Here is a 56,096-nt window from a genome sequence, read left to right as displayed (position 1 = left end):
GACCGTGATGGCCAGGCGCGTGGTCATATTGTGTAAGGCGTCGAGCAGTTGGCCAATCTCATCCATCCGTTGGTGCTTCTCAAACGTACGCAGGTCGCCTTCGGAAACGCGTGTCGCCAGATCCACCGCGTGCTGCAACGGCAGCACAATGCTGCGTGTAATAAACCATGCCAACGCGGCGCCCACTGCTAGCGCCAGCGCGCCGAAGCTGAGCAGCGTAGCGCGGCTGCTGCGATACTGACCAGCTGAGGTCGCCGCAAGTGCTTTCGCCTCCTTGCTTTGGTAGCTCAGCAATTGCTCAAGCGCCGTGGTGTAGCTGGCGAACGTGGCTTTGAACGTGGTGTCGGCCATTTGCTCGACCTCCTGGGTCTTTCCCAATTCCTTGAAGCCAAAAATTTCCTTACGGACTGCCAGATACGCCTTTTCCTTCGCGGTCGCTGAACCTAGCAGCGTATTCTCTTCCGGAGTATGCGCCAGGCTCACTAACTGACTTTCCGTTGTGGCAATCAGCTTGTCGCCTTCGATAAGTTGCGCTTGAAAGAATTCGCCCACCTCCAGGCTGTCGCTCTTCGCGATGGAGAGCGCCCGCACGCCATTGAGCTTGGCAGCGCCCAGCCAGTCTGCGGAAAGCTGCTGTTTGGCGAGCTTGTCATTGACGAGAAACTCGGTGGTCTCGTTCGCGGCATGCAGGCGCCACAATGCAACCGCCGTGATGCATACCATCACGAGTAACACGATGGCGAACGAAGACAGGACCCTTGGGCCCGTTTTAAGTGGAAGCGATAGCATGATTTCTGGCAGACCTATAACCTTCGAGGGAGGCGCTCAGAATACTCACCAATTATTTCACCGTAATTACATTAATGAAATAATGTTGTCCACGTTGAAATCGGCTGAGCATCACCAGTCGCATCGCTCAACTGAATGCATGGCGGTCCAGGATTTGTCGGCCATGCTCATCGACATCAGGCTGCAAGAATCTATGGGGTAACCCATCGCCACCCAGGTTGACAAGCGCTGACTTGTGCGCACACACCGGACAGACAAAAAACCAATTGCTGCCTGCTGATTCCGGCGCAATTGCTACCCGGCGCAGCGCGCGCCCGCAAAACCTGTAAGTGCATTTGAATTGGGTCTGCGACGACGTTGAAAAGTTCATTGGGTGCTCCTGGACTGGGACTGCGAACGGAAAGTGGGCTCGGCAAACAGCCATGCTAGGGAATGTGGTGCAGGTATATTTCCCGACCGTCTGCGCCGGTAGAGCGCCCGTTACCTAGCGCCAAATTGCAGTTCTCCCGAACCGGACTGCATCGTAGCGCCGAATTGTGACGGGCGTTTGACGTCGCTCAAGAGGTTGCTCAAGCACGGCCTGGCATGCATAGCGTTGCCATGCGGGCGTAACCGCCGGAGTAGATTCCGTCGCTTTTGCAACGACCATATAAAGAAAACCTAAGCCTTGTCTTCAGGCCAGGAAAAAGCCATCGCAAGCAAGATAGCAACGCCGGCGGCGGAAACGCCTGCAACGGGACATATCGCCTACGTTCCAGTTACCCCGGGCGCAATACGGTGTGCGCCTGGCGCTGGAGCACAAGCGACATGGGACGTTAGGGTATGAGATCAAGGCCGTTGTTGAAGAACGCAGCCTGCATCCTGTTGAACCGGACTCTTTCAACGATGACGGCCGCATTCGCGAAAGTGGCTGCTGAATAAATCCAGCCAGCGAGTCCGCAGTCGAGCGATTTCTGTTAAGGTTTCGCGGAGCAGCCGTGGGCCGAAGATCGCCACGCCCCTGCCTGCCTTTTTTTGACGGTTTACCGAGAGGTCGCTATGAACTCAGCAAACGTATCGTTTTCACGCCTCGACGGAGCGGTTGTGATGGAACTTGCTATCGACGGCCACTTCATCCTACGCACCAGCAGCCAGGAGTCCGTGGTCCGGGAGCTTCACATGCATGGGGCGCGCGAGCTCACCATTGACGACCAGTTTGTCACCGAACTGCCGACCACGCTAAAAGCACTGCGCCTCGCAGCAGAAATTCAGTTCGACGAACTACTGGCGGCGTTGAAGCTTGTTGCCGCGTGCGCATCGATAGAAGAACTGGCGCCGGTTGCAAAGCCTGAACGGCGCGCCATTCCGCGGGCAGAAATAGCGCAACTGCGCCCGGCGCGTTAGCCCGCTTCCCCGCCGTCCCGGACACTGGAAGCGGACCGGCCAAGCGCCGAAGCCGCATGCAGTTTTGCCGCAGCGGCGAGCACCTCGGCAACGATACTGGGCGGCACTGCATTGGATGTCATGAACACCCACGCACGCGCCGTGCCCTCCGCATGAAAAATCTTCAGCCCCTCCTCGATCATTTGTTGAACCTGACTTCCTTTTGAACTATTCATTGACTACATCCTTGATGACCTCGCTACGCCTGGACAGATGGAAAAGGACTTGTCCGGGAACACAACGTACCGATAACACATAGCTTAAGCGCGGATTGTGACTGGCTACTGACAATCAGCTTTTGCAATTCAGCGGGCCGCTACAAATTTGTCTTGTCACACGCCGTCGATCAGCCGGTTGGTGCTACCGGTGCCGGTGCGCGCTGTGGCTTCGGTAGGAAATATCCGGCACCGCACCACATTGCCTGCAACCGTAGCACCCCGGTCATCTGCCACTGCTAGACTATCGTGTATGGAACAAATCTGCGTTAATTCATGGAACGAGTTCATGACTCTTTCAGCCCAACTCGACGGTTGGGCGTTTCGTGGTCAGCAAGACCAGCGCTGGCCGCTGCTGACTTCCTTATCGCGTTACCTGAACGCGCACTTGCCTGACCGCGCTAGCTGGCGCCAGCGCGAGGAGCGCGCGATACGTATTTTCCGGCGCAAGGCGCATAACTTCCTCGACAAGCCCGAAGCCTTGCTCAATGATCTGCGCTGCTTGGCGCTGATGCAGCACCATGGTGCGCCGACGCGTCTGCTGGACTTCACAAAGTCCCCGTTTGTTGCTGCTTTCTTTGCGCTGGAGCAGTCCAGCCGCGATGCCGCAGTCTACGCGCTCGATACGCCTCGCCTGTGGAGCGCGACGCCAGTCGGGCAGCCCGACATGACGCGCGACCACATCGACCCGCGCACCTCGGGCAACTTTGCCGGCCTGTTCCTCCCCAACACCAACAATGTGGTGTGGGTCGGCGAACCCACAGATATGGACCGGCGCCTGGTTGCGCAGTCTGGCACGCTGGTCGTCCCCGGCATGTTAGACAAACCGCTCGACGAAATCCTGCAGCATTACGATGAAAGCAGGTCCTTGCTTAAAAAGATTGTGTTGCCACATGCCATGCGCGGGGAATCCATGAAAGCGCTGTACCGCATGAACATCACCAACGCCACCTTGTTCCCTGACCTCGACGGTTTGGCACGTTCCATCGGCATGGAGCTGGAAATGGTGTGGCCGACCTGATAAGGCGCCTGTCTCCGCTGTGCGTCAGCCCGCACGCCTCACCGTCCTGGCGACCACCTGCAATGGTAGTCGCGTAGGCGGTAAAGCATTATCTATAAACCATAAAAAATTGCTTGCAATAATCCTGCAACAATTTCGGTGTACAGTGCGCTGATGATTATTCTGGCTGTCTTGATCGCAATAATATGGTTTCGTTCGGATGCGAGGCTGGTCTCCGGCTCGCTCGCCTCGTTGTATGGACGTCCAACAAATGCATGATGAGGTGATGGCGGTCGCCGTTCGCCACAGCAGACGCGCGCTGTTATGGCCGGCGATAGCGATATTGCTGGCGATCGGCTTATGGGTTTTCAGCTTGCTCAAGGCAAGCATCGAGACCCGCAACGCCCACCTCGCGGCGCGCAAAGACGCCAGCGCCTATGCCGAGGCATACGAGCAGTACATCACCCGTTCGGTCATGCAAATGGACCAGATCACCATGCAGCTCAAGCAGAGCTGGGAACAATCTGGCGGCAAACTCGACATTGCCGACCTCTACCGGGATGGCATGTTTACTGACCGTGCATTCCTGGCCGTCACTATTGCCGACAGCACTGGCCGCATCATCAGCGCCACCGGCCGGCGCCCTGCGCCGGGCGGTATCGCCAGCACGGATTTTTTCCGCTTTCATCGCAACAATAACTCGACCTCACTGAGCATCAACGTGCCGCTCCAGCAGCGCGATCCGATCCAACACGCGATTGAGTTCAGCCGCCGCCTGGACGGTCCCGACGACAGCTTTGCCGGCGTGGTGATCCTGACCGTGGCGTCAGACTATTTCACCTCGTTGTACAGCGCCCGCACGTTGGGCCAGGATGGCATGGTCGCCATGCTCAGTGAAAGCGGCACCCTGCGGCTAGAACAGCACGGCGGCGGCAATGCACAAGACGAGGCCTCACTCCTGCTGGGCCAGCCTGCACTGCCCGAGGATCACGGCAACGGCCTCCTCGCTGCCGGCAGCTTCAGCGACGGCAAGGCGCGGATATTCGGCTGGGCCAAGTCGCGCGCTTATCCCGTGGTCGCCGCCGTCGGATTGGCAGAACACGAGATCATGAGCGCGGCCGACGCCACCAACCTCAGCCGAATGCAAAATACCTTGCTGCTGACGCTGCTGCTGGTGTTCCTGGGCGCCTGGGCGCGCATACTCACGCTGCGCTCGCTGCAACGCCGCCATGATGAAGAGGAAGTCCGGCGCGCCTACCGCACCGCCACTGAAAGCGCCAATGACGGCTTCTATATGGCAATGGCACTGCGCAATGAAGAAGGAACAATCGACGATTTTGAAATCGTCGATTGCAACGAACGCGGCGCCTTCTTCTTTGGCGTCAGCCGGTCCGATTTGATCGGCCAGCGCGTATCGAAGATGGTGAATCACCTGTTTGCCGAGTCCTTGCTGCAAACCTACCTGACAGCAATGGCGAGTGGTTTTCTGGAGGACGAGCGCGAGATGCCTGCCGATAACAGGCTGAACATCCACTGGTGCCACCGGCGGCTGGTACGCGTCGGCAACGGCCTGGCGGTCACATTGACCGATGTCAGCGAACGCCGCCGTCATCAGTCGGAACTGCAACGGATGGCCAACGAAGATGCGCTGACCGGCTTGCCGAACCGTCACTGGCTGGAGGAATTTTTCAGACAGACCTTGTCGCAGGCCCATGCTGCGGACTTGGCCGTGGCCTTGCTGTTCATCGATCTCGACGAATTCAAGCACGTCAACGACACCCAGGGTCATGCCGCAGGCGACGAATTGCTGCGCCAGGCGGCCGCGCGCTTGAAATCGCTACTGCGTCCAAGCGATCGCGTGGTGCGCTTCGGCGGCGACGAGTTTGTGGTGGTGATCAGTCCCGCCGATTCCGACGCCCAAAGCGCCGCCGTGGCCGAGCGCATCCTGCAAGCGTTCTCGCAGCCGTTCATGATTGCCGGAGAAAAGCAGTCGGTCGGCGCCTCGATCGGCATCAGCGTGTTTCCGCGCGATGGCGCCGATGCAGAGACGCTGATACGGCATGGCGATATCGCCATGTATGCCGGCAAAACCGATGGCAAAGGCCAATACCGCTTCTTCGATCCCGCGCTGTACGAGCAGATCAAATCGCGCACCCGCCTCAAGCAACACCTGATCGACGCCATCGAGCGCCACCAGTTGCAGCTGCACTATCAGCCACGCGTCGCAACCCACAGCGGACAGTTGTGCAGTATGGAAGCGCTGGTGCGCTGGATGCACCCCGAACAAGGCATTATTCCGCCGCTGGATTTCATCCCGCTGGCGGAGTCGAGCGGACTGATATCACGGATCGGCGAACTGGTCATCACGCAAGCATGTGCCCAGCTGGCGCAGTGGCGCGCACAAGGTCTGCCTTTGGTACCCATCTCGGTCAATGTCTCGCCCAAGCAGTTTTTGCAGGGCGGCATCGACCGCCATCTGGCTGCGCAGCTTACAGAACATCAACTGCCAGCCAACTTGATTGAAGTCGAAATCACCGAATCCGCCATGCTGGGTGAACACGAATCCATCCTGTCGCAGCTGTCGGGCCTGCGCGAGCTCGGGGTCAAGTTGCATGTGGATGACTTTGGCACCGGCTACTCGTCGCTGTCACAGCTGCAGAAGCTCAAAATGGATGTGCTGAAAGTCGATAAGGCGTTCACCTACCAGTTGGGACTCTCGGCCGAGGGTCGGGTATTTTTCCAGGCCATCGTATCGATGGCCCATGCACTGGGCATGAGCGTGGTCGCAGAAGGCGTGGAAACTGCCGACCAGTGGCGCATCCTCGATGAACTCGGCTGCAATGAGGTACAGGGATATTTCATCGCACGCCCCATGCCGGCGCCGGACATGGCCAACTGGATGCGCCAGGCGCAAGCCGGCCAGCCTGCCCAAACCGTCGCCTAAGAACCGCATGGCAAGAGCTCACATGCCAGTTGCTGCGTCACTTCATCAGGACTGAGGTTATCGTCCGAAATCAATACCGGGCTGCGGTGACTATTGGATAGCCGCAGTCGCCAACCCATACCTGCCAGGTTGTCCATCTTGGCGAGCGCGATGGTGCTCCAGTCCAGCAACAGCCGTCTGGTCGGCGGCTGATAAATGGCCCCTTCCCCCCAATCGCTGCGGATGCCGGTGGCGTGATCCAGGTCGACTACGTACAGGCGAATGGCGAAGGCAAAGCGTCAATCGGCGCCCTGCACCGCGGAACGCTCCAGTACCAGCAGATGCCACGCATCGACGACCGGGATTTCGGACTCACCATTGTCGCCGCAGCGCCGCGTCGCCGGAACGCCTCACGAGCGCACGATCGGATGCGCCCATTGCGCCCTCGCGATCGAATCGGGCAGAGCGGCAAACTGCACCCTGCTCCGGCGCGGCTAGCGGGCCGTCACGATGCTGCGGTGCCTCCACGCCCGGCCACAGTGACTGGCCGTCGGGAGCAATCAACTGTCCCTCGAAGCTGAGATTGTTGCGCGGTACGCGCCATCGGCCACGTCCTGGCTGATGAAGGGGGATAAGATTAAATTAGTGCTGCCAGCGGCGTCAGCGTTGCAGGAACACCAGCGAGAGTGCCGGGTGTGCGGCGCAGTTCCCCTCCCCAGCGCAACCTCACCCGGCGCCATAGCTAAATCATGATTGGGGAGAGTAATTCGACTCCGTAGCCGGCGGAGGTGACGGATCTGAAAGTAGTTCGCCGGTATCAATGTCGTAACGGAATATCTCTTCCACATTCCCCGCAGTGACACGCAAAATACCGGCTCCGAGATCGTCCCGCACATGGACGCTCACCATTTCCTGCTGCGGGCATTCAACGATGGCGCCAGAGTCGAAACCTTTGCCCACAGGTCGGATCAGACATGGATCCATATCGGCGCGTCCCAGTCTCAGCCAGCCCTGTTTCGTAATCTCATGGGTGTAGGTCGGGCGCCCCTGTACATCGCGCGTGGTGAATATTTCACCACGCCCGAAGTTTTGTCCACGACCACCGATAGCCTTAATCCCCACCTCGTTACGTGCCAACAGACCTTGCTCGTCAATGTAGTAATGACCAATCTGCGTGCCTGCGTTGAGCGGCCAGCGTAAATGCATGTGTATATGCGGCGGCGCATCGGTATGCCCGTGCGGAAAATTGGTGTCGAATCCCATCACCTGTATCGCCCCCAATTTTTCATGCGCGACATACGCTCCCAGACCGGTGCGTCGTATCACTTCCCGCTGAGCAAATTCCAGGTTATCGGCAGCGCGTCGTTGCAACGCAGGAAAATCCCCCTGGGCATAGAAGCCAGCGCGGCGTGCCGGATCGGCATGCTCGAATCGCAACACCATGCCTGGTTCGACTATGTGTGTGGCAAATTCCCCCGCAGTCACCGCGTCGCGCGCCACCGGCGGCATATGCACAGTGATCATGTCGCCTTTCACGTCGAATTTGAGGTCACCACTTTCCAGCAACACGCGTTTGACGCTGGTGCCTGCGGTGCGAAACTGTAGATCAAGCGTGCGGCGTGCTGGGACCGACAGTGCCACCAAAGTCTCGCGCTGGTTATCCCGATCGAATGCGGGATCGGCAAGCAGTTGGCAGGTAATGCAACTGCGCTGCTCAAACGCCAGCGGAGACAAAGCCTGCACGGCACCGCGTTTGACGAACTTCAGGACTACTTTAACTTGCGGCTCGCCAGCCGCCATGGCTCCCATGACTACCGCACAAGCCAGACTCCCGATAACGCGGATGATGGTGTTCACAGATCGGCCTCGTACGTCAGTCCCACAAAGACGGTACGACCGACAGGGAAGTAGTTGTTCAACAGTTCACGGTGAACTCCCTGGCGCACGATAAATGGCGCTTTGTTCAGGTTTTGCCCCTGGATCACGGCTCGTAGCGAGCGGCTTATCTGATAACTACCTTGCAGGTCGACCTGGTTGCGCGCCATGGCGTACAGGTCGCGCTCACTTGTATCCTGGTCTACCGATTCCAGCGCGCGACCAATGCGGTTAAACGACAGCCGGACGTCAAGCGGGCCTGCAGCATAAGACAGCGTGGCGTTAGCGATAAAGTCTGGTTGATGTATCAAGCCCGGTGAACGACGCGATACCGGACTGCCGTTGGCGATGGCGGCGGCGCTCATCGGCTGGTTAAAGAAGCCTTTCAGCCAAGTCAAATTGGCGGAGAAGCCGATGCCACGCAAAGCGCGTGGCAGGAAGGTAAAGCGGTCGGCAACGTACTGAAGCTCGACGCCTTTCAGTCCGGCCTTGGCGGCGTTTAACGGCTGGGAAATCGTTACCTGCGAATAGGTCTTGCCGAGATAATCGGTTGCAGCGCCAACCGCACTGGCGGTAAATATCTCATTGCTGATGTCCTTGTAGAACAGCGCCGCCGAGACCAGGCCGCCACTACGCAGATACCATTCATACGACAGGTCGTAGTTCCAGGCTTCTCGCGGGGCCAGGTTCGGGTTGCCCTGATTGACAGTCAGGCCGCCGTCAGTACCGATCGAGAAGGTCTTGCGTGCCGCGTACTGGGCGAAGTCAGGTCGGCCGATGGTCTTGCTGATACCGCCCTTAAAGCGTTGATCACCGTCGGCTTGAAAGGTCACAAGCAATGATGGCAGCAGAAAACGATAGTCGCCATTGCGCGATGAGCGGGTATATGCCGCACTGCCCGCAGTGGTTGGCGCATCGTACCCCTCGACATGCACATCCGTGCGGTCTTCCCGCAAGCCGGCAAGAGCAGTCCAGCGGTCGGTCTGATAGATCCCCTGGATGTATCCGGCTTTGACTTTTTCTGTGTCGGTGTAGTCATCAGCATAGTTGTTGGCCAACTGGTTGGTCGCGACAAAAGAGGATGCCAGCGTACTGGTAAGCTGGGAAGCCAACAGACGGTCCGGCAGCAGATATGGTGCTTGCGGTGTCTCATAGGTCGCGAAGGAAGACGGAATGAGCACCGGCGAGAGCGAACCGATGGCTTGCTGCGCGGCGACGTCGCGTGGTACCGACTCTTTAAAACGTACATCCCAGGATTGCGTCGTCTTGGTTAGGTTGACGCCAGCGTTGAAGCCGAAGCCACGGTCGCCGGGCTTGAAGTTATGCTTGTAATCGGCGCGCAGAAAATCTACCTTGTTGTCCAGGTCACGGTCGATGTCACGCCAGTACATCCCTTTGTACAACGCTGGATCAGTGGCCGCCATCGGATTGTCGAAAGTGACACGCGGTATGCCTCCCGATACCGCGTACGAATATGCCAGCGACGGAAGGTACTGGGCGGTGGCAGAGCCAGCCTTGGGATTGGTGTCATATTTGATCATTTGCCGGTATTCGCGGTACGTCGCCTTGGAGGAAGACGCCGTCACACCCAATTCGCTGCTGGCGCCCATCTCGAACAAGCCGTCGAGAGTGAGCAAGTTAGTGCGGCGCTTGACCGGTTGATACGTAAAACCCTGCTGCACATCGCCGCTGGCAAAGTGGCCTCCAGACGCGCCAACCGATGCAGGCGGCGTCCCGGGACTGGTTAGCGTTTCGTAGCGGGTTTCGGTATCCTTGTCGGCATAATAGCCTGCAAACGCTGACAGATGGCTGCGCTCGCCAAAGCGATATTCCAACTTGCTGTTCAGGCTGGCGCGCTCGCGCAAGTTATCGAAGGCAAAATCCTGGCTGCGCACCGGCGCGATCTTGCCGTCCACCGACAAATTCTTGAAGGGTGTGCGTGCACCGGCCGCAGTGTAATAGGTCCAACCGGCGCCGGATGTATCGCCTGGTAATTCTGAGAATGCGCTCGATGGCAAGCGCTGTAGTTCGGCAGAAACCACCACCCCGAACTGGCGCCGGTCACCGAAGATGGCAGCGCCAGTCGCATCAGCGCGTCCAGACGTCTTCGCATCAGACAGGAACTTTCCGGCCGTAGAGTTACGCCCAGCAAACGCATTGGCGACAAAGAAGCGATCTTGATTCATCGCGAAGGCGCTGCGGCTGACTAAATTCACCTGTCCACCGAGCGCGTGCGGGTCATACTCCGCCGTCACCGTCTTGATGGCCTGAATTTGCGACACCAACCCGGCCGGCAGCATTTCCAACCGCGCGCCGCGGTACGTCTGGTCGGCGGAGGCTATCGGCACGCCATCGACGGTCACCAGGTTGTAGCGACTATCCAGACCGCGAATGGTGGCGCGCTGGTAGATGTCGCGATTCTTGGTGGCATCGCCGCCACCCACGACCGACAGGCCGGGAATACGGCGCGCCGCTTCGACAATATTGAAGTCGGGCAGTTGGCCAATATCATCCTGGCTTACCGCATCCATAATCTGGCGCGTCGCTTTCTTAGACTGTACGGTGGCGCGTTCGGCGGCGTGGAAGCCGCTGACCACGATAGACTGTATTTCGGCTTCAGGTGGCAGCCCCTCCTGCGCGCGCGCCGCCGGCATGGCGGCCATGACAGCCGCCGCCAACGGCAACAAGCGATACCTACGGTTCCACCGAATTCGATTGCACATTACTTTCTCCAAGTGATGAGTAAGGCCGGCTTGTTCCGGCACGTTGAGTTCGAGAAAGTTTAGCAACGTGCCGGATGAGAAAAAGTGCTTTCGCCGTCAGTTTTCACGGTGAAAAGTCGAGGATGAAGAGGGAGATGTACAGGAAGTTACGGGTTAGACTGACTTAATACGCACGCCCAGCACGCGTACATTGGTGCTACCGGAAGCCTGTAGTTCACACTGTAGCAATACTTCGAATGGCCGGAAACTACCGTCCGGCCGTATCGCTTTAACCAGTACTTCACGCATGCGTTCACGGTTAAACAGGAAATCTGCCGCAGCCTCGGTGCCGACCGACGAGGTACCACCCACCATCAAGATATGGCCATCAGCACTCAGGTTGGGGGTATAAGCGAGAATGGCGAAACCATGCTTCTCACGTTCGGCGCCACCAAACTCGTACAGCGCCTGCTCGCCACGCAACGGTGCATCATTGCGCACCAGCGATTTTCGACTCGATGGGTCCCAGTCGATATGATAATTTAACCGTTCACGAAACAGAGAAACCCAAGGATTAGCGTCGGCAGTGCCAACCAAGATCGCGTTCGCATGTTTAAGGTCATTCAACTGCATGTCACGCGCATAGCGAACGCGCAGGGCTTGCGGCGCACCAGCAGTCAGCTTGCCCAATTCAACCGCCAGCGTCACAGAGATAACACCGGTGTAGCGTCGCCAGCGGAACTGCGTTGACGCTGCAGCACCGTCGCCGGGAACAGTGGTGTCGAAACGCTTGGCAATATAGTCTCCCAGCACGATGCGATGGCCAATCGCCTGCTGATGCATCACCAATTCGGAATCGGCGGGAACAAACAAAGTTTCTCGATTGGTGTGCAGCAGGGATTTCCAGAAGACGTCAACTGGATCAGACGACCAGCCAGGCATGGCGACCGCACCGACCACCAAGACTGACACGATGGCTAAGCAGGCGCCAAAGGCGTTCCGCCACGGACGCATGGAAAACAGATCACGCCAGCCCGTAGTTGAGCGTGAATTGGGTGAAAGAATAGCCTCGGTGGAAGCCGCCTCCTGGTCCACTGCGACGGTCCGCGCTTCAGATGGTGCCTCGTTGCTGACGAATAACGGGCTATACGATCCACGGGGAATGGCGATGCGTATCGGGTCCGCCACGCCCTCACCCTCGTAATACTTGGTCAGCCGTTTGCGTAGCATGGCAGCGGTAGTTCGGACGATGGTGTCTTCCGCTGGTGCGTAATTATCCGGCCGCCCAAAAACGTGCACGCCGATATGCTGCTCGGTAAGGCGCAGACCCGATTGCGCCAGGGCCATATTGCATACATAAGAAAGGAATGACGACAGCCGCTCGCTACGTGAAAACTCAACGCTGGCCAGCACCCGCTCTAATGCCCGTCTCTCTGCCGGCGGAGGAGTGGATTCCGTATTCATCGGCGCAATATAGCAGCTGACGATGACCAGCACATGACAAGGACAGGGTTTGACATATACGCAAAGCGATCGGGTTTCGCAGGGGCCTCGCGCTTGCGCCTGGCCTCCTTAAGACCGGATGCCGCTGCAGCGAACTTTACTGGGCCCGAATCGGACCTGCAGTGTTTCGCATCAGGTGCCGCGCTGTGCGTGCTTGAATTGACCTTGGCGGCGCTGTAAAAGCTGTCGCGCCAAGTCGTGCCGGCCGGCGGCAGTAGCCACACGACCTCGCAACAATAGTCGCTTGCGGTATTCAGTGATGCGCTGAATTTTGACGGCTTCATCTACATGTCGCGCCCAACTCAATACCGAACGAGCGTCGGCGGCCTTCGATCGCGCCGATCCGCGACTGCACGCCGGACCCGGCCCAACTGATACTTGATACGCCGGCGTTTGTCGCCACAGCCGCCGCATTCAATATCGTCGCGGTACGAAAGAGACTGTCGCCGGCTCCCGCTGAGCAATTCACCAGTAATTCCACCAGTAATTCCACCAGGGCAAAACCGCCCTCTCCCCACTACGCCCTGACTACACACTTCTTTACCCCGTGCGACTGATGTTTCGAGTTGTATCTGCCAGTCGGCAACACCCAGAGGCTAATAGAAGAGCGCCAAAACGATATTCTTTATCTTGCCCTACGTTAAGCTGCACAGAAAATCGACCCATCTTACCGACGATTTGCAACGGAACCTGATCATCATCTAGCCGCCGCCGCTTCGGCCGAGCCGAGGAATAAAGTCACGGTACGAATCCGAACTTTATCGAGGAGGACGTCATGTTATTTGGTGGCATTGACCTCCATTCCAACAACTGCTTTGTCGTCCTCTCCGACGACAAGGACACGGTTGTGTATTCCAAGCGATTGCCCAACCATCTGGCAATTATCTGCACAGCACTCGGTCAGTATCAGCAAGAGCTATTCGCCGTATTCGCGGAGTCCACGTACAGCTGGTACTGGCTCGTTGACGGCTAGGTGGCACCACGATAATTGCTTCACATAACGAATACTACTGCAATAAAACAAGTTGAAGGTTTCAAGCATCGCGGTGCCGCCTCCGATGCCCGTCATCTCGCGTATATCCGGAGCCTTAAGGCTAAACCGCGTAGCAGCGACGCAATTTAAAGAAGATCCATGGGGACTTGAGACCGCTTGGTTATCAACGGGCATACGGCCACGGCGCGGCGGTTGCCAGGACCTGGAAGGCAGGTCAAACGGAGTTGGTCAATTCTTCGAGCAAACGAACACGTGGACAGCCGTTTGTGGCATGAATGCCAGAAAAATTTCTCAATTGCTTCTTTGTGCGCCATTTCACAAAGAAATTATTCGCATAAAGATAGATTAACAAAAGAAAGAAACGTTACGTCACAGTCAGGGGCTAAAAAATGAATAGCACGCAGATCACTGCACGTCCATGCCAGCAAAGCAGATCTGCACCCTGCACATCAAAAAAATATGGCGACGCGCAACTCTCATTCGAGTCGGTCTATGCATTTTCACATACTGCCATATTTTCCCACGCACTGCACATGCTAAGAAAAAGGGATGTCGCGGAGGAAATAGTGCAGGAGGTCTTTCTCTATGCCTGGATCAATTCAGAAAAGTTTGACGAAAGCCGAAGTAGCCTGCTCACGTGGCTGCTGATGTTATGCCGGAGCCGCGCGATTGACTACATGCGCGCCCAGACAGCCGGCAGCTGGCTGAGTTTTTTTGAGGTCGACGAGACTGCAGCTGGTCGGCAGGACACCACGCCCGAATCGCTGTACGAGACCGGTGTATACAATCGTGCGATTCACTCTGCGATCGAACTTTTGACGTCTGCACAAAGAGAAGTCATCGTCTTAAATTATTACCGAGAACTGTCCCATGGCGAAATTGCGGACGCTCTCAATATGCCGCTGGGCAGCGTCAAGACGCTGATCCGCAGGGCCAGACTACGCCTCGCGTGCAATTCAACGTTGGTGGATTTGTGCAGGTCTGCCCGCGAGAACACGATGCGCAACCGATATGGATTCTAGGCCTTAACGCTCCGCAGAGTGTCCTCGGCTTCCCTCTTCATTTTCTGCACCTGAACCAACTTGCCACATCGCCACGAGTGTCACGGTGTTCGATATTCGACAATCCACGCCAGCAGCGGAATGCGCGCCCGCTTAAGCTTCGCCACCCGATCCCGATTTGATGATTTGCTCGATGTCCTCAATGGCGATGGGCTTGGTCAAATGGAAATCGAAGCCGGCAATCTTGGACAACACGCGATCGTTGGCCATGCCCCAGCCGGTCAGCGCCACCAGCGTAGTCCGCGCTAGCCGCTGCGACTGGCGCGCTTCGCGGGCGACTGCACGGCCGTCTTTGCCAGGCATACCGATGTCGAGAAACGCGATCGTCGGCGTCACGGCGTGTAACAGCTCGCTAGCCTGCACGCCATCCGTGGCCACATGTACCAAGTGTCCCTGAAGACGTAACAGCGCCGCCAGGGTTTCAGCGGCATCAATGTTATCGTCGGCCACCAGTATGGTCTGTGCGGCAACGGCGTGCCCCACGTTCCGGTTATGTCGCGTGCCGGTCACCCAAGAAGCGGGCGCGCCGTCGATCAATGGCAAGCGGATGGTAAACGTGGCTCCCAGTCCTTCGCCGGGACTAATCGCTGCAACCGTTCCGCCGTGCAGCGTCAGCAATTGCCGGACAAGCGCCAGGCCGATCCCAAGCCCCCCCTGAGCGCGTGCGGTATCGCTGCCGACCTGGGTGAACATGTCGAACACGCCCGACAGGGCCGCCTGAGGTATGCCGATGCCGGTGTCGCTGATGGCGACCACGCCGTCCGTTCCGTCGCGCCAGGCACTAATGTCGATGCGGCCACCGGCCGGCGTATATTTGGCGGCATTGGTGAGGATATTGCTCAGTATCTGAATCAGGCGGGTGCGGTCGGCGTGGACAGGCAACTTTTCGGCCGGCAGGCGGGTCGACAAGTGATGCCGCGCCTGCTCGATGTGTGGCAGGCTGGTTTCGGCAGCTGCTGCGATCGCCTCGGCAATATCCATCCGCTCCAGTTTTAATTCGACCTTGCCATTATTGATGCGCGAAATGTCCATCAAATCGTCGATCAAATGCGTCAGTTGATTGACCTGCCGGTCCATCATGCCGCGCAGCCGCTCGACGGTTTGCGCATTGGCGCCGGCGATGCGCATCAACTCCAGGCCAGTGCGAATCGGCGCCAGGGGATTCCTCAACTCATGCGCAAGCGTGGCCAGGAATGCGGTCTGGCGCTCATGCGCCGCCGCCAACTGCTCAGCCATGCGCATCGATTTTTGCTGCGCATTGCGCTGTTCCGTGATATCTACGGCGACGCCGGCGAACCGCTTGGCGCCGGTCGCCTTCTCTTCAAACAGCTTGCCTTTTGCGGTGACCCACACCACCTTGCCCGATAGCTGGGGGATTCGGTAGTCAATTTCATATAACTCGCCGGTGGCGATGGAATGCCCGATGGCGGCGAGAACGCGCTCGCGATCATCTGGGTGAATCATGTTGGTAAAGCGCTCCAGCGCGGTACCACTTTGTGCCAACGCGGCATCCACCTGAAACAGTCGGGCGAAGCGTTCATCAACAAACGTGGCATTCGTCTCCGGATACCAGGACCATGTGCCAATATTGCCCGACGCGTCGAGGGACAGCTGCACACGGTCTTCGCTCTCGCGCAGCCTGGCCATGCCAAGGACGGTGTCCGTGGTTTCAACGATGGTGCACAAGACCCCGACCACCTCTCCGCCCTCATCGCGTATCGGACTGTAAGAAAACGTGAAATACGCCAGTTGCGGAGGACCGAACCGCTCCAGCAGAAACGGCCGGTCCGTGAAAAAAGTCGATTCACCGGACATAGCAGTGGTGGCGATCCGGCACGCCTCGTCGCGGATCTCGTGCCAGAGTTCCGCAAGCGGCAAGCCCTGCCCCAACGCCGCTTTGCTGCCGAGTATCGGCACGTAGGCATCGTTGTAGAAGAAAAAGAATTCAGGGCCCCACAGGACATACGACGGAAAACCGGAATCCAGTACCATGCTGAGCGCCGTGCGACATGCCGGCGTCCAGCTGCTGACGGCACCCATCGGATGTTGCGACCAGTCGGCGCGGGCGATCTGCCGCCCCGCCTCGCTGCCGCCATTCAGAAACGCGAAATTTGTTCGGCTTGTTTCCATGTCCGCCACTAGTCGTAATACGCTCCATCAGCCAACACTATCTGCTTGCACTGGTGATGCCTGTTCAACCGACGCGCCCGTTATGTCCCGTCAGACGGGCATTAAGTGGCCTCCAGTGCTAAGCCAAGCTCGCGGATGGCGAGACGGCGCCTGCCTTGTGTCTAAATTAGATATACAAAGTTCAATTGTATATCGATAGCGGCGGACACGAAAAACAATTGCTGCGGGCTTCCGCCAAGCGAAGTCGGTATCACCACCGGAACGCAACACGGTGCGTGCTCACGCCTCAACAGCGCGCCCCTTTTGGCGCCGCCATGCCAGCATAGGGAAAAACCTTCAGGGAGGACCTGTGCCCAACGTGAGTCACGCCCATTACGTTCCCATTGCAACAAATCGCAATAAGCTGGTGTTCAAAGAGTTGACGGTCGGCGTGCGCGCGCTCATCGACGTCGAGAATATCTATCCCCCGCATGATCGGGAGGTCTGGCACACCTGGCTTTGCACCGATGATAGTGAGGATAGCTCGGGTACCTTCTGGTATCAGGACGACGGCAAGGGCAAGCCCCAGAGACTGGGCAGCGCGGACGAAATGAGGACGAGTGCTACGCATGGCAAAGCACGCGAGAGTACGGACAGCGCAAACTGACGTGTCGAACTGCGCAGCACGCGCAACAATGAAAATCGGCTAAAAAAATGCCGGCCCTTGGCCGGCTGAAGTCCAATGCATTTGGCAATTGGAGGAGACAACGCCATACTCGCACAGGACCGCCAGAAAAGATAATTTCAGCTCGCAATAACCGCCATCAATGACTTGAATACCTGGCCTGTTGCACAGCCATGAGCTGCGCGTTGACCCTACCTTCGCCATCTCAGACTCAACGCCAGCGTGTCAGTGCCTGGGAGATCGCGTCCCGTCGGTGACTGCCCCCGTGACCTTATATTTGCGCGACTGCTTCGAGCGCAGCGAAGTGCTGGCCAGGCCAGTGGCCGAGCACGCCGCAACCAGCTTCAGCGCGGGCATCAATTCGCTGAAGGCTATTTGCGACGCGAGCACCAGTCTCTCCGCCGAGGTCGGCAATTCGGTCGAGAACTTGCCTTCGATATCCAGCACACCCACCTCATGGATCTGCAATTCGAGGGCGATAGATTCCTGGCTGCTGCACTTCGCAACCTGCCGGCCGTTGATTTCCAACGTTATTTCAACCACGCCGGTATCGCGCGAAAATGTCACATGAGCAGTTTTCATAGCATTCCTCGTTTCGGACTGGCGAAGCAAATTCACGTTCATTTGACGGCAAGCGAACCATTTCCGGGCATGTCAGACAACATTGCCACAACCTCAGCAGACGCATCAGCCGAGTGCTTCATTGCGCGCTCAGTTTCGCCAGCGCGCTGGCCACCACTTCCCGCTCATGATCGAGCAGTATCTGGCAAGCGGTGCGCAGCAACAGGCTTTTCTTGATCTTGGCGCCGTCGCCCAATTCCCGCCGCAAGGCTTGGAGCGCCACGTGTTCCGATGCCGGCAAAGCGACCTTCCATGTCACCGCTTTCGACGCCCTGTCCCTGACCGGTTGACGTTTCGTGCGATGTTCATCTGATGCCAGGCCGCGCTGGATGCCGGCATTTTCGCTGCCGGCCATCACTTGTGTTCCGGTCTTGCGTAACGATGATGTCGCGTCTGCGCCATCAACGATCCTCGTGGCGGATGTGGGCAACGTCTCGGATTTCATGGCGACCTCCTTGGTTGAGGAACCAGCATACGTTTGAGCCTCTCGCGCACATTTGCACGCTACTAGATCCATGTCAAATGCACGTCACATTCGACCGATAATCTGACGCCTGACCTTGGAAACAGGGCACTTCAGCACCACGCGACGGATGCTCTACCGGCGCCGGCGGTCGGGAAACATACCGGCACCAATTCACACCCCAGCAGCGGCAGGCGACGGCCCGCTTGGCGGCATTGTCAGCTGCACTCCCCGGCACAAAAAAAACCGCAGGCAAGCCACGCTGCCTGCGGTAAATGATCCGCGTGCTACGGATCAGGAGACACCCATTCCGCCCCCGTGCCACATGGCGTGTTCAAGCGATCGGAGCGCACTGAGGTCCAGCCTAGGCACAGCATGCCGCATCGTCTGTTGAGCAACACACGTTGCGACGCAGCGTGCTTGCGTTCGCCCATCGAAGCGCTGGCGCCCGCGTCGACGCCAGGCCAGCGTTAGTTGACGTACGGAGCGCACTGCGCGCGCGCCGCATAGTGGCCTCTCCGCCACGTGTGGACTCCACACCGCCACGCCATTGGCGGCATCCCCTGCCCCGACTTCGATAAAGGAATCACCAATGAAAGCGCTCGTTTACAACGGCCCTCGCGACGTACAGATCAAAGAAATGCCAGACGCCACCATTGAAAGACCTACCGACGTGTTGGTGCGCATCACCAGCACTAACATCTGCGGCTCGGACCTGCACATGTACGAAGGACGTACCGACATGGAGAGTGGCCGCATTCTCGGCCACGAAAACCTCGGCGAAGTGATCGCCGTCGGCAACGCTGTCGATCGCATCAAGGTCGGCGACATGGTCTGCCTGCCGTTCAACATCGGCTGCGGCTTTTGCGCCAATTGCGAACGCGGCCTGTCCGGCTTTTGTCTGACCGTCAACCCGGGCACCGCCGGCGGCGCCTACGGTTTCGCCGGCATGGGTCCGTATAGCGGCGGCCAGGCTGAGCTGTTGCGCGTTCCCTACGGCGACTACAATTGCCTGGTGCTGCCCGAAGATGCCAGGGAAAAGGAAAACGACTACGTCATGCTGTCGGATATCTTCCCGACGGGGTATCACGCCACGGAACTGGCCGGCGTCAAGCCTGGCCAGACCGTGGTGATCTACGGTGCCGGACCGGTCGGCCTGATGGCGGCCACCTCGGCCTTCATCAAGGGCGCCAGCCAGGTGTTCGTGGTCGACAGCCACAAGGACCGCCTGAAGCTGGCCCAGGAGATCGGCGCCACGCCGATCGACGACACCGAGGGCGACGGCGTGCAGCGCGTGCTGGACCTCACCAAGGGCCAGGGCGCCGACTGCGGCTGCGAATGCGTGGGCTATCAGTGTTGCGACCGCCACGGCAAGGAAGTGCCGAACCTGACCATGAACAATCTGGTGCAGACCGTCAAGGCTACGGGTTCTATCGGTACCGTCGGCGTGTTCCTGCCCAAGGACCCCGGCGCGCAAGATGCACTGGCCAAGGAAGGCAAGCTGGCGTTCAACTTCGGCGAGTTTTGGTTCAAGGGCCAGAAGATCGCCACCGGCCAGGCCAACGTCAAGGCCTATAACCGCATGCTGGCCAACCTGATCCACGTAGGGCGCGCCAAACCGTCAATGATCGTGTCGCACGAGTTGCCGCTGGACCGCGCGCCGGAAGCGTATGAGAACTTCGATAAGCGCAATGCCGGCTGGACCAAAGTCATTCTAAAACCCGGCACCTAAGCGAAGCGCTGACGTGGGGTGGGTTCGCCCTGTAATCCATGGCGCACCGGCTCGACGTCAGATTTTCAGCAGGTAGCGGTCATACAGCGACTGCGCGAACGCGTCGCAGGCCGCTGTATCGAATCCGGCCAACCTGCCGCCGCTAAACTCCAGCGAGAACGTCCCGGCGCGCTTGGTGATGTGCGCGATCGAAGACGAAGGACGATACTCGGGCCGGCGAGCGTACTCGTCGTTGGCGATCTCCAGCAGTTCCCCCAGATCCACCGCAACCTTGTCGCGCATAGTCAGCCTTGATGAAGTGAACAGGGATTGTTGCACCGATTTAGTCAAATACCAAATTTGATTAAATACCAACTACGTTGGCGGCACAATACGTGGCCCCTGCGGGCGCAAGCAGTATGCATCAGAATACACTGTTACGCCTGACGTCATCGTCCGTGCTACGCCGCCGGCTGGTGTCCTTGTCATGCGCAGGTCACGTCAACGATTTATACTGCTGACCTTCAGCATGGATTTTCTTTTACTGCCTCTTCGCGAGGCTTTTTTTTTGCGCGTTGCAGCGCCTGTTGCCGTCGAAAGAAGCGCAACGGCGTCGCGCACGCATTGGATGTGCAGTGAATATATTGAGCCCCGGTTACCATCGAGTCGACCTGTATCTCTTCAACCTCAGCGATCGACTTGCCGATATTGCCCGCGATGGCTGGCGGCCGCCGATGCTTACTCGATGGCAGCAACTGCGTGCATACCATACGCTGTCGGCCTATTTTGGTTCGCCTTGGTCGTTTGCTGATAGCTGGCTGGTCTTCGGGCCAGAACAAGGCTGCCGGATCGACATGATCGGCGATGAGTCGTCTCCCACAGTGGTAGCACGCTTCGATACCCGCAGCGAGAGCGTGCAGTTCACCACTTGCGTTTGCCGACTCGCCGAGCAGCTCGGATGCCAGTTGTTCTTGCCCGCCGCTGGCGCCATCGTTACGCCCCATCTGGCGGCTTTGAACATGGCCTTGGCCGACCTGCGAGCGCACGCGCCGGCCTGAGCTTGAGAACGATCGTGTGCTGGAAGCCATCGCGACAAGCGAGCGGCTGGATTACTCCGCCGTCGCCTGGTCAATCGCTGCCGCCAGGACGTCAAACGGCGAAGTCTTTTTGACGTGGAGGTCGAATCCGGCATGCAATGCCCGTGCCACCGACGCGACGTCGTCCCAGGCGGTAAAGGCGATCATATAGGGTTGTCTGATCGTGCAGTCGCGGCGAATGCGTGCGACCACCTCGTAGCCGTCCAGGATCGGCATGCCTATATCAAGAAACACAATTTCAGGCGCGAACTCGGAGACAGCCTGGAGTCCTTCCACCGCCCCATAGACCGCCAGTGCCGTGTGGCCTTGCAGTAGTAGGATCGATACCAGCAAATCTGCGGCATCGGGATGGTCATCGACCACCAAAATTTTTTTCAAGTCTCAACTCCCTGGGTGCGCCGCGAACGATGCGCGGCAGCGCACTGCGTACCATCCGACGGTCGCAGCGTTTATGTCATTCTAGACGTCAGGCGTTAAACTCAAGTAGGAGCGTCTGCCCTGCGCACGTAGGAGAAAGTCAGGCGGTTCGAGCGCAATGGTTAAACGCACTTGCTGGTTGCTCGCGCCGCCGTCCCTTGACGCCGATTGTTCGACAAAAGCAACATCGCTCCGGCAAGTACGCGGCTGCCCGGCCGGACGGCACTCAAATGGTGATGGACGCCGGGGCGTGGAAACGACAACGGGCCACTGAGAACGTTGCAGCTGGCGGTCACTCACTGAACAAGGACAGCCATGTGCTACTCAACCAAGGTATAGGCCGATTATCGCCTGTACATGAAAAAATTCGGTGCGCGCATCGACATCGACGAATTCGTACAGTTGCTGGCGCGGCGCCTGGCAGGAGCCAAGCTCATCATTCCCAGAGAGCTCACGGACGTGCTCAAGGACTTGCCGCAGACCGCCGTAGAACGGCATTGCAGCGACCTGATCCAGCGGTACTAAGCACAGGAAGCAAGCCGGTTGGAAGAGCAGCTAGTTACGCAACGGCGGCGGCTGGCGGACGCCGAGCGCGCGCTAGAGACCAAGACCACCAAGAAAGCCACCGAAGAGCGCCGGAGCGCCAGCAACAAAGTCACCTGGCTGCTTGGCAAGCTGAAGGATTTGCGCCGGCCTCCCGGCAGCGGGACAGAGGCCCGAATCTATCCCGGCGTTTTCTGCGCGGTCATGACCATGGATCGCGACGGCGGCTACGTCATCGTGCCGATGCGCTACCAGTGCCGCCCTGCCGGCAAGCCGGCCGCGTATGATCAGCGTTATCCAGGAACCTACAAGGGGCGGCGCGACAACCTTCGGGAGTTCTGACGGAACCAATACGGCACCTCACATGCGACCATCGCCGCCACCGCATTCTATGAGAACGTCGCCCGGCACCGGCTGGAGGGCCGAGAGCTGGACACAGACGAAACGCAGCAAAACAGGGTGCTGCAATTCGCCCCAGGTAACGGCCAGTTGATGTTGATTGCCTGCCTGTGGTCGCGTTGGTCGGGACCGGGGCAAGCTGACGTGCTGTCGTTCGCGGCGATCACAGACGAGCCGCTGCCGGAGATACAAGCGGCCGGCCACGACCGCTGCATCATCCCGGTCAAGCCGGGTAATGTGGCGACCTGGCTGGCAACTCCGGCGCCTGACGCCGTCGACTACGAAGCCATTCTCGACGATCGCGAAAGGCGTTTCTATGCGCACTTGCTGGCCGCGTGAGCAGAGCCAGGCAAGCCAGCTACGGCGCGCCCCCTGTCGCGGCGGGACCGCGCCGTTACTGACCGCCGGTCCGGCGCACCGTGGATTCGAGCCGGCGCAACAGTTCATCGAATCGCGCCGGCTTCAACAGGTGATCATCGAAACCGCAATCCAACGCTCGGCCACGAATGGTCGGATCGTTCCAGGCACTGTAAGCGATCAGGACCGGCTGCACAGGAACAGGCAGCTCGCGCACGGCCGACGCCACTGCGAATCCATCAACCACGGGCATGCCAAGATCAAGCAGCACCACGTCAGGGCCGAAAGCCGCCGCTGAACGGATGCCTTCTTCGCCGCCGTAAGCAACTGCCGTAACGTGGCCGTGCATGGTTAGCAGCTCGACCATCAGGTCGGCCGCGTCGCGGTTGTCGTCAACCACTAAAATACGCTTGGGGGCAAATTGGGAGGCCATGATGTTTCCGTTGAAGGCAGCGAGGCTGCATTGAATACGGCAAACATGGGGCCGATTTGGATGAAGCGGACGAATTTCAGGGGCCGCAGCATAATGATGTCATTATACGCGAAACCATTCCTGACAGAAATCCATCATGAAATACCTGCAACCCGTGCTGTGTCAGCGGCGCCATCATGCCGGAAGGCGGCCATTCTACGCCGATCCGATAGTACGGCAGGATACGTTACAACCGCTGTACAATTAGCATGCCCGCCCGACACCGCCCTGCGCCATGGAACATAGCTCCGTACTGACCGAATTTGAATCTCGACTGGATGCGCTGAAATCGACGAGCACGCCAGATGCCGACGAGATTGCCTCCTTCCGCGCCGTGCTGGACCGCGCCGTGGAAGACAAGCAGATTACCGTGCGCGAATGGCGCGCGCTGATCGAGCGTTGCTCTCACATCCGTCGCACCGTACGCCCCTGATATTTCTTTGATCGCACCCGGTCTCCGCCGCCTTCTGTCCTGCGGCACGCATTGAGTGCGTGCGACATTTACCATCAAACAATGCATCTGCACGCACCTGCAAGTGTCGATGACGCAGCTGAAAATACAGCAAGACCTCGGCCGCGCGCATGCCGGCAGTGCCGCACTCCGTGCACGGAAAGACATATTGCGTCTCAGCGACATCAACGCCCATCAGCACCTCGTCGCCGTCTTGATTGGTGACCAGAATACCTTGCGCCAGCAAACGACGCCTCGCGCGTTGATGGATAAGTGTTATCACACCAGCCGTCGATCAATTTGATTCTTGGGAATTCAAAACGCAACAACACGGTAGCACTACCAACGCCCCGGATGCGACACGGTTGGCTTGGTCGCAGTCGACGCAATGTATTTTCTCTGTTGGCAATAGCGCGTGCGTGACAGCACATACATACGGTAGTTGTCTCTGTAGCCTTTGCTCGGTATCGCCCATTCTTAACCGCTACCGACACAGGAGAACTGAACAATGTCCCGACAATTTGCCGTACTGACCGCCGCAGCTTTGGCGTTGACCACCAGCCTTGCCGCCCAGGCCGCACCTGCGGCCGACCCTCAAATGCAAAAAGTATTGGATGCGCTGGCATCCCTCGGCGGCAAGCCCATCGAAACGCTCAGTCCGGACGAGGCCCGCAAGCAGCCGACGCCGGCCGACGCGGTCAAGAAGGTGCTCGCCGATATGAAAAAGAGCACGGCGCCGGAACCTGGTGTCACCGTCAAGGACATGACTGTCACGGGTCCAGCGGGCAGCTTCCCGGTCCACATCTACACCCCGGAAGGCACGGGCCCGTTTCCGGTGATGGTGTACTTCCACGGCGGCGGTTTCGTCATCGCTGACACCAAAACCTACGACGCGTCGCCGCGTGCGCTGGCCAAACTGTCCAAGGCCATCATGGTGGCGGTCGACTATCACCGCGCACCAGAAAACAAATTCCCCGTTGCGCCGAACGACGCCTACGCCGCCTATGAATGGACGCTGGCGCACGCCAAAGAATTCAACGGCGACCCGTCGCGCGTCGCGGTCGGCGGCGAAAGCGCAGGCGGCAACCTGGCCACCGTGGTGTCTATGATGGCGCGCGATAAAAAGGCGGCCATGCCGTTGATGCAGCTGCTGGTCTACCCGGTCGTTAGCGACGATATGACCACCCCTTCCTACGTCAAAAATGCGGATGCCAAGCCGCTCAACAAGCCGATGATGGCGTGGTTCTTCAAGCACTACGCCGGCGATCCGGCCAATCCGTACGCGCTGCCGCTGAAAGCAGCTTCGCTTAAAGGCCTGCCGCCTGCCACCATCATCGCCGCCGAAATCGACCCGCTGCTATCGGAAGGCAAGACCTACGCCGACCGCCTGAAGAAAGATGGCGTGACAGTCTCGTACAAGGAGTACGCCGGCGTCACCCATGAATTCTTCGGCATGGGTGCGGTGGTCGATAAAGCGAAGCAAGCTGAGCAATTCGCGGCTGATGCGTTGACCAAGGCATTTGCAGCGAAGAAATAATATACTGCCCTCGGCCGCAGCGCTCTTTGCTGCGGCCGAGGGCAGTTATCGCCACACTTTCTTATGTAAGCTCAATCACATAGTGGTCAGCAGTTTCTTGCTACGATGATGTAACCGGGGAGGAACGGACAATTGGTGCCACGTCTGCCCGCTTCACAAGGTGCGGAGGTAGGAGAAGATGACTTTGGCCACCGACCAAAATCTTCAGGGATACGGCCTCTCGGCCACTTCCAAGGCGATGCTGGCCATCCGCGACCAGGTGTTCGAATATTGGCAACGCGAAGTACGTGCCAACATCAAGGGGGCCGGTGACCTGCCTGAGCCGGTACTGGTCAACACGCTGCCGACCTTTTACGACAATCTTGCGGAAGCAGTTACTGCCTCCTACCCACGCGAGCATGCGACTAGTAATAATACCGCCTCCGGCGCTCACGGCGATGAGCGGGCGCGCATGACTCATTTCCGCGTCGATCAGGTCATCCAGGAGTATCATTTGCTGCGCGAGGCCATCTGGGTAGTGGCAAATCAAGCCTGCGTAGTATTCAACGACGCTGAGTGGCAGGTGGTGGAACGCTCAATCGACCTCGCCGTGCGGGTCGCGGTAAAAGAATTTGCGGCGACGCGCGCGACACAACGCGAACGCCTCGCGGCCAGCTTGTCGCATGACATGCGTACACCGCTCGGGCTGGTTGTGACCGGCGCGCAGTTGGTGTCGCTTTCCTCGACGCTAGAGATGGCGCAACGTGCGGCGTTGAAGATACAGGCCGGTGCGCGTCGTCTGGAAGACATGCTTATTGAACTGACCGACACTTTTGCCTTCGAAGGCGGCGCGCGACTGCCATTGACGATTACACGCTTCGATATGCACGACCTCCTCACCGAGATTGGCAACGAGTTCCATGGCCAAGGCCATGACAGTGTCGAAGTCTCCGGTTCCTCCATCGTTGGTCACTGGTGTGAGAAATCGATGCGGCGGGCCGTCGAAAATCTGCTTACCAATGCCTTCAAATACGGCGATGGCGCTATTGTCCGGATTCACGCGGAGCAGATGCGCGGCCGTTTGCTACTAAGCGTGCACAATCGCGGCAATCCGATCGCCTCGGAGCTTCGCGAGCGCGTCTTCGACTATCTGCTGCGCGACGCCAATGGTGCCCAGGTGGAGGGATGGGGCATCGGCTTGCCGTTCGTGAAAAGCGTGGCACAGTGTCACGGTGGCAGCGTAGCAGTCGACAGTTCTGGCGCAGCTGGCACCACCTTTCTCATCGATGTGCCACTTGACTGTCGTCCTTTCGTCGCGCTCGCCGGGTCGTGGGACTAGTTCAGCCTGCCGACAAAAAAACTAAAAGGGCAAGCCTCCGCCTCAATACACGTCAGAATGAACCGCCCCATTACCGCCACGCCGATCACCCCTCCACCCGCATCCAATCAGGTAGGTCGCCGCCAAACGGGCCAGCCCTACCTTCCGCCAGATCAGCTTTTTTTGCCTCGATTTGTCGCAGCAAGTGAGCGTTATCCTCATCTGATAGCAAGCCGACGCCATGAGCGACTTCCAACAACTGCGTAATATCGCTGAGCTGCTCCTTGCACTCGAAGCTATGCGGCGTGACATTTTCTATCATTAACTGGAATTTCAGCGAGACGGACGACGGGAGGTCGAGAGGCAGTAATCGCGTCGGTGAAAGAGGAAAGATCATAGTTGCAATTTTGAGCAGTAAACTCAACAAAAAAAATTATGCCGCTTAATTGAGGAGTCGATTCCGTCGCCAGTCCGACAACCTCAAGCCGAGCGACGCGCCTTAAGAACAAGGGAAATAACGACGGGCCATGCTGCGGAATTTTTTTTTGTTGGATTTTACCCGTACATAATAAATTGATCGCACACACTTCTGGGTCCACTAAATAGCCTTCCATCGGCGGAGGTGTTATTTGCCTGGCAGTTTCATCGTCTAAGCCCGCGCGAAGATATGAAATTAAGTACTTTATTTAAGGTCCGACTGCTGGGCCGTCGGTGATATTTCGGCCCAGTCAGAACCCGCAGGGCTGTTCGGCGCGGTATACCTTCCCCCGCCATATAATCCATAGCCGGTCCCACGCCAGCTACTGCCGCCAATACCACGGCGTCGTCGATTACTTCCACAGGGCCATCCTTGCGCCGGTCCTCGGGACTGGAATTTTCATTATTTAATTGAGATGTCATGATTTAAATCCGCTCAAAATCCAGGGCTCCATGCGCTGCACCGTTACTACAAGGCGCTACCTCAAAGAGACAATCGGCACACCATCGGAACTTCATTTGTCGATACCTATACCGTCTCCGCTGCAAAGATGGCAATCTGGTCGATTCTGGCACCTGCGTAGCTGTCCCTGTGAGCTTGAGACCTGGCGATAGCAGCACTATCTTCCAGCGGCGCGGTATACCGCACGACGCAACATTGGAATCGCAAACCACAGCACGAGAAGCAGAACAAGCGTGGCCGCCGCACACACCATGCTCAAGGCGTAGGAGTCGGTTACCGCCGCCACCATCACATAAATATCCAACGCTACCCCAAAGGCCAGTGGCAGTAGCGCCGCGCAAATCAGGCCGGATGCAACGGACACTGTCTGGCAAGATACCTGATGGGGTTCCACAATACGGTACCAGGCAGCCGGCATCATCACCAAAGCAATCGCCACGACGACGGAAAGTAACGCGATCGTATGTGTGGTCTGGACGCCGCTAGCGAGCTCTTTGAAGCGTTGATTGAATACGGCGACTGTCTGGAACCCGAACAGCGCCTGGATTCCAGGCGGCACCATGCGCGCCTCCTCCAAGACATTGCGCAATTGGTCTTTAAGCGAATTATCTTCCGGTGTGCCGCGCATAATGTCGATTCTCTTGTTCACATCGTCAACTATGTCGATACGCATTATTTCGACGCCTGTGCGATCGCCAGGAGCGAAATTTACATTGTTAAATGCACGCCGCAGGACGTGCTTGCAAATCCTTTGCTTTGCCAACGTTGCTTTCTTCGGCCAGTCTGACACCATTCTTCACCGCGATGATTTCGGCGAGAATGGAGATGGCGATTTCCGGCGGCGTCCGGCTGCCGATATACAGGCCCGCCGGTCCGCGAAGGCGCGCCAATTCCTCCGTGCTCATGTCGAAGTGCTCCGACATACGCGCTACGCGTAACGCGTGATTACGGCGCGATCCCAGCGCGCCGACATAGAACGCCGGTGAGCGCAGCGCTTCCATCAAGGCCAGGTCATCCAGCTTGGGATCGTGGGTCAGCGTGATAACCGCCGTGCGCGCATCGGGTAACGCGGCCAAAATCATATCGTCCGGCATGACGCGGCTGATCTCGACGCCTTTGATATCCCAGTCCGCATGGAATTCCTCGCGCGGATCGCACACCTGGACGTCGAAGCCGGCGCCGATGGCGATGTCGCACAGATAGCGCGATAGCTGGCCGGCACCGATTACCAGCATGCGATAGCGGGCGCCGAGGCCATGAATCAGCCGTTCATCGGTCAGCTGGATACCGACATCCACCTCGCCGCACCGGTTTGCAGATGGAGCGTACGGGTTACTTGGCGGCGCTGCTCCAGCGCTGTGACCAGATCGCCGATGCCGCTATGCGCCTGCAATGGCTCCAGCACCAGTTCCAGCGTGCCGCCGCAGGGAATGCCGAACAAATGCGCCTGGTCGGACTTGATGCCGTACACGCGCGTCGACGGCGTAACGGCGAAGTCACGGGCGTCGCCGGCGCGCGCCTGCATTTCCATAATCAAATCGTCTTCGATACAGCCGCCGGAGACGGAGCCGATCACCGCGCCATCATCGCGGATCGCCATCATCGAACCTGGCGGACGGGGCGACGAACCCCAGGTGTGCACCACGGTGACCAGCACCACCTGCGAGCCAGCCGCCTGCCACCGCTGGCAGGCTTTAATCACATTCAAGTCGGCAGCTTCCATCTTCTCTCCCCGGACAATTTCAGTGCCCCAGTGTAGTGAAAATAGCCAGCGAGATCATTACTTGCAAAGCCACTTCACTGTTCACTTGAGATGAACAATATTCAAAATTGATGGAAGTCTGTTTCGTCTTTCAGGCTCGCCATCTCGATCACGTAGCGGAAGCGCGCCTCGCTGTCCTCAACCTTCTTGAAGGCCTTGTTGATGTCCTGAATGGGGATGATTTCGATGTCGGGGCCGATGCCGTGCTGCGCGCAGAAATCCAGTACCTCTTGCGTGTCGGACAGACTGCCGATCAACGAGCCAGCCACATGCTTGCGGTGGAAGGCCACTTCCTGATTATTCACCGGTTTCAATGGTTCCAGCGCACCGACTACGCACATGGTGGCGTCGCGCTTGAGCAGCTCGATGAATGGATTGATGTCGTGTTTCTCGGGAATGGTCGACAGGATGAAGTCGAAGCTGGATTTCAATGGTTTCAGCGCCTCCTTGTCGTCCTCGAGCACACCGTTCACACCCAGTCGCGCCGCTTCTTTCAGCTTGTCCGCCGTTTTGGTGAACACCGTCACGGTGGCGCCCATGGCCTTGGCCAGCTTGGCCGCCATATGGCCAAGGCCGCCAAAACCAACAATGCCGACCTCATCGCCCGGCTTGACGCCCCAATGCTTCAACGGCGAATAGGTGGTGACACCAGCGCACAGGATAGGCGCGGCCACTTCAGGCTTGAGTCCGGCGGGAATCTTCAGCACAAAGTCCTCGTTCACAACCAGCACGTCCGAGTAACCGCCGAAGGTATTGTCGCGTCCGTAGGAATTCTTGCCGTCCGGCGCCTTCTCAGCGGGAACCATGGGGCCGTTGTAGGTGGCGAGCCAGCTGTTCGGCCCCTCGCAATAGTTCTCCTCGCCAGTCTGGCACGGCGCGCAATGACGGCAGCTTTCGATCATACAGCCCACGCCGACGATATCGCCGACGGCATGCTTGCCCACGTGCGCGCCAACCCGCGTCACGCGTCCGACCACCTCATGTCCCGGCACGCAGGGATAGACCGTGTTGGACCATTCGTTTTTTACTTGATGGATGTCCGAATGGCACACGCCGCAAAACAGCACTTCGATTTCCACCTCGTGCGGACCTGCCTCCTCGCGCTCAAACGCGTATGGCTTCAGGTCGGTAAACGAATGCTTGGTGCCATAGCCTTTGGCTGCGATCATGGTATCTCCGAAAAGGTGAGTGAACGACAAAAGTTTCAGGCTACGCACCAGCTGCGTCAGCGTCTGTTAAACAGTTCACCGACCCCTTTCTATATGCGCCGTAGCAAAGCAGAACGCTGCATTCGGACATCGCGTATTTCCGGCGGTGCGCAAAATAGCCCGCTTGGTGACTGGGGGCCGGCTGGACCACGCCGCGCCACGAACCGTGCGGCACGTCCCAAGATTCGGTCGGCTGCCCAATCAGTTCGCTAAGCCAGGCGTGGCGCGTAGGCGTGCGGCGACCTGGCCAGCGTCAGATCCCCGCGCTTGATCAGCGGGGCGCGGCGACTGTCCGGCTGCGGCAACAGGACGGGGTCGCTAAATCCCGTCGTGACGTTGTCCATGGCAACATGGGCGGAATCGCATGGCGCCTGAGTGCGCTTACTGAGGCCCATTAAAATTTACCTCGCACAGCTTGCGATGTGTATCGGACAGGCTGCCATCGAAAAATATGGGACGATATGGCCGAATCAACACAACAAGAGCGAGCGGATTAGCGCATGGGATATGAAACCGACTTACATCGGGCCAGACGAGTGCATCGGGTGCTGGTCGTGGACGATAACGAAGACGCCGGCGCCACCCTGGCGGAAGTGCTGAGCTATATGGGGTACGAGACACGCTACTGCAATCGTGCACGCGACGGACTCAGGCTGGCAGCCGATTTTCATCCTGATACGTGCGTATCGGACATCGGCATGCCGGAGTTGGATGGCTATGGCTTTGCCAGGATGCTGCGTGAAAGCGGACGACACCCTGGCATCCGGCTGATCGCCTTGACCGGCTACTGTACGGATAAGGACCGTGCCCTTGCTGCGAGAGCTGGATTCGATTTGCATTTATCCAAACCCGTTGATCTGCCGAACCTGCTCGCAGGCATGGGCGAAACGTTGATTGCCGAGTCGACTGCAACACTTAATTCTCAAACGGCGCCCCCTTCCTGCACAACAGCGAACGATAGCGACCTGGCATGACCTACGACTTCACGCCGGCAGACCGGTTGTGGGGGTATTGCCGCAGGCTGTCATGGATGGAGAACCACGGGAGACGGTGACCAGTCTGCGTGTGATCGGCCGGCGCCACCGTTTGCGGCTGGTCCAGGCTCGCTATGGTGACGTCAATCTCTTGTGCCGTATTCAAATTTTGATAAGCGAGCGCCGTCCCGCATGCCGCGCAAAATGCCCGCGACACCTGTGCGCTGGAACGCAACATGGCCGGTTGTCCTTTGTTCACGCGAAGTCTGATACCGCTACCGATACCCAGGCCACCGCCGGAGCGCCGCTCACCCTGCGGCAGGTGGGACAGCGCCAAATCGTCGCGTTAAACAGATGACCGCTTAGTTCGTAACGGACCGCCCCGCAAAAACACCCGCCAGCAATCACCATCATGGTCTCCCATGCTTGTGGCAATGAGTGTAGGTGTTTGCCAGTGGCGCCGGCGCACGCGTCCACATTTCAGGCCCAGAAGAAAAAAGGAGTTGCACGCCCCCTGTGCGCTTGGCTTGTGCTGTATTTTTAGCGGTGCAAACCACCGATACCTGGTTCTGGCTGATGCGGCCTATGGCCTGCGCCAGCGAAGCCTCGTCGACGCCGCTGCGACTAGGATTGCGGTCAGTGCTCGGTGGCAGCGTCGTCGACGTCCTGAAACGACGAGGGCCTATCTGCGACGAAGCTCTATACATCCCTTTACCCCGTATGTCGGCAGGCCGCCATCCGCTGTACCATGAAAACGCCGCTGCTGTTACGTTTGTATCTGCCGCTGGTACCGCTAGAAACGCTGCGCCGGTGCTGGTCTGAGACGGGCGCCTACGCAGCGATGGAAAGCGGCCAGGTGCTGACCACGTCGCCGCTGGCCACGCACGCCGGGGTCCGAGCCGGCTTGCCCACCGACGGTGCCGCCGCCATTGCGCCGGACACCGTCCTGCTGGAGAGCGATCCCGCCAAGGAAGCGGCGGCGCCGGAAGCAATTGCGCTGGCACTACTGCAATTCCCCCAGAAGTAGTCTTCGATACCGACTTCAACGTCCTGTTCGATGGTGGCGCCAGCCTGCGTCTGTTCGGTAGCCCGCTGGCCCTGCGCCGAAGTATACGCTCCAGCATGGCCCGACTGGGCTTCTCGGCGGTGCTGGGAGCGGCCCCGTCCGCGCATGGTGCCTGGCTGCTGGCGCACGCGCCGCAGCCTCGCTGACTGAACGCCTCGACCGCTTGCGTTGCGCACTCGAGCCGGCTGCGCTGCCATATCTCGGGTGGCCGGACGGTATCGGTGCCAACCAGCTGGGCGCCCTGCGCCGCTGCCTCGTGCCGTCCTGTTGCGCCACAACGGCCAACACTTTCTGGCGGCGCTCGAGCACGCGTACGCCGACGCCCAGGAGCTGCAGCAATGGAAGGCCATCCCCGCAGCCTTCCCGGCGCATCTCGAAACGTTCGACCGCATCGAGCACGTCGAGGCACTGCTGCTCGGAGCCACCGCACTGATCCTGCAGATGAGCGGCTGGCTAGCCCACTTACGCTTCTTCTCTCGTGCGCACTTGGCGATGACCTTCGCCACCTTGCGGGCCTCGGTTCTCTCGTCTCGCGCAAACGCAACACGCTTCCTCCGCGTCGCGCCGGACTCCATGGGGAAAGCTTCATAGCACGTGCTTTCGATTTGATAGCAAATCGCTATCATACAACCCAACAAAATACGTAATAATATTCACAACACAACGCAGAGGCCGACCATGCCCCATATCATCCAAGAGCCGTACCGAGGTTGGGAGATCACGATTCGGTGCAGCCACATCGCCAGCAAGGTCAACCACCCCTCCCAGTACACAGCTATTGCCGAGGCAGAGTTGCTGCCAGGCGAAAACCCGGACCACTGGGTAGATCCGCGAATACAGGTGCTGACAACAGGCGGGCGCAGCTTTCCGACCGGCGACGAATGCATCGGCATCCTTCTTGGCGAAGCCAAGCAGCTGATTGATGCCCTGCGCCGTTAGTTTGTTGCAAAAAAATCGGAACCACTTTACCGCTTAATTTGCAAACGACACAATCCTGCTCGTGACATTGAGCGCGAAATGGCGTGATCGACGTGGCATTACTAGGCTTTATTCGCCGCTGGCACATTTGCGCGCGGATACCATTGAGAGAGCGATGGCCAAGCGGCTTCGCATCTCCAGAAACACCGTCCGACGCTACCTGCGCTCGGAAACCATAGAGCCTGCCTGTGCGGAGCGGAGTCCCACCCGCGCCATCGACAGTTCACTGGAACTAGGCTCCAGACATTCATAGATGCGCCCAGCCATTGATTCTGGCCGGGCGCATTCCCGGAATCAATCATCACGTAACGGTCTACCGCCGTACTCTCAAAATCGCCCAGTCCGCAAATAATGAAATCGGTTTCGGCTGATGCTACGGTGAAGCGCTAGCCACAGGCGCGCCCGGTGTAACAACGACTGGCGAACGCCAGCCGCACTGTGATGTTTCGATCAACAGTACCGATGGAATCCTGGTTGCGTCAACTACATGCTCTGCGGTGGCAATGCAGGCCGCTGCATGCTTGCATAACGTCGGCAATTCCGCCCGCGCCGGAACCTTCCGCGTCGCGGTAGGCCGGCCCATTCCGTTTGCCCCACAGCCAGCTCAAACGCGTCGGCGAGGCTGACAAAAATGCGCTGTAACCTCGCGGCATGCGGGATGTCTAGGACAACAAGCGCCCTGTTCTTCCTTCGACATGCGCACGTACAGGGCCGCCAATGTTGTTGAAGAACGTTCGGCTTAAGAACGTTCGGCTTAAGCTACTGGAGCCATTACTTTCTCGCTTGGATTCCCGACAGAACAGCCCGGCACATTCGACTTGGTCATGCGGCATCGAATAGCAAGCACTGCGCTGGAAAACCCCACAATCAAATCAGTGCGAAAACATGGGATAGAAAATGACGTAGCCAACGCCGAAGATGAATCCGCCGAAAATGACCATGCCTAAAATTGCTAATGACACCTTGATACAGGCTGTGATTATCCACGCGCCCAGCCTGACCGCTGCGTTAAACAGCCAAGCCAATAGACGCAGTGCTTGCCCCGTCAATGGCAACAACATCCCCAAGCACAGCCCAATCTCCGCAAAAACGCCCAGCCGTTGGTTCTGTATTCTTCTCATCGTCATGCTCCTTATGTCATCGAGGGCGCTGCTCGGTTCGGTCACGTTCGCGCGGCTTGCCGATTCCCTGTTCACACAAGGTGACCAGTCCCACGCCCAACTGCCGGTCCTCGCCGTCTTCGGCGCCGGCCAGTAGCTTTGCAACACTGGCATAGCGTTGCAACATCGCTTGCTGTCGCAACTGCGCTGCCGCCTTGACTACCGGGCTGGTGGCCCATGTCTGCGGGCCGCGCGCGCCATCCCGCTTACGCAGCTGGTAGACGCTTTGCGGCAGCCCTTTCTGCGCTTCGAAGCGTTCAATGCGGCTCGAAGCCGTTGCATCGATTCCGTGGTATCGCAATTGCTCGGCAAAGCGGCCGCGCCACCGCCGCAGATCCTCCTTGCGTGGATTGAGCCGGCGGCCATCTGGCGCCGTCTTCTTCACACATAGATGCACATGGGGATGGCGTGACGGCGTACGGCTGGGGTCATCCTCGTAGCGGTGCAGCACCATCGCATATTGGTGATCTGCAAATTCATCGTGCGCGAAATCGCGTACCGCCCGTAACAAAGCTTGGGCATCGGTTCCCTCCGGCATCGACAAGACAATATTCACGGCCTCGCGCCGGCTGGCTTCATCGGCGATCGGCACGCCGCCATGCTGCCATTCGTCTCCCATCCAGCGGACTTCCTCGCGTCCGAGATATACCTCGCCGTCCGGGCCTTCAACTGCCAGCTGCCCATTCCTGGAGATGTAGTCCAGGTGGGCGCGGATGTGCCGCATGCCACGGCCGCCACCGGAAATACGCACCATGGCCTGCGGCGTGCGCCGGACATTGCCGCGCAGCCGCTGGCGGACGGCGTCCGCGCTCGCCGAGCTGCCGGCGGCTTGTCCTGGCAGTGGCCTCGGGCCACGGGTCGCCACCCGCCTTGACTGCCGCTGGTTGAATGCCTGGTCCCATGCCAGCAGGAGGGCGTCTGTATGTTCCTTGTTCATGCCCGCTGCCATCTGGCGAGATTGCTGGCAAGCAGGCCGGATACTGTTTGTACATGCCCATTGAACTGGTGGTGCAGCGCGCGCAGCGTGGTCACCAGCTCAGCTGAGTGCGCGGACGTACTCATGGTGGTGTTCGCCGCAAGGCGATTCAGCTGGCGCGCGATGCCCAGCAAGATCAAATTCGAGCGCCCCAGCATTTCTATCTCCACAGCGACGAGCTGTGGCGCACCGTCCATCCGCGCGCGTATCAAGGCCACAATCCAGCGGTTGTCGGAAAAGCCTTGCAGCTTGGCGCACGATGAAACGTAGTCGCTTTCGGCTGCCGTCAGCCGCAGGATCTTCCGCGATTTTGGGCCTTGCTCTGCGGCTGGTGCGCGATGCGGTGCGACCTCGTCCTTCGCCATCAGCTTTGCCACGATCTGGCGAAATGCCTGGTTCGGTGTCACGCCGTTTTCTCTGCAGTACGCGAGCCACGCGCCCTTGTAGGGGCCAAGGTCGATATTGATGCGGTTTGGTCGGGTCGCCATGATGTGCCTCATGCAGATGAACTGCCACTCAGTTCATCCTACGCCACCAACAGTGGAGCACATTTGATCGGCGTCAGCCTATCCTGCAATAGCTGCTAAAAAGAGGTGTGCCTTGAAATTTTCAAGCGCCGCAGGCGTGAGAAGGCCAAGCTCGGCAATCCCCCCGGCGCTGCGACGTCTTCTCCAGCCTGCTTCAACCGAATCCATCCACCTCCGCTCTCAGACCAGTCCCAGCGGTCAACCGCCCGACTGCACCGGCCCAGCCAGCCACCGTTGCGCCTTTCATCATTGCGCCGCCACTGCCCGCACCCACGCAACCCAAACCGCCAGCGCCACCCCAAATGGTGCCCGGAGCACGCCAGCGTCAGCGCCTGCCGCTCCGCCGACAGCGACCGCAGCAGTCGGTTGATCGTCGCCGCCAGGCCACCACGCCGATTCAATGCCGCACACTATCCTCCGGCACGACGAAAAAAAAGCCGCGCCCGGCCAACATCGCCGGGCGCGGCCTGCCTAGGTGTCACTCGTCAGCGTCGACCTCGGCATTCTCTGCCAACGCCTGTGCTGCGCCGTCCACACCCGTCCCACCCAGCACCGCCGGCAACCAGCCGCTCTCGGCCATCGCCCTCGCCGCCGCCTCCGCAGCCGCCTGCTTGTTCATCCGTTCCAGCGGCACCGCCGCCGCAGGCGACGTCGCCTGCGCCACCACCGCTAGCAGATGCGCCTTCGGCACGTGCGCAAAATACGCCTGCGCGGTCGGCTGCCACCACTTGCGCATGTCCAGGCCCACCGCCTGCACCAGATCGGCCACTGCGGCCGGCGTCCGCTCATCCTGATGAACGCCGTCCACACTACTGGCGGTGCAGAAGGCGATGCAGTCGTCGATCACGCTGCGCGGTTGGCGGCGCAGCCACGCCATCAGGCCGGCGCTAGTGCCGTTTTCAGGCAGGATCGCAGCCAGCGCAGTCCGCTGCGCCTGCCAGCATTCCCACGCCACGCCGTCCTCGGCATCCGGCGGCAGCTGCGGCGGTTTGACGTCCAGTTGTACCGCTCTGCCGCCCCGTTCCGCATAGAACACCTGCCGCAGCAAGTGATGCGCCAGCACCCGCAGCGCCACCTCAGGCTGGCGCACCAATTCGGCCCGTAACGCCAGCGTACGCTGCGCGGTCAACGTGGCGGTCAAGCGCGCGCTGTGCGGACCGCGCACCCGTTCCTTTGCTTTGACACCACCTTCCAACCCCGCCGCCATCTGCGGCCGGTCCTGCGGGCGGATCAGGCCGCGCAGCACGCAGGCCTTGCCCTTGTCGTCGATGGTCACCAGGGCTCCGGCCAAGGCACGATCTGCACGGTCGGGCTGTTGCAGTGTGGCCCGCAGCTGCCCCTGTTCCAGTTCGACGGCGGCCAGCTCGCGCACGGCCGCCCCGCCCTCATCCGCGCCAGACGCTTCGGCGTGGTCGAGCGCGTCGCGCAGCTGAGCAACGCGCAGTTCCAGTTGCGCCAGCCGCGCCGCCTGTTCTGGTGTCGGCGGCAGCGTTTCCGTGCGCACCCGGCCATAGCCCGCTAACGCACTGGCATCAATCCGGCAGCGCACGTCGATCCAGCGCCAGCCCTCCTTGTGCAGCCGCGCCGCGACCCGGTCCAGCCGCGCCTGCGCCAGCCGGTCCAGCAGCGCGACGTCCTCGATGTAGCCCTGTTCCTGCGTGCTGAACAGGTCGCGCGTCACCAGCCCGCCGGCTTGCTGGTAGGCCTTGAGTCCGACGTAACGCGCCACCCGGTCCTGCCCCAGCGCCACGCAGTGCTGGGTCAGCAGGCGGCGCAGCCGCTGCGGTTGCCGCTCCCACGCGCTCAGGCTGTCCCATGCCGCCAGTTGCGCCGCATGGTCGTCACTGACCGCCAGCGCCGCCATCTGTTCGTAGCTGGCGCTGTCAGCCCGGTACAGGTCGAACAGGCGCGGCGCCACATTGGCCAGTTTCAGCCGTTGGCGCACCGTCAGCTCGCTGACGCTGAACACCAGCGCGATATCGGCCACGCTGCGCCCCTGCGCCGCCAAGCCCCGCATGCCGTCGAAAATGTCGGCGGCATGCATCGCCGTCCGGCCAAGGTTCTCGGCCAGACTGACCAATACCGCCTCGTCCTCGCCCACCAGCAAATAGGGCAACTGGTAGTCCTCGGGCAGGTCGCCCTCGGCGATCAGTTCGCCCACCACCTGCCAGCGGCCCTTGCCGGCCGCGATTTCCAGCAAGCCGGTCGGCACGCCGTCCCGCTGCTGCGCGTAGCACACCAGATTGTGCAGCACGCCCATGGCGCGCACCAGCCCCTTCAGTTCGCTCAGGTCGCGGGCTTGCTTGCGCGCGTTCGCCGCGCTCGGCACCAGCTGCCCATGCGATGCCGTCCCCATGGTCGCGTGCGCCAGTATGCGCTGCGATGCCTGCTGCAGGGCCTGCGCCATGGCGCTCGTCGGGTCGCTGTCGCCGGATTGGTCAGCGGCGCTTGTTTGTTCCGATTCATGCATGATGTTCTCCTTAGTCGATATCGATGGCGGCTGGCGCACCCGCGCCAGCCGCCTACCCGTTCAGTCCAGCAGCGCGACCAGCTGCCGCGCCTGCGGTTGCTGGCTGATGAACTCGCGCAGTCTGTAGAACAGGTCCGCATAGCGCGCCCCGCCGCGCATAAAGGAAAGCCGGTTGAGCGCCATGGCCGTCACGCCCATGCCAAGCAGCTTCGCCTCCATCCAGCCCGCGTAGCCCTTGTCCTCGCATTCCACGTGGTAAGCCAGTGCATCGGTCGGTGCCATGAATACGCCACCGTTCGACAGCAGATAGAACGCCCACCAGCCGCCGTTATTGCCGGAGCACAGTCGGCGCATCGTGTCGTAGATGGTGTTCTCGGCCAGCAGGAAGTGCGGGCCGAAACGCTGCGGCAGGAAACTCAACCGCTCTTCGCAGGGCACCAGCCGCGCGGTGATGAGGCCGCTTTCCGCCTCCGGTACTGCCATGACTTGTTGATCGTGATCCATGCTGTTCTCCTTGAGTGAAAGTTGACATCGAGGTGGACACGCACTTCATCCTGCAGACAGGTTTTGCGCTTTGCGTGGCTGATCCCCCCACAAGTCCCCCTCGCCCAACCTGGGGGACTTGTGGGGGGATTGGCGCAAAGCGCGGCCTGTGGCAGGTGCACGGGGTTGAGCAGCGCCGCAGGCGCCCCAGGGCGGGACGCGGCCGGCTTCATAGCGCAAGCGGCGGCTCAAAGGCCATGCCAGCGGCTGTATCGCTGGCGTGGCCTTTGAAAGCGTCACGCCCTCACTTCAGGTGGTTGGGGTTCAGGGGGTGCGGTGTGGCGCGCGCAGCGCGGTACGCCGGCATGGTGTCTGCCATCCGGGAGTGGCGTCAGCCTCTCCCGCATTTGCGCAGTGGCCGTTGCGGTGTGTCACGCGCAGCGCGGCACGCCGCCATGGTGTTAGCCTCCGGGAGTGGCGCAGCCTCTCCCGCATCACTGCAGTGGCCGTTGCGGTATGTCGCGCGCAGCGCGGCATGCCGCCCTGGTGTGCACCCACCGGAAGGGGCGTCAGCTTCTTCCGGCCAACCTGCCGTAGCGCTTGCAAATAAGCAACCAAAATGAAGTAGCAAAGAAATGGGGGTTGCGAGCGGAGGACTGGAGGCGGGCCGCAGGCCCGGTCCCGCAGGGACGGAGCGCAGCGACCCGCAAGGAGGACAGGCCCGCAGGGCCTCGCCCGGATCAATCGCAAGCACGATCACCGCGCGCCGTGCTACATTGCCAGCCTCACCCCACAAGGAGTCCGCATGGCCAGCTATGCCGAACTACAAGCCCAGATCCAGACGCTGCGGCAGCAGGCCGAAGCCGCACGCACCCGCGAAATCGCCGCCGCCAAGGACCGCATCCACGCGCTGATGAATGCGCATGGCCTGACACTGGCCGACCTGGCGCCACCCGCAGGCAAACGCGCAACATCGACGGTACGCTCCGACGCCAAGTACCGCGATCCGGACAGCGGCCGCACGTGGAACGGCAAGGGCCGTCCGCCAGCATGGATCGCCGGCAAAGACCCGCAGGGCTATCGCAGCAAATAGTAAGAAGCGCCCGCCGCGATCACCGATCCAGGGGCAGCGCCGCGTACCACGCCGCGTAGCGTGTATTGGCCGCCATGCGCCGGTTGTCATCCGGTGCGCCGTCATGCCACCACACCGGCCCGCGCTCGCCGAGCGCCGTCTTGACCCGGTCGACAGCCGCCCTGGCCTGCTGTTCGGCTTCGACATCGCCAGCGCGCCTGGCCACGCCCACGGCGCGCCGTGCCGCCATCAGGTCGCCCACCAGCCGCGTCCTCACCGCGGCCGGCAGCGCTGGATTGCTGAGCCGCCACAACCGCCCATTGACGACGAAATAGCGCCCATCGGGGGTGTGCGGGTATGCCACTGCCGCGTTCGCCATGAATCGGCCGTCAGCCCCACCTATGCGCGCAAATATTTGCGCACGTCCTCGGCCATGACGCCGACAGCGGCAACCGCCCGTGACAATTCGTCCGCTGTCACGTTCAGTTCCCGGGTCCAGTAGCGCAGTTCATGTTCCTCGTGCACGTTGATACGGACACGATCCAGCGGGCCGCGTTTGTTCAGGTCATCCGGCATGATGCGCTCCTTCTGCGAAAACCCCACCATAACGCCACGCCCATCATCGTACAGTTCGCTTCTTCACCGAGGCCAGCCTACGGACAAGACCTCGACGGCCCCGCCTCGGGCAAGGCAAGCCGCCAGGCGCCGCAGGTGTGTCTGAGCCGCGCCAACCGCGCCGAAAGATGCAGTTCGAGCAATTGGCTGTACACCAGCGTGTCGGCCGGCGTACGTTGCGCAGCCGCCCGCACCGCGTAGTCGAACAAGAACGCCGACTCGGCAACGGTGCAGCCTAGCAAGACCTCCGCCCCATCCTCGTCCACGACCAGCGCGCCGATCGCCCGCAAGTTTCGCCGACAGTGCTCGTTTATGAATGTCATGATTCATCGCCCGCGCTGATGCACATCCCCAATTCTGGCGCGGCCCGCCCCGCGACAATGTTAGCGCGCACACGGTGCGTCTAATTCCCGGAAACACCGTATGCGACCCGCCCCGCACCGGCGCGAACAGGTCGCCCCCGCGCCGCGATCGCGCTACACTAGCGGCTCACGATCCCGCCAGGAGCAAGCATGTGCGTCAACTACCTCACCGTCAGCCGGCAGATCGCCTTCGACTGGTTCCGCACCCCGATCGAAGCCAGCGACGACTGGCGCGAGGAGATCTACCGCGACCACCTGGCGCCGTTCATCGTCCACGACGACCACGGTCGCCGCAAGGGCATGGTCGGCAGCTATGCCTTCGTGCCGCAGCGGCACCGGCCGTTCCGCGCGCTGACCGCGGCCGAGCAGCAGCAGTTGGCAGCCGGTCGCGAGGTCCAGCGCAAGCGCATCCCGCTGGATACCATGAATGCGCGCGCCGAGGACGTCGGCAGCCGGCTCAACTACAAGCGCTTCTGGCAACAGCAGCAGCTGTGCATCGTTCCCGCCCAGGCAGTGTTCGAACCGAACTGGGAAACCGGCGTGCACGAGCGCTGGCGCATCGGGCTGGCCAGCGGCGAACCGTTTGGCCTGCCCGGCATGTGGCGCAGCTGGGAGGAAGCGGACGGCGCCACCGCCTACAGCTTCACCCATTTCACGCTGAACGCCGACCACCACCCGCTGCTACGGCGCTTCCATAGCGACAAGGAAAAACGCGGCGTCGCCATCCTGCGGCCGCAGGACTACGACGACTGGCTGGGGTCCACCAACCCCGAGTTTGCGCGCGCGCTGCTGCAACTCTACCCGGCCGATCTCTTGCAAGCCGAGCCGGCACCCAAGCTTCCTGCCAGCCGCCAGGCGCCCAAGGAAGTCGCCGCCGGGCCGACGCCGGACGTCCAGTTGAACCTGTTCTGACCCCGGTCGGCACCTGTGCGGGGCATTCAGGGCGGCAGCATGCCGGATGCATTGGCGGCCGGCGCCTCGCCGGCATCGCCTGCCGCCGTGATCACGGTCAGGCGAATGTCCGCCAGCAGGACCAGTTGGGGCGCATGCTCGTCTGCGTAGCGCACCCATGCCTGGCCCGCCGCCGGCGGCGCCATCAGCATCAATTCCAACACCCTGCCATCCAGGTATCCGAACAGTCGCACCGCACCGCCATTCCCCACCGCCGGCCGGCGCCCGGCGCGCCGGCGCGCGCTGCGCGCTGCGGCCGGCAACGCCGCGGAGCCTGCGTCAGAAGGAGAGACCGGTCCACCAGCGCGCGACAGCGCAGTCTTGCGCCGTAGTTCTTCCGTCATCGCCTCGATCGTCGCCAGGTCGACGTGCGGCACCGCCTCCAGACGCCGCTCCACCAACGCTGCATCACGCCGCATCAGCTTGCGCAACAGGTAGAGATAATACGGCGCACGGCAGCGCCGGCTATGGTACAGCTCGAGCAACAACGGCGGCGGCGCCACTGCCAGTGCCAGCAAATGGGTCACCGCACTGGGATCCATGTCCAGCCGTGCGGCCACGCCACGACGCGTCTCGCCCGCCGCCAGCTTGCGGACGATGAAGCAGCCCAGTTCGAGCGGCTGCAGCGGCTGACGGTGGGCATTCTCCGCCACCTGCGCATAATCGTCGAACTGGCGCTCATCCTCGGTCTCGACGTACGGGATGACCGCCAGGCCGGCGCGCAACGCGGCCCGGTAGCGGCGCGCGCCAAAGCGTATCCGCAGCCGCCCGCTATCCATGCGCCGCACCACCAGCGGCTGCAGCACGCCGCGCTGCCGGATATCGGCGACCAGCGCGGCAAACGCCGCGTCGTCGTCGAATTCGCTGCGCGGCTGGCCCGGATCTTCTTCAAAGTCGGCCACCGGCGCCGCCGGCGGCACCGCCCGCGACCGCGACAGCACCGGGCCTTGATCCAGACGGGACAGGTCGAGCGCCATCTCAGTCCTCGCGCAGCAGGCGCGCGGCAATGGCGTCGAACGACGGCTTGATTTCGCGCCAGGCATCGCGCGCCGCGCTCCGCACCGGCGTGCCGCCGCCCACCGGCTGCGCGCCAGCAGGACGCTGACGCAACTGCCACAGCGGCACGCCGGCCGCCTGCGCTTCCGCCACCGCGGTCCGGGTCGGAATATAGGCGTACCCCATGACGTCGCCGCGCGGCACCGGGATCAGCAAGCCCGGATGGTGCAGCACCAGCTGCTGCAGATTGGCGCGCTGGAACGGCGTGCCCTCCACCAGGTTCGGCAAAATCCCGATCAGTTCCAGCCTGGGATTCAAGACCTGGCGGACCTTGTGATAGCCGTAGCGCCGGTGATGCAGCAGCGTCGCGATGCCGTCGATCGCCTCCTGATTCAGTTGCACCGGCGCCAGCAGGAAGTCGGCGGTCGCCAGCGCCGCCGCGTAGCGCACATCGGGACTGGGATTGGTGTCCATCACGCACACCCTGAACCGTCCGGCCACCGTGGCCAGAAAGTGCTGCAGCGCATTGACGAAGGCATTGTGGCGCTCCGGCTGGCGCTCCAAGGCCGCCAGGTCCGGATGGCCCGGCACCATCACCAGCTGGCCGGGCGGCAGCTGACCGGCGCGCCCCTCGAACACATCCAGCATGGTGAACGGCGCGCACGCCACCAGGCCGCCACGCGCCATGCTGTCGCTGGCGTTCAATTGCTGGTCCAGCTCCAAGAGCAGCGTCGGTGCCCCCAGGCCAGACAAGCGAAAGCCGAGCTGGCAAGACACAAAGGTTTTGCCCACCCCGCCCTTCTGGGTCGCCACCGCCACGGTTTTCATCGCCACTCCGCGTAAATGTGCCATCTAGCTGCTGTTGTACGCCGCCCGCAGTGCGCCGGCATGCGGCAGATCAAGCCCCATCCGTTCACCAGGGCCAACCCAGCAGCGAAAAAACACGTGCTGTGCGGGATCAATCAATACGCAACAAAACAGCGGGACACGCAGCACATTAGCGCCAGATCAAACGCCCGTTGCGGCCGGCTTGAAGCGCCCCTGTCGTTGGTTTAGCCTACTCATTAAGTTATCCATAAATTAACGTTTATTTCCAACAAGAACATGAGTCCGCAAGGCCATTGCGCCACGGCTTTGATCCCCAGGGGAGACACCATGAACAAGCTACCGGCTTCGCGCCGCCTGTCCGCCAGCATCTTCGCCGTGTTGTACAGCGCCTGCATATCGGCCTCGGCGCAGGTCCAACAGACAAAAATCACGGAGAACTTGCAATTTGGCCTGAACCTGTTGATCGCGGCCTGTGTCGTCGTGTTCACAACCTTTTTTGTCATCGCCGGCATTGAAATTGGCGCGAGGCATAAACGAGTAATTGACGTATGGCACCTCCTTGTCGGAGCGGGTATTTCCGCAGGCGCAGGCGTGTACGCAGCGCAATTCGTCAATTAAGCACTGAGCGCGCGCCATGGACGACTTCGAGGACCCTTTCTTCCGCGGCTGCACCCGGCCGGCGATGCTGCTCGGCATCCCGCTGATGCCGATGGTAACAATCACGCTAGCTTGTGCCTTGGCAGGGGTCTGGCTGGCCTATCTGCTCACGCCCTACGCCCTGCTGCTCGCGGCCCTGGTCTACGTGCCGCTGGTGCTGGAGATGCGCGCCCTCACCAAGCAAGACGACCAGCGTCTGCGCCAGATATGGCTGCGCATCCGCATGCGCCTGCTTCACTGGTCGTCCAGACTGCGCTGGGGAGCCTACTCCTACAGCCCCCACAACTACCAACGCCGGAACTGACATGCGCGCCCTGACCGCACTGCGCCGCCGCGCCCACGCCGAAGCGGCGATCGCCGACCACGTCCCCTTCGGCGGCTGGATCAGTCCCGAGGTGATCCGGCTGCGCCACAACGGCGACTTGCTGGCCACCTGGCGCATCGCCGGCATCGCGTTTGAAACCGCCGATCCCGCCTTCATCGCCGACCGCAAACGCACCCTGCACAACTTCTGGAACGCGATGGGCGGCGGCCGCTGTGCCATCTGGGCGCACAAGGTCAGGCGCGCGGTCAACCTCGTCCCGGGCGGCATACCGGAACAGGCGTTCGCGCGCCACTTCACGCAACGCTACCACGCCAGCCTGACCAGCAACCGGACGGCGCCTGGCCCGCGCCAGATGGTGACCGAGCTCTACCTGTCGTTGCTGTACCGGCCGCTGAACTGGCCTAGGGCAGGCTTGCGCAAGCGCCTGGCGGGCGCCAGCCTCGCCGAGCTTCTGGCGGCACAGCAAAGCAATCTTGCAGCGATCGACGAGATGGGCCAACGGCTGGAAAACAGCCTGCGCAGCTACGGACCGGAACGGCTGGGCGAGTACCGGCACGCCGGGCATGCCTATTCCGAGCAGGCCGCATTCTACGGCTTCCTGCTGAACGGCGTGTGGGAAGAAGTCGCCTGCCATGACACCCGGCTGGCCGACTACCTGCCGGTGTCGCGCCTGCATTTCGGCGACAGCAACGGCATGCTGGAGATCTGGCATCCCGAACAGCGCCGTTTCGCCGGCCTGCTGGACTTCCAGGACTACCCCAGCACTTCCCAGCCGGGGATGAACAATGCCATCCTGTACAGCGACTACGAATACATCGAAACCCAGAGCTTCTCGATGCTGGGCAAGCGCGATGCCCTGCACGTCCTGGACCGGCAACGGGGCCACCTGTATGCGGCGCAGGATCCATCGACGCGCGAGATCGAAGAGATCGACGCCGCCATGGGCGAAGTCAACAGCGGCGATATCCAGATGGGTGAATACCATTATTCGCTGGCAGTGTTTGGCGACACGCCGGCGCAAACGGCGCGCCACATGGCGCACGCACGCACCGCACTACAGGACGGACCGGGCTTCAAGATGGCGATTGTCGATGCCATCCCCGAATGCGCGTGGTTCGCGCAACTGCCCGGCAACTGGCGCATGCGGCCGCGTGAAGCCGCGATCACCAGCAAGAACTTCACCAACCTGGCGCCGCTGCATAACTTCGCGCAAGGCAAACGCGACGGCAACCCCTGGGGACCCGCGCTGGCGCTGATGGACACGCCCAGCGGACAGCCCTACTTCCTCAACCACCATGCCTCGCCGGTGGACCAGGACTCCACCGACGACAAACGCCCAGGCAACACCATCGTGATCGGCCCCACCGGTGTCGGTAAGACCGCGCTGGTGAACGGCCTGATGACCCTGGCCCAGAAATATGCTGGCTACCACGCCATGTTTTTCGACAAGGAGCGTGGCGCCGAGATCTGCATTCGCCGCCTGGATGGCCACTACACCGGCTTCAAGCGCGGTGAACCGACCGGCCTGAATCCGTTCCAGCTACCGCTGACCGAACGCAACATCGCCTATGCCGAACAGTGGCTGCGGCTGCTGGCAGGACCGGCCCAGCCCGGCGACGCAACCCAGGAGGAAAGCGAAAGCAGCCACGCCGTGCGCACCGTGATGAGTGACGCCATCCCATTCGAACTGCGCCGCCTGTCGACCGTGTGGCAAAACCTCACCGTACGCCAGGGAGGACGCAGCCTGCGCGACCGGCTGCACAAATGGACTGCCCAAGGTCCGCTCGGCTGGGCCTTCGATAACCCGCGCCACACGCACGCGCTGGATCTGCAAGGCGTGAGCATCTACGGTTACGACTGCACCGAGATCCTCGATGACGCACAACTCTGTTCGCCCATCGTCGACCTGCTGCTGCACATGAGCACCGATATGATCGACGGCAATCCCTTCGTGTACTACATGGAAGAATTCTGGAAATACCTGGAAAACGACCAGTTCGCCGATTCGGTCTACAACCGGCAAAAAACCATCCGCAAACTGAATGGCCTCGGCGTGTTCATCACGCAATCCCCGGCCGATACCCTGCTGCACCGCATCAGCAAGACCATCGTCGAGCAGTGCGTGACCAAGATCTTCCTGCCCAACCCGGCGGCCGATCACGACGACTATGTGCTGGGCTTCAAGCTCAGCGAACAGGAATTCAACCTTATTCGCAACATGAACGAAAACAGCAGGCTGCTGCTGGTCAAGCAAAACCACCAGTCGGCCATCCTCAAGTACGACCTCAGCGACATGCCGGACATCCTGAACATCTTTTCGGGCTCACTGGACAACGTGCTGCTGCTGGACGAGATCCGCGCCAAAGTTGGCGATGCGCCAGAGGCGTGGGAGCCAGTCCTTCAACAACGAATCCGCCAGCGGCGCCAGAAACTCGCACATAAGGAGCACAGTTCATGAGACGCAAAGACCTTGTCATCCCACTGCTCCTCGCAGCAGTTTCGGTGGGCGCTTGCAATAGCGAGAAAAAAGGGAATTTGGACAGTAAAAAAAACGGAATGGAATCTTTCGTCTTCAAACCTCCACGTCCAAGTAACGCAGCTAGCGCCGCCCACCCAGCACCGAAACCGAATCCTGATTCATCTGCGGCTAACCCAATCAAACAAGATCAACCTAAATAAACTTAACCGCTTGACCAATATGGAAACCGCACAAAAGCTAGACGCTGCAGTCGATCTTATGCTGAACAATTTTGTCTCAGAAAAGAGCGCCACCATCTGCGTCGTATTGACTCCGATCGCCGTAGCCGCCATGACAATCACGTTTGTCTTCATGGGTCTGTCTGTCGCGCGAGGCCAGCATAGTGCGCCGATCAAGGAAACCTTCTGGCGCCTGGGCCGGACGAGCTTCATCCTGATGATCTCCCTCACCGCAGGAATCTATCAAACCTTTGTCGTCGACGGTCTGAACGACGTAGGCGCCACGTTCATTTTCGCTGTCTCGGGTGAAACCAGCTTCGCTGCGCTACTGGACAAAATGGAGGAGCCTTTCGCGGCGTTGGGTGACAGTTTATGGAGTCAGGCCACGACGGGGATTCTCCCGCACGTCGGACTGCTGTTCGCAGCCGCGATCGTATCGCTCGCCGACTCGGCAATTTTTTCGATATCCATAGGTTTTTATGTGCTGGCCAAAGTATCGGTCGCCATCGTCATGGCAGTCGGCCCCGCATTCCTCTTGTGCGCGGCGTGGACGCCCACCCAAAAATATGCGGAAAACTGGCTCGGCCAGGCCTTGAACTTCATCTTCCTGAAGGTGCTGGTGACGGTAACGGCCGTGATGCTGACTTCCTTCGCCAGCCAGTTCGCCGCCCACATGCTCACCGAGACCGACAGCATCAACGTCATCCGCGCGGTCGGTGCCCTGCTGATCAATTGTATCGCCCTGACCATCGTCGTCCTGTTCCACCCGCAGCTTGCCAGCGCGCTCTTCGGCGGCGCCTCCATTGCGGGCGTCGGCCGCGCGATCATGCACATGCTGCTCTGGACGCGACAAAGGCCTCCGTCGCACAAGCCACCGCCCACGACACCGAATCGTATCAACAGAGGCGGGCCGAGTGGGCCGTCGCCGGCCAACGGCAATGCCATGAGCAGATCGCGGCCGATCTACCAGAACCTGGCCTTGGCCAATCTTCGCCAACAACAATCAAGGAGAGCAGCATGAAACTACGTCCATTGATCATCGCAGCCGTCATTCTCTGCGCGCATGGTGCGTCACATGCCCAGTTCGCCGTCATCGACGGTGCCAACCTTGGACAGGCAATCAAGCAGGTGCAGGCATGGGAAAAGCAGTACAAGCAAATGATCGAGCAGCAAAACCAGTTGAAGCAACAATTGACTGCGGCAACCGGCTCGCGCGGGCTGGGCGGACTCGCCAACAATCCCTTGCTGCAAGCCACCGTCCCCTCCGAGCTCCCCGAAATCTATAAGGCGCTGCAGAGCCAGGGCTGGTCGGGGCTATCGGTCGTGGCGCAAGCCATCAGGCTCCAGAGCAAACTCTACAACTGTGAAAACCGCAGCGGTGACGCGCTGATCACTTGCCAGCGCCTGCTGAACAACGGCGCCCAGCAGCAGGCGCTGCTGCAACAGGCGCTCGCACTCACGACCGCGCGCAGCACGCAGATCCAGGCGCTGCAACAGCACATTAACGCGACCAGCGATCCCAAGTCGATCGCCGAACTGCAGGCGCGCTTGCAGGTGGAAACCACCCAGGTCGGCAACGACGCCAACCGCCTGGCATTGATGCGCGGCCTGGCGGAAGCCGCAGACCGCAGCGCCGAGCAGGCCGTGCGCGAAAAAGTCCTGCACAGCCTGACGCTGAAGACGAACGGCAGCGAAACCTTCCATTTCGTCCCGATGAAATAGCACCGCCTGTACGGAGCCCGCCATGTCGGCCGTCCCTTCAAGTGTCCAACCAGTCACGCCCAATCGCGCGCCCTCCGGGCGCCAGATGCCCGCCTGGGAAGTCCTGATTGACCATCAGCTGCGACGGTCCGAACGCCGCGCCTGGTGGGTGGCGGCGGTCGCCTCCAGCATTGCGCTGACGGCGGTCGTCTCACTGGCGGTCCTGGCGCCCTACCGCCGGGATGTGCCCTATCTGCTCGCGCTTGACCGCGTCCAAGGCAATGTCGAATTCATCGGCGTCATTGACGACCGCACCATCAAAGGCTATCAGGAAGTGCTCGATAAACACTGGGTTCAGCAATACATCGTGGCCCGCGAATCTTACTTCTACCGGCTGTTGCAGGAAGACTACGACACGGTACTGGAACTGAGCGAGGCCGATGTCGGCCGCGATTTCATGCACGCTTACGAGGGGCCGGCCGCGCGCGACAAGCAGCTCGGTGAGCATACCGAAATCCAGATCAAAATCGTCAGCATCCAGCTGGCGTCGAACGCTGTCGGCCAACAGGCGACCGTCCGTTTCAGTCGCACCTTGCGCCACCTCGACACCAATCTGGTCGAGCCGGTCCAGTACACTATCGCCACCATGGCCTACAGCTACCGGCCACGGATGTTCGGCAAGGAGCTATCGCTTATCCGCAATCCCCTGGGCTTCAAGGTGTCGGTCTACCGGATCGCCAACGAATTGACGCCAGTCGCCGTCAAGGACGACAGGTCGGCGACCGGCCAGAGTGGAGAATGACATGCTCCTGTCCATCTTCCGCTTGCTGCTTTGCCTGCTGCCTGGTCTGCTCCTGCGCCCCGCTGCTGCCGCCCAGCTACCGGTGCCGGCCGGTGGCGATGCGCGCGTGCTTTACCTCGACTACAAAGCCGACGACGTCGCGATCATCAAAGTACAGCGCGGGGCCGCCACCCGCATCGTGCTGGCAGCACAGGAGCACATCCTGCCTGACGGCGCGGCGACCGGCCTGGGCGCCGACTGCGCCAAACCGGAACACGAATGGTGCATGCGGGCCGACGCCGGCGGCAACCAGGTCCTGATCCGCCCCAAAGAACGTGCCACCGCCAACAACCTCGAACTGCGCACCGACAAACGGGATTACAGCTTCCGCTTTGAGGTCGTGCCCGATTCCACCAAGCAGCACAAGGGGGACGGCAAGCCGCGACACGCCGCTGCGCAACCGATGTACCGGGTCATATTCCGCTACAGCGACGCGCCAGCGCCATCGACGACCTCGCCGGCCGCGCGACCTGCACCCACTCCGTCCGAACTGGCGGACGCGGCACGGCCCAGCCCGCGCAACTGGCGCTACACGATGCAGGTGCTGCCTGGCGGCGAAGATATCGTGCCATCGCTGGCGTTCGATGATGGCCGCTTCACCTATTTCCAATTCCCGGCCAACCGCGAGATGCCGACCATCTACTTCGTCTCCAGCGCCGGCGAAGAGGGACGGGTCAACTTTCATATCGACCCGCTCGACCCCGCCATGGTGGTGGTCGAGCGCATGGGGCGCCGCTTCGTCCTGCGCCTGGGCGACGCGGTGGTCGGCATCTGGAACGAGGGCTTCGACGCCTACGGCGTGCCGCCCACCGACGGCACGACGGTCGAGGGACTGATCAGGATAATGCGCTGAGGTAGGCCATGGAAACGACAAACCCGACAGCCGACGCGCAAACCACGGCCGAGCGCATCGTCTCCGTCAACGACTATGGCGGCGCCGCGCGCCACACCTGGCTGCGGGTCGTGGCGGCGGCGCTGATCGTTACGGTGCTGGGTGCGGCGATCGCCTTATCAGTACAGCGCATAAAGGCCTACCTGCATGCCAAGAGCGCGTCGCCAGGCGAAGCGCAGCGGCAGAGCGCCACAGCCGACCACCAGCCCGGACGGCGTACCTTTCCTGTCACCGCGCCGCCCCCGGCCAGCGCGCCGCCTGCTGCGGACCAGACGCCAGACCTGCAGAAGTGCGCCGACAAGCTGCCAAGCGAACCGATGAAGGCCCGCGACGGCACCCTGATCCTGACCCCGACCGGTCTGCCGGTGCGGGTGTGCCATGACGGCCAGATCCTGATACCACCGCTGCCGATGCCAGCCCCGCAGCCGCCGTTGCAGGCAGGTGCCGCCATGCAGCAGCCCGCAGTGACGCCGGCCACCCGTGCTCCCGCCAAACGCGACGACGGCGATATCATGCTGCCGCAGCGCACCGCCGCCACCAGCGACAGCGGACAGGCTGCAGCAGCGCAGTCCGCGCCAGGCCAGCCCACCGCACCAGCGTTGGCAGACGCATCTCCGGGCGTGAACAGCGACGACGTGCCGAGTGCGCACGGTCCCCTGAAGGCCATGCTGCGGGCCTCCGCAACCACGGCGGTGCAGGCGCAGCGCATCGGCGACCGCCACATGACGTTGCCGCAAGGGCGCACGATCGACTGCAACCTGTCGCTACGCGTGATCAGCGACGTCTCCGGTATGGCGGTGTGCGTTGTGTCTTCCTACGTATATGGCGAGACCGGCGTGGTCGCCTTGGCAGAGCCCGGCTCGATCGCCACCGGCGACTACATTGCCTTTTCAGCGCAAGGGCAGCGTCGCCTGTTCATCAGCTGGGAGCGGCTGAGAACCACCAAGGGCGTCATCATCAACATCAACTCGCCTGCATCCGATGCGCTTGGCACTTCGGGCGTCGAGGGCTATGTCGACAACCGCTGGGCTGACCGCATCGGTGCCGCTGTGTTGCTGTCGTCGGTACAGGATGCGATCGGCTACCAGACCGCGCGCGCCGGCGCCGACCGCAACAACGGCGGCGGTGTCAACGTTTTCCCCAACACCACGCAGGCAGGCAGCCGCCTGGCCGAGCGCATTCTGGAAAGCACGATCAACATCAAGCCGACCATCTACAAACACCAGGGGGACCGCGCCAGCATCACCGTCGTGCGCGACCTCGACTTCGGGAGCGTATATGCCCTGCACACCAAATGAAGCGCTGCCGCTCGACACCTCGGTACGCGAGCTGTTCCGGCCGCTGGCCGGCTTCCTCGACATCCCGGGCGTGACCGAAATCGCCATCAACCGCCCCGGCGAAGTGTTCGTCGAGGCCGGCCCCCACTGGACCCGGCATGCAGCGCCCGGCCTGACGCTGGAGCGCTGCTGGAGCATGGCCACCGCCATCGCCTCCTACGCCAACCAACGGGTCGACAGCCAGACGCCCCTGCTGGGCGCCCAGTTGCCCGGCCTGCAGCGGATCCAGATCGCCGTGCCGCCGGCAGTCGAGGACCAGACCGTGGCCATGACCATCCGCATTCCGGACAGTGCCGTGCGCAGCTTCGCCGCCTACCAGGCCGAGGGATTCTTCAGCCGCTACCTGTGGGCCCGTCCGCCGCAGCTGGCAGCGCGGCGCAAGGACTTGGCTCCGGCCCAGCTGATGCTGATCGACAGCCTGGAAACCGGTTCACTGGGCGACTTCCTGATCACGGCGGTACGCCACAAATTGAACATCGCCTTTGTCGGCGATACCGGGTCCGGCAAGACGTCGCTGATGAAGGCGGCCTGCCAGTACATCCCTGACGAGGAACGGCTGGTCACCATCGAGGACGTGCGCGAAGTGTTCCTGCCGAATCATCCGAACCGGGTCCACATGCTGTACAGCCGCCCCGCCAGCGGCATGGCGGCGGTCACCCCGGCCGACCTGATCGCCTGCAATATGCGCATGAAACCGGACCGCGTGCTGCTGGCCGAACTGCGCGGCAGTGAAGCGTTCGACTTCCTCAAGCTGCTGACGACGGGCCACAGCGGCTCGCTGACCAGCTACCACGCCGAGTCCTGCGCGCTGGCCATCGAGCGCTACGTCCTGATGTGCAAGGAGCACGCCCAGGCGGCCATCTACGACGCCGACGCCCTGCGCCGGCTGGTGGCGCTGACCATCGACATCATCGTCCACATCAAGGTCGACCGCGTGTATGCGGACGACGGCGCGCCGCTGCGCAAGGAACGCTACGTCGCCGAAGTCAGCTACGATCCGGTCGCCAAGCTGCAGCACCGCTTCGGCGCCGCCAGCCTGGTGCACGCCGGAGGCCTGCCATGAGCCTGCGCACCGCCTTGCTGATCGTCGCAGTCGGCGCCGCGGCGCTGGCGGCCCTGGCCGCATGGGCCTACCTGGCCGGCTATCTGTATTTCCTGCTCAACAAAGCGCTGCCGCGCCACATCGACAGCGGCACCTGGTATCTGTACTGGCAGGCGTATGGTGCCGACCGCGCGCAACGGTGGCGCCTGATTGCGGCGGCGGCCGTGCCGCCGCTGCTGATGGCCGCAGCGATCGTGTTCGCCCTGGCCGGCAAGCAGCGCCCGCTATACGGCGACGCCCGCTGGGCCACCGAGCGCGAAATCCGCGATGCGGGGTTGCTATGAGCGAGATCATCGTCGGCCGCTACCGGGGCCGCTACCTGACCGCGAAGGACCAGCAGTTCGTGCTGGTGGCCTCCCCCACCGGCGGCGACAAGGGGGTCGGCATGGTCCTGCCCAACCTGCTCAACTATCCCGACTCGGTGGTCAATTTCGACCTGAAAGGCGAAAACTTCCGCTACACCTCGCTGTTCCGCCAGCGCCGCGGCCAGCAAGTCTACCTGTGGGCGCCGTTTGCCGAGGATGGCCGCACCCATCGCTGGAACATGCTCGACGCCATCGCCCGCGATTCGCTGTTCCGGGTCGGCGACATCCTGGCGATCGCCCAGTCCTTCTACCCCAGCGACTGCCATCCCAAGGACAAGTACTGGAACGACAACGCCCGCAACCTGTTCCTCGGCCTGGTGCTGTACCTGATGGAGACGCCGGAGCTGCCCTGCACCCTGGGCGAAGTGTTCCGCCAGTCATCCGGTGGCGGCAAGCCGGTCAAACAGCACCTGGAAGATATCCTGGGCTCGCGCCGCACCAGCAGCCGGCCACTGAGTCCCGAATGCATCGACGCCTTCAACCGCTTCCAGTCGGCCTCGGCCGAATCCGTCGGCAACATCATTTCCACCTTTAATGCGCCGCTGCTGATCTTCGCCAACCCGATCGTCGACGCCGCCACCAGCCACTCGGACTTCGACCTGGGCCAGGTGCGCCGGCGCCGCATGTCGATCTACCTCAGCATCCCGCCACACCGCCTCAGCGACGCCGGCATCCTGGCCAACCTGTTCTTCTCGCAGCTGATCGACCTGAATACCCGGCAATTGCCGGAAAACGACCTGACCCTGAAGTTCGAATGCCTGCTGGCCCTGGACGAACTGGCGGCGATCGGCAAGCTCGGCATCCTTGCCAGATCAAACTTCTACATCCGCGGCTACGGCCTGCGCCTGATGTCCAACCTGCAGAGCGTGGCGCAGGCGGTGGGGCTGTACGGCGAGGCGGACGCCCGCACCCTGCTGGCCGACCACACCATCCACATCGCCTACCCGCCCGCCGACCAGGCCGAGGCGGAGGAACTCAGCAAGATCCTCGGCTATCTGGGCCAGACCGCCGTCAGCACCAGTAACAGCAGCACGGCGGGCGGGTCGTCGCATGCGGAAAACCGCGCTGAACATGCGCGGGCCCTGATGCTGCCGCAGGAACTGCGCACCATGCAGCGTCACCAGCAGATCGTGCTGCCACGCTACTGCCGCCCGATCCTGTGCGACAAGGCGCGCTACTACGAAGACCACCGCTTCATCGACCGCCTCAAATCGGTCAGCCCGGCGCTTGCCGCGCTCGACCGGCACGGCTGGCGGCGCGCTGCACACATGCTGGGCGCGGCCCCCTGGTGCAAGGTCTACCCCACCGAAGCGCAGATCAAGCACGCCGCCTTCGTGCTGCGCGAACTGAGCGTCGAGGTGCCGCGCGCCCCGCTGGTATCGCGTCCGCCGGCCAGCACGATCCACCAGCCACCGCCGCCCGCCATGCCCGCACGCCCCGTGCTGCCCGTCTTCAAGGACGCCGAGGCCCCGACGCCGGAAGAAGCCAACGCCATCGTCGCGGCCTTCTTCGCCCAGTTGCCACTGTTCGATACCAGCGGCGACGACAGCGCCGCCGAGGCTGCCGAAGCCGAAAACGCAGCCGTCAACACGGCAAACGCTGCCCGGCAAGCGGCAGCATCCGCGCCTGGTGCAACCGCCGCCCAAGCGGGCAACGGCTACGCCGGCATCGACCTGTCCGCCCTCGACCCATGACCTGGAGGCCCCATGCGACACCTTCACCCGCCAACCTGCCTGTTGGCACTGCTACCCCTGCTGCATGGCTGCAGCAGCCCGCCCGGACCGCGCACGCCGGACGGCGCCAGCCGCACCTCGGTCAACAACATTGAGGCGATAGAGCGCTACCAGTCCCAGCAGCGACAAGTACTGCCCGCCCCGCCCGTCACGCCGACGCAACAGCGCATCTTGCAGCTGGAACAGCAAGTCGAAGCCTTGCGCCGGCAACTGGCGGCCTTGCAGCAGCCAGTCGTCGGCGCGAACCGCAACACGCCGCCACAGTCCGCGCTCACCGTCGTCGACGGCGTCGAGATCGAGGTACGTCCTGATCGCACCGTGCTGCGCTTTCCGCAGGCGCTGGGACAGGCCGGCTTCGCCCCGAGCGCCGGAATCGCTGCCCTGCTGCGCAACGGCGCCGCGCAGGCGACCCGCATCGCGGTCCGCGGCCGCACC

The 56,096-nt window shown here is 61.2% G+C and carries 57 protein-coding genes and 3 pseudogenes (1 of these 60 running past the window's edge); 33 read left to right on the top strand and 27 right to left on the bottom strand.

What is annotated here, in order from left to right:
* Window positions 1-789: the start of a methyl-accepting chemotaxis protein gene (locus GTP69_RS31675; protein ID WP_161053004.1), read on the bottom strand. It extends 837 nt beyond the left edge of the window; the window shows 789 of its 1,626 coding nt (coding positions 1-789); it begins with the start codon at window positions 787-789; the stop codon falls past the left edge of the window.
* Between the two features lie 1,038 nt (window positions 790-1,827).
* Between GTP69_RS31675 and GTP69_RS00290 the strand changes: the two genes are divergently transcribed.
* Entirely contained in the window at window positions 1,828-2,172 is a 345-nt protein-coding gene (locus tag GTP69_RS00290) for a hypothetical protein (RefSeq protein WP_161053003.1), read from the top strand.
* On the opposite strand, the gene GTP69_RS00285 is transcribed toward GTP69_RS00290, so the two are convergent.
* The gene (locus GTP69_RS00285) at window positions 2,169-2,387 is read right to left on the bottom strand and encodes a hypothetical protein (RefSeq protein ID WP_161053002.1); all 219 of its coding nucleotides are present in this window, start codon (window positions 2,385-2,387) and stop codon (window positions 2,169-2,171) included. The two genes, GTP69_RS00290 and GTP69_RS00285, sit on opposite strands and share 4 nt — an antisense overlap.
* Window positions 2,388-2,715: 328 nt before the next feature.
* On the opposite strand from GTP69_RS00285, the gene GTP69_RS00280 reads away from it, so the two are divergent.
* Window positions 2,716-3,447 (top strand): FRG domain-containing protein, encoded by a 732-nt coding sequence (locus tag GTP69_RS00280; protein WP_229260738.1) that lies wholly within the window; start codon window positions 2,716-2,718, stop codon window positions 3,445-3,447.
* 235 nt (window positions 3,448-3,682) lie between these two features.
* Entirely contained in the window at window positions 3,683-6,370 is a 2,688-nt protein-coding gene (locus GTP69_RS00275) for a bifunctional diguanylate cyclase/phosphodiesterase (protein ID WP_229260737.1), read from the top strand.
* Here the strand turns inward: GTP69_RS00275 and GTP69_RS31790 are convergent.
* The 4 genes from GTP69_RS31790 to GTP69_RS00250 all read right to left on the bottom strand — a co-directional run bounded on the left by GTP69_RS31790 (window position 6,367) and on the right by GTP69_RS00250 (window position 12,339).
* Window positions 6,367-6,633 carry an esterase-like activity of phytase family protein gene (locus GTP69_RS31790; protein WP_161053447.1) on the bottom strand — a complete coding sequence of 89 codons (267 nt, stop codon included), beginning with the start codon at window positions 6,631-6,633 and terminating at the stop codon, window positions 6,367-6,369. The two genes, GTP69_RS00275 and GTP69_RS31790, sit on opposite strands and share 4 nt — an antisense overlap.
* A gap of 463 nt (window positions 6,634-7,096) precedes the next feature.
* A complete protein-coding gene (locus tag GTP69_RS00260; protein ID WP_161052999.1) occupies window positions 7,097-8,206 on the bottom strand; it encodes a hypothetical protein in 1,110 nt (369 codons plus the stop codon).
* Window positions 8,203-10,887 carry a TonB-dependent receptor gene (locus tag GTP69_RS00255; RefSeq protein ID WP_161052998.1) on the bottom strand — a complete coding sequence of 895 codons (2,685 nt, stop codon included), beginning with the start codon at window positions 10,885-10,887 and terminating at the stop codon, window positions 8,203-8,205. The genes GTP69_RS00260 and GTP69_RS00255 overlap by 4 nt, the downstream gene beginning before the upstream one ends.
* 213 nt (window positions 10,888-11,100) lie before the next feature.
* Entirely contained in the window at window positions 11,101-12,339 is a 1,239-nt protein-coding gene (locus tag GTP69_RS00250) for a hypothetical protein (RefSeq protein WP_161052997.1), read from the bottom strand.
* A 1,473-nt stretch (window positions 12,340-13,812) separates the two neighbouring features.
* Between GTP69_RS00250 and GTP69_RS00245 the strand changes: the two genes are divergently transcribed.
* A complete protein-coding gene (locus tag GTP69_RS00245) occupies window positions 13,813-14,445 on the top strand; it encodes an RNA polymerase sigma factor (protein WP_161052996.1) in 633 nt (210 codons plus the stop codon).
* A gap of 132 nt (window positions 14,446-14,577) precedes the next feature.
* On the opposite strand, the gene GTP69_RS00240 is transcribed toward GTP69_RS00245, so the two are convergent.
* Entirely contained in the window at window positions 14,578-16,614 is a 2,037-nt protein-coding gene (locus GTP69_RS00240; protein ID WP_161052995.1) for a hybrid sensor histidine kinase/response regulator, read from the bottom strand.
* 349 nt (window positions 16,615-16,963) lie between these two features.
* Between GTP69_RS00240 and GTP69_RS00235 the strand changes: the two genes are divergently transcribed.
* Window positions 16,964-17,260 (top strand): hypothetical protein, encoded by a 297-nt coding sequence (locus tag GTP69_RS00235; RefSeq protein ID WP_161052994.1) that lies wholly within the window; start codon window positions 16,964-16,966, stop codon window positions 17,258-17,260.
* Window positions 17,261-17,503: 243 nt separating this feature from the next.
* Here GTP69_RS00235 and GTP69_RS00230 read toward each other — a convergent pair whose 3' ends face one another.
* Entirely contained in the window at window positions 17,504-17,860 is a 357-nt protein-coding gene (locus GTP69_RS00230) for a hypothetical protein (RefSeq protein ID WP_161052993.1), read from the bottom strand.
* A gap of 118 nt (window positions 17,861-17,978) precedes the next feature.
* Window positions 17,979-18,344 (bottom strand): hypothetical protein, encoded by a 366-nt coding sequence (locus GTP69_RS00225; RefSeq protein ID WP_161052992.1) that lies wholly within the window; start codon window positions 18,342-18,344, stop codon window positions 17,979-17,981.
* 610 nt (window positions 18,345-18,954) lie between these two features.
* Here GTP69_RS00225 and GTP69_RS00220 point away from each other — a divergent pair.
* Window positions 18,955-20,094: a glutathione-independent formaldehyde dehydrogenase gene (locus GTP69_RS00220; RefSeq protein WP_161052991.1), complete on the top strand. Its 1,140-nt coding sequence runs from the start codon at window positions 18,955-18,957 to the stop codon at window positions 20,092-20,094.
* Between the two features lie 57 nt (window positions 20,095-20,151).
* Here the strand turns inward: GTP69_RS00220 and GTP69_RS00215 are convergent, their stop codons facing one another.
* Window positions 20,152-20,376, bottom strand: coding sequence for a hypothetical protein (locus GTP69_RS00215; RefSeq protein ID WP_161052990.1), 225 nt, complete (start codon window positions 20,374-20,376; stop codon window positions 20,152-20,154).
* A 332-nt stretch (window positions 20,377-20,708) separates the two neighbouring features.
* Here GTP69_RS00215 and GTP69_RS00210 point away from each other — a divergent pair, with 332 nt between their 5' ends.
* Entirely contained in the window at window positions 20,709-21,131 is a 423-nt protein-coding gene (locus tag GTP69_RS00210) for a hypothetical protein (RefSeq protein WP_161052989.1), read from the top strand.
* Window positions 21,132-21,182: 51 nt separating this feature from the next.
* Here GTP69_RS00210 and GTP69_RS00205 read toward each other — a convergent pair whose 3' ends face one another.
* Window positions 21,183-21,548 carry a response regulator gene (locus tag GTP69_RS00205; RefSeq protein ID WP_161052988.1) on the bottom strand — a complete coding sequence of 122 codons (366 nt, stop codon included), beginning with the start codon at window positions 21,546-21,548 and terminating at the stop codon, window positions 21,183-21,185.
* Window positions 21,549-21,944: 396 nt separating this feature from the next.
* Here GTP69_RS00205 and GTP69_RS31670 point away from each other — a divergent pair, with 396 nt between their 5' ends.
* From GTP69_RS31670 to GTP69_RS31660, 3 genes and pseudogenes are all read left to right on the top strand, one after another.
* Window positions 21,945-22,112 carry a hypothetical protein gene (locus tag GTP69_RS31670; RefSeq protein WP_308494400.1) on the top strand — a complete coding sequence of 56 codons (168 nt, stop codon included), beginning with the start codon at window positions 21,945-21,947 and terminating at the stop codon, window positions 22,110-22,112.
* Between the two features lie 18 nt (window positions 22,113-22,130).
* The gene (locus GTP69_RS31665) at window positions 22,131-22,472 is read left to right on the top strand and encodes a hypothetical protein (RefSeq protein WP_308494399.1); all 342 of its coding nucleotides are present in this window, start codon (window positions 22,131-22,133) and stop codon (window positions 22,470-22,472) included.
* Window positions 22,473-22,499: 27 nt separating this feature from the next.
* A pseudogene (locus GTP69_RS31660) lies at window positions 22,500-22,868 on the top strand (SOS response-associated peptidase family protein); the annotation flags it as partial.
* Window positions 22,869-22,923: 55 nt separating this feature from the next.
* On the opposite strand, the gene GTP69_RS00195 reads toward GTP69_RS31660, so the two are convergent.
* Window positions 22,924-23,319 carry a response regulator gene (locus tag GTP69_RS00195; RefSeq protein ID WP_161052987.1) on the bottom strand — a complete coding sequence of 132 codons (396 nt, stop codon included), beginning with the start codon at window positions 23,317-23,319 and terminating at the stop codon, window positions 22,924-22,926.
* Between the two features lie 274 nt (window positions 23,320-23,593).
* Here GTP69_RS00195 and GTP69_RS00190 point away from each other — a divergent pair, with 274 nt between their 5' ends.
* The 4 genes from GTP69_RS00190 to GTP69_RS00175 all read left to right on the top strand — a co-directional run bounded on the left by GTP69_RS00190 (window position 23,594) and on the right by GTP69_RS00175 (window position 26,664).
* Entirely contained in the window at window positions 23,594-23,791 is a 198-nt protein-coding gene (locus GTP69_RS00190) for a hypothetical protein (RefSeq protein WP_161052986.1), read from the top strand.
* 109 nt (window positions 23,792-23,900) lie between these two features.
* A complete protein-coding gene (locus tag GTP69_RS00185; RefSeq protein WP_161052985.1) occupies window positions 23,901-24,113 on the top strand; it encodes a hypothetical protein in 213 nt (70 codons plus the stop codon).
* Window positions 24,114-24,317: 204 nt separating this feature from the next.
* Entirely contained in the window at window positions 24,318-25,346 is a 1,029-nt protein-coding gene (locus GTP69_RS00180; RefSeq protein WP_202424241.1) for an alpha/beta hydrolase, read from the top strand.
* 178 nt (window positions 25,347-25,524) lie between these two features.
* Window positions 25,525-26,664 (top strand): sensor histidine kinase, encoded by a 1,140-nt coding sequence (locus GTP69_RS00175; RefSeq protein WP_161052984.1) that lies wholly within the window; start codon window positions 25,525-25,527, stop codon window positions 26,662-26,664.
* Between the two features lie 85 nt (window positions 26,665-26,749).
* Here the strand turns inward: GTP69_RS00175 and GTP69_RS00170 are convergent, their stop codons facing one another.
* From GTP69_RS00170 to GTP69_RS00155, 4 genes and pseudogenes are all read right to left on the bottom strand, one after another.
* Window positions 26,750-27,070, bottom strand: a complete 321-nt coding sequence (locus tag GTP69_RS00170; RefSeq protein ID WP_161052983.1) for a hypothetical protein — start codon at window positions 27,068-27,070, stop codon at window positions 26,750-26,752.
* 670 nt (window positions 27,071-27,740) lie between these two features.
* Window positions 27,741-28,256 carry a DUF6328 family protein gene (locus tag GTP69_RS00165; protein ID WP_229260736.1) on the bottom strand — a complete coding sequence of 172 codons (516 nt, stop codon included), beginning with the start codon at window positions 28,254-28,256 and terminating at the stop codon, window positions 27,741-27,743.
* A gap of 43 nt (window positions 28,257-28,299) precedes the next feature.
* A pseudogene (locus GTP69_RS00160) lies at window positions 28,300-29,306 on the bottom strand (XdhC family protein).
* Between the two features lie 101 nt (window positions 29,307-29,407).
* Window positions 29,408-30,514: an NAD(P)-dependent alcohol dehydrogenase gene (locus GTP69_RS00155; RefSeq protein ID WP_161052982.1), complete on the bottom strand. Its 1,107-nt coding sequence runs from the start codon at window positions 30,512-30,514 to the stop codon at window positions 29,408-29,410.
* A 539-nt stretch (window positions 30,515-31,053) separates the two neighbouring features.
* On the opposite strand from GTP69_RS00155, the gene GTP69_RS00150 reads away from it, so the two are divergent.
* Entirely contained in the window at window positions 31,054-31,527 is a 474-nt protein-coding gene (locus GTP69_RS00150) for a response regulator (protein WP_161052981.1), read from the top strand.
* Between the two features lies 1 nt (window position 31,528).
* Here the strand turns inward: GTP69_RS00150 and GTP69_RS31930 are convergent.
* Window positions 31,529-31,938: pseudogene (locus GTP69_RS31930) on the bottom strand (GFA family protein).
* A gap of 337 nt (window positions 31,939-32,275) precedes the next feature.
* Between GTP69_RS31930 and GTP69_RS00140 the strand changes: the two are divergent.
* The 3 genes from GTP69_RS00140 to GTP69_RS00130 all read left to right on the top strand — a co-directional run bounded on the left by GTP69_RS00140 (window position 32,276) and on the right by GTP69_RS00130 (window position 33,532).
* A complete protein-coding gene (locus tag GTP69_RS00140; RefSeq protein ID WP_161052979.1) occupies window positions 32,276-32,554 on the top strand; it encodes a DNA polymerase Y subunit UmuC family protein in 279 nt (92 codons plus the stop codon).
* A 306-nt stretch (window positions 32,555-32,860) separates the two neighbouring features.
* The gene (locus GTP69_RS00135) at window positions 32,861-33,184 is read left to right on the top strand and encodes a hypothetical protein (RefSeq protein WP_161052978.1); all 324 of its coding nucleotides are present in this window, start codon (window positions 32,861-32,863) and stop codon (window positions 33,182-33,184) included.
* Window positions 33,185-33,271: 87 nt separating this feature from the next.
* Window positions 33,272-33,532, top strand: a complete 261-nt coding sequence (locus tag GTP69_RS00130) for a hypothetical protein (RefSeq protein ID WP_161052977.1) — start codon at window positions 33,272-33,274, stop codon at window positions 33,530-33,532.
* Window positions 33,533-34,443: 911 nt separating this feature from the next.
* Here the strand turns inward: GTP69_RS00130 and GTP69_RS00125 are convergent.
* The 5 genes from GTP69_RS00125 to GTP69_RS00105 form a co-directional block, all read right to left on the bottom strand.
* Window positions 34,444-34,692: a hypothetical protein gene (locus GTP69_RS00125; RefSeq protein ID WP_161052976.1), complete on the bottom strand. Its 249-nt coding sequence runs from the start codon at window positions 34,690-34,692 to the stop codon at window positions 34,444-34,446.
* Between the two features lie 16 nt (window positions 34,693-34,708).
* Window positions 34,709-35,668, bottom strand: coding sequence for a relaxase/mobilization nuclease domain-containing protein (locus tag GTP69_RS00120; RefSeq protein WP_161052975.1), 960 nt, complete (start codon window positions 35,666-35,668; stop codon window positions 34,709-34,711).
* Window positions 35,665-36,195 (bottom strand): hypothetical protein, encoded by a 531-nt coding sequence (locus GTP69_RS00115; RefSeq protein WP_161052974.1) that lies wholly within the window; start codon window positions 36,193-36,195, stop codon window positions 35,665-35,667. The genes GTP69_RS00120 and GTP69_RS00115 overlap by 4 nt, the downstream gene beginning before the upstream one ends.
* A gap of 517 nt (window positions 36,196-36,712) precedes the next feature.
* Window positions 36,713-38,704, bottom strand: coding sequence for a ParB/RepB/Spo0J family partition protein (locus GTP69_RS00110; protein ID WP_161052973.1), 1,992 nt, complete (start codon window positions 38,702-38,704; stop codon window positions 36,713-36,715).
* A 60-nt stretch (window positions 38,705-38,764) separates the two neighbouring features.
* Window positions 38,765-39,208, bottom strand: a complete 444-nt coding sequence (locus GTP69_RS00105; protein ID WP_161052972.1) for an antirestriction protein — start codon at window positions 39,206-39,208, stop codon at window positions 38,765-38,767.
* Between the two features lie 784 nt (window positions 39,209-39,992).
* Here GTP69_RS00105 and GTP69_RS00100 point away from each other — a divergent pair.
* A complete protein-coding gene (locus GTP69_RS00100) occupies window positions 39,993-40,280 on the top strand; it encodes an H-NS histone family protein (protein WP_161052971.1) in 288 nt (95 codons plus the stop codon).
* A gap of 19 nt (window positions 40,281-40,299) precedes the next feature.
* On the opposite strand, the gene GTP69_RS00095 is transcribed toward GTP69_RS00100, so the two are convergent.
* The 3 genes from GTP69_RS00095 to GTP69_RS00085 form a co-directional block, all read right to left on the bottom strand.
* Entirely contained in the window at window positions 40,300-40,638 is a 339-nt protein-coding gene (locus GTP69_RS00095) for a hypothetical protein (RefSeq protein ID WP_161052970.1), read from the bottom strand.
* A 20-nt stretch (window positions 40,639-40,658) separates the two neighbouring features.
* On the bottom strand, window positions 40,659-40,835 hold the full coding sequence (locus GTP69_RS00090) for a DUF3606 domain-containing protein (RefSeq protein WP_161052969.1): 177 nt from the start codon (window positions 40,833-40,835) through the stop codon (window positions 40,659-40,661).
* Between the two features lie 77 nt (window positions 40,836-40,912).
* A complete protein-coding gene (locus GTP69_RS00085; RefSeq protein WP_161052968.1) occupies window positions 40,913-41,197 on the bottom strand; it encodes a hypothetical protein in 285 nt (94 codons plus the stop codon).
* A gap of 189 nt (window positions 41,198-41,386) precedes the next feature.
* Between GTP69_RS00085 and GTP69_RS00080 the strand changes: the two genes are divergently transcribed.
* Entirely contained in the window at window positions 41,387-42,148 is a 762-nt protein-coding gene (locus GTP69_RS00080; RefSeq protein WP_161052967.1) for an SOS response-associated peptidase family protein, read from the top strand.
* Between the two features lie 26 nt (window positions 42,149-42,174).
* On the opposite strand, the gene GTP69_RS00075 is transcribed toward GTP69_RS00080, so the two are convergent.
* Window positions 42,175-43,164 (bottom strand): ParB/RepB/Spo0J family partition protein, encoded by a 990-nt coding sequence (locus GTP69_RS00075; RefSeq protein WP_161052966.1) that lies wholly within the window; start codon window positions 43,162-43,164, stop codon window positions 42,175-42,177.
* 1 nt (window position 43,165) lies between these two features.
* The gene (locus tag GTP69_RS00070) at window positions 43,166-44,035 is read right to left on the bottom strand and encodes a ParA family protein (RefSeq protein WP_161052965.1); all 870 of its coding nucleotides are present in this window, start codon (window positions 44,033-44,035) and stop codon (window positions 43,166-43,168) included.
* A 303-nt stretch (window positions 44,036-44,338) separates the two neighbouring features.
* Between GTP69_RS00070 and GTP69_RS00065 the strand changes: the two genes are divergently transcribed.
* The 13 genes from GTP69_RS00065 to GTP69_RS00005 all read left to right on the top strand — a co-directional run.
* Window positions 44,339-44,629 (top strand): hypothetical protein, encoded by a 291-nt coding sequence (locus tag GTP69_RS00065; protein WP_161052964.1) that lies wholly within the window; start codon window positions 44,339-44,341, stop codon window positions 44,627-44,629.
* 16 nt (window positions 44,630-44,645) lie between these two features.
* Entirely contained in the window at window positions 44,646-44,972 is a 327-nt protein-coding gene (locus GTP69_RS00060; protein WP_161052963.1) for a VirB3 family type IV secretion system protein, read from the top strand.
* Between the two features lies 1 nt (window position 44,973).
* Window positions 44,974-47,451 carry a VirB4 family type IV secretion/conjugal transfer ATPase gene (locus tag GTP69_RS00055; RefSeq protein WP_161052962.1) on the top strand — a complete coding sequence of 826 codons (2,478 nt, stop codon included), beginning with the start codon at window positions 44,974-44,976 and terminating at the stop codon, window positions 47,449-47,451.
* The gene (locus GTP69_RS00050) at window positions 47,448-47,672 is read left to right on the top strand and encodes a hypothetical protein (RefSeq protein ID WP_161052961.1); all 225 of its coding nucleotides are present in this window, start codon (window positions 47,448-47,450) and stop codon (window positions 47,670-47,672) included. Before GTP69_RS00055 ends, GTP69_RS00050 begins: the two co-directional genes overlap by 4 nt.
* 19 nt (window positions 47,673-47,691) lie before the next feature.
* Window positions 47,692-48,711, top strand: coding sequence for a TrbL/VirB6 family protein (locus GTP69_RS00045; RefSeq protein WP_161052960.1), 1,020 nt, complete (start codon window positions 47,692-47,694; stop codon window positions 48,709-48,711).
* Entirely contained in the window at window positions 48,708-49,412 is a 705-nt protein-coding gene (gene virB5 / locus GTP69_RS00040) for a P-type DNA transfer protein VirB5 (protein WP_161052959.1), read from the top strand. The genes GTP69_RS00045 and virB5 overlap by 4 nt, the downstream gene beginning before the upstream one ends.
* An 85-nt stretch (window positions 49,413-49,497) precedes the next feature.
* Complete coding sequence (locus tag GTP69_RS00035) at window positions 49,498-50,193, top strand: VirB8 family type IV secretion system protein (protein WP_161052958.1); 696 nt, start codon at window positions 49,498-49,500, stop codon at window positions 50,191-50,193.
* 1 nt (window position 50,194) lies between these two features.
* Window positions 50,195-51,085, top strand: a complete 891-nt coding sequence (locus GTP69_RS00030) for a TrbG/VirB9 family P-type conjugative transfer protein (protein WP_161052957.1) — start codon at window positions 50,195-50,197, stop codon at window positions 51,083-51,085.
* Window positions 51,086-51,093: 8 nt separating this feature from the next.
* Window positions 51,094-52,422: a TrbI/VirB10 family protein gene (locus GTP69_RS00025; RefSeq protein WP_161052956.1), complete on the top strand. Its 1,329-nt coding sequence runs from the start codon at window positions 51,094-51,096 to the stop codon at window positions 52,420-52,422.
* The gene (gene virB11 / locus GTP69_RS00020; RefSeq protein WP_161052955.1) at window positions 52,403-53,524 is read left to right on the top strand and encodes a P-type DNA transfer ATPase VirB11; all 1,122 of its coding nucleotides are present in this window, start codon (window positions 52,403-52,405) and stop codon (window positions 53,522-53,524) included. The genes GTP69_RS00025 and virB11 overlap by 20 nt, the downstream gene beginning before the upstream one ends.
* Window positions 53,521-53,847, top strand: coding sequence for a hypothetical protein (locus GTP69_RS00015; protein ID WP_161052954.1), 327 nt, complete (start codon window positions 53,521-53,523; stop codon window positions 53,845-53,847). Before virB11 ends, GTP69_RS00015 begins: the two co-directional genes overlap by 4 nt.
* Complete coding sequence (locus GTP69_RS00010; protein ID WP_161052953.1) at window positions 53,844-55,622, top strand: type IV secretory system conjugative DNA transfer family protein; 1,779 nt, start codon at window positions 53,844-53,846, stop codon at window positions 55,620-55,622. Before GTP69_RS00015 ends, GTP69_RS00010 begins: the two co-directional genes overlap by 4 nt.
* Window positions 55,623-55,634: 12 nt before the next feature.
* The coding region (locus tag GTP69_RS00005; protein ID WP_161052952.1) for a hypothetical protein at window positions 55,635-56,096 on the top strand (462 nt) is incomplete at its 3' end.

The organism is Duganella levis (assembly GCF_009857605.1).
In the GTDB taxonomy this organism is placed as follows: Bacteria; Pseudomonadota; Gammaproteobacteria; order Burkholderiales; family Burkholderiaceae_D; genus Rugamonas; species Rugamonas levis.
This window is presented reverse-complemented; position numbering and strand designations above follow the sequence as displayed.

Excerpts from the sequence above, each read along its gene's own strand:
- GTP69_RS00290 (WP_161053003.1), top strand. The coding sequence starts at position 1,828 with ATGAACTCAGCAAACGTATCGTTTTCACGCCTCGACGGAGCGGTTGTG.
- GTP69_RS00285 (WP_161053002.1), bottom strand. The coding sequence starts at position 2,387 with ATGAATAGTTCAAAAGGAAGTCAGGTTCAACAAATGATCGAGGAGGGG.
- GTP69_RS00280 (WP_229260738.1), top strand. The coding sequence starts at position 2,716 with ATGACTCTTTCAGCCCAACTCGACGGTTGGGCGTTTCGTGGTCAGCAA.
- GTP69_RS00275 (WP_229260737.1), top strand. The coding sequence starts at position 3,683 with ATGGACGTCCAACAAATGCATGATGAGGTGATGGCGGTCGCCGTTCGC.
- GTP69_RS00255 (WP_161052998.1), bottom strand. The coding sequence starts at position 10,887 with ATGGCCGCCATGCCGGCGGCGCGCGCGCAGGAGGGGCTGCCACCTGAA.
- GTP69_RS00245 (WP_161052996.1), top strand. The coding sequence starts at position 13,813 with ATGAATAGCACGCAGATCACTGCACGTCCATGCCAGCAAAGCAGATCT.
- GTP69_RS00240 (WP_161052995.1), bottom strand. The coding sequence starts at position 16,614 with ATGGAAACAAGCCGAACAAATTTCGCGTTTCTGAATGGCGGCAGCGAG.
- GTP69_RS00230 (WP_161052993.1), bottom strand. The coding sequence starts at position 17,860 with ATGAAAACTGCTCATGTGACATTTTCGCGCGATACCGGCGTGGTTGAA.
- GTP69_RS00225 (WP_161052992.1), bottom strand. The coding sequence starts at position 18,344 with ATGAAATCCGAGACGTTGCCCACATCCGCCACGAGGATCGTTGATGGC.
- GTP69_RS00220 (WP_161052991.1), top strand. The coding sequence starts at position 18,955 with ATGAAAGCGCTCGTTTACAACGGCCCTCGCGACGTACAGATCAAAGAA.
- GTP69_RS00215 (WP_161052990.1), bottom strand. The coding sequence starts at position 20,376 with ATGCGCGACAAGGTTGCGGTGGATCTGGGGGAACTGCTGGAGATCGCC.
- GTP69_RS31670 (WP_308494400.1), top strand. The coding sequence starts at position 21,945 with ATGAAAAAATTCGGTGCGCGCATCGACATCGACGAATTCGTACAGTTG.
- GTP69_RS00195 (WP_161052987.1), bottom strand. The coding sequence starts at position 23,319 with ATGGCCTCCCAATTTGCCCCCAAGCGTATTTTAGTGGTTGACGACAAC.
- GTP69_RS00190 (WP_161052986.1), top strand. The coding sequence starts at position 23,594 with ATGGAACATAGCTCCGTACTGACCGAATTTGAATCTCGACTGGATGCG.
- GTP69_RS00185 (WP_161052985.1), top strand. The coding sequence starts at position 23,901 with ATGACGCAGCTGAAAATACAGCAAGACCTCGGCCGCGCGCATGCCGGC.
- GTP69_RS00180 (WP_202424241.1), top strand. The coding sequence starts at position 24,318 with ATGTCCCGACAATTTGCCGTACTGACCGCCGCAGCTTTGGCGTTGACC.
- GTP69_RS00175 (WP_161052984.1), top strand. The coding sequence starts at position 25,525 with ATGACTTTGGCCACCGACCAAAATCTTCAGGGATACGGCCTCTCGGCC.
- GTP69_RS00165 (WP_229260736.1), bottom strand. The coding sequence starts at position 28,256 with ATGCGTATCGACATAGTTGACGATGTGAACAAGAGAATCGACATTATG.
- GTP69_RS00155 (WP_161052982.1), bottom strand. The coding sequence starts at position 30,514 with ATGATCGCAGCCAAAGGCTATGGCACCAAGCATTCGTTTACCGACCTG.
- GTP69_RS00150 (WP_161052981.1), top strand. The coding sequence starts at position 31,054 with ATGGGATATGAAACCGACTTACATCGGGCCAGACGAGTGCATCGGGTG.
- GTP69_RS00140 (WP_161052979.1), top strand. The coding sequence starts at position 32,276 with ATGAAAACGCCGCTGCTGTTACGTTTGTATCTGCCGCTGGTACCGCTA.
- GTP69_RS00130 (WP_161052977.1), top strand. The coding sequence starts at position 33,272 with ATGCCCCATATCATCCAAGAGCCGTACCGAGGTTGGGAGATCACGATT.
- GTP69_RS00125 (WP_161052976.1), bottom strand. The coding sequence starts at position 34,692 with ATGAGAAGAATACAGAACCAACGGCTGGGCGTTTTTGCGGAGATTGGG.
- GTP69_RS00120 (WP_161052975.1), bottom strand. The coding sequence starts at position 35,668 with ATGAACAAGGAACATACAGACGCCCTCCTGCTGGCATGGGACCAGGCA.
- GTP69_RS00115 (WP_161052974.1), bottom strand. The coding sequence starts at position 36,195 with ATGGCGACCCGACCAAACCGCATCAATATCGACCTTGGCCCCTACAAG.
- GTP69_RS00110 (WP_161052973.1), bottom strand. The coding sequence starts at position 38,704 with ATGCATGAATCGGAACAAACAAGCGCCGCTGACCAATCCGGCGACAGC.
- GTP69_RS00105 (WP_161052972.1), bottom strand. The coding sequence starts at position 39,208 with ATGGATCACGATCAACAAGTCATGGCAGTACCGGAGGCGGAAAGCGGC.
- GTP69_RS00100 (WP_161052971.1), top strand. The coding sequence starts at position 39,993 with ATGGCCAGCTATGCCGAACTACAAGCCCAGATCCAGACGCTGCGGCAG.
- GTP69_RS00095 (WP_161052970.1), bottom strand. The coding sequence starts at position 40,638 with ATGGCGAACGCGGCAGTGGCATACCCGCACACCCCCGATGGGCGCTAT.
- GTP69_RS00090 (WP_161052969.1), bottom strand. The coding sequence starts at position 40,835 with ATGCCGGATGACCTGAACAAACGCGGCCCGCTGGATCGTGTCCGTATC.
- GTP69_RS00085 (WP_161052968.1), bottom strand. The coding sequence starts at position 41,197 with ATGACATTCATAAACGAGCACTGTCGGCGAAACTTGCGGGCGATCGGC.
- GTP69_RS00080 (WP_161052967.1), top strand. The coding sequence starts at position 41,387 with ATGTGCGTCAACTACCTCACCGTCAGCCGGCAGATCGCCTTCGACTGG.
- GTP69_RS00075 (WP_161052966.1), bottom strand. The coding sequence starts at position 43,164 with ATGGCGCTCGACCTGTCCCGTCTGGATCAAGGCCCGGTGCTGTCGCGG.
- GTP69_RS00070 (WP_161052965.1), bottom strand. The coding sequence starts at position 44,035 with ATGGCACATTTACGCGGAGTGGCGATGAAAACCGTGGCGGTGGCGACC.
- GTP69_RS00065 (WP_161052964.1), top strand. The coding sequence starts at position 44,339 with ATGAACAAGCTACCGGCTTCGCGCCGCCTGTCCGCCAGCATCTTCGCC.
- GTP69_RS00060 (WP_161052963.1), top strand. The coding sequence starts at position 44,646 with ATGGACGACTTCGAGGACCCTTTCTTCCGCGGCTGCACCCGGCCGGCG.
- GTP69_RS00055 (WP_161052962.1), top strand. The coding sequence starts at position 44,974 with ATGCGCGCCCTGACCGCACTGCGCCGCCGCGCCCACGCCGAAGCGGCG.
- GTP69_RS00050 (WP_161052961.1), top strand. The coding sequence starts at position 47,448 with ATGAGACGCAAAGACCTTGTCATCCCACTGCTCCTCGCAGCAGTTTCG.
- GTP69_RS00045 (WP_161052960.1), top strand. The coding sequence starts at position 47,692 with ATGGAAACCGCACAAAAGCTAGACGCTGCAGTCGATCTTATGCTGAAC.
- virB5 (WP_161052959.1), top strand. The coding sequence starts at position 48,708 with ATGAAACTACGTCCATTGATCATCGCAGCCGTCATTCTCTGCGCGCAT.
- GTP69_RS00035 (WP_161052958.1), top strand. The coding sequence starts at position 49,498 with ATGCCCGCCTGGGAAGTCCTGATTGACCATCAGCTGCGACGGTCCGAA.
- GTP69_RS00030 (WP_161052957.1), top strand. The coding sequence starts at position 50,195 with ATGCTCCTGTCCATCTTCCGCTTGCTGCTTTGCCTGCTGCCTGGTCTG.
- GTP69_RS00025 (WP_161052956.1), top strand. The coding sequence starts at position 51,094 with ATGGAAACGACAAACCCGACAGCCGACGCGCAAACCACGGCCGAGCGC.
- virB11 (WP_161052955.1), top strand. The coding sequence starts at position 52,403 with ATGCCCTGCACACCAAATGAAGCGCTGCCGCTCGACACCTCGGTACGC.
- GTP69_RS00015 (WP_161052954.1), top strand. The coding sequence starts at position 53,521 with ATGAGCCTGCGCACCGCCTTGCTGATCGTCGCAGTCGGCGCCGCGGCG.
- GTP69_RS00010 (WP_161052953.1), top strand. The coding sequence starts at position 53,844 with ATGAGCGAGATCATCGTCGGCCGCTACCGGGGCCGCTACCTGACCGCG.